The organism is Collinsella sp. AM44-11 (genome assembly GCF_003467145.1).
Classification (GTDB): domain Bacteria; phylum Actinomycetota; class Coriobacteriia; order Coriobacteriales; family Coriobacteriaceae; genus Collinsella.
In genome coordinates this window covers 57672-114209 of sequence record NZ_QSFE01000005.1, presented here as the reverse complement: position 1 = coordinate 114209, position 56538 = coordinate 57672, and the positions used below count along the sequence as shown (strand labels likewise).

Sequence of the window (56538 nt, the reverse complement as noted above, 5' to 3'; positions counted from 1 at the left end):
CGAGGTTCTCACCCGCAAAGACCATATCGGTCGTGGACTCGCCCTCACTCGCGTCCGCATAGGCATAGGCGCAGTACAGGCGCGCACTCTGATTGGAGATAAGGCTGCGGCGGTAGTCTGCCTTACCGATAATCTCATCCGAGGCCGACGGGTTGAGAATCACCGTCGCACCGGCAAGCGCCATCTCGGTCGAAGGGGGTGCCGGCACCCACAGGTCCTCACAGACTTCAACGCCCAGCACCAGGTCCTCGGCGTCCTCATCGCAGCAGCGGTAGACAAGCCCCGAACCCAGCGGGACCGGACCCTGACCGGCAAATTCAAGCCAAACGGGATCGGTAGGTGCCGGAGCAAACCAACGGCGCTCATAGAACTCGCCATAGTTGGGCAGATACTTTTTGGCCGTAAGGCCCAAAAGCTCGCCCGCGCAGCACACGGCCGCGCAATTGTAGATGTTTTCGGTCACCGCAACGGGCAAGCCAACAGTAAAGACGATCGGCAACTCGCGCGTTTCATCGAGGATGCGCACCAGCGCCGCCTCGCAGGCGTGCAGCAGCGTGCGGTTATGGAACAGATCAGCCGCGGTATAACCAGTCAGGTTAAGCTCGGGCAGCACGAGCGCACGAACGCCGCGCTCGGTAGCCTCGCGAACAGCCGCCAGCGCAACCTCGGCATTGCCCTCAACATCGGCCACGCGAATCTTGGGCGAGGCCGCTGCCACGCGCAAAAAACCGTCGTTCTCAACTTGACCGTTTAGAAAATCGTTCATGCGAGCTCCAGCACATCCGTTAGCCGCAACGAGCGGCGGCGATATAGTCCGCCTCCATTGTACTGTCAAGTTCAATCAGCACAGATGGGACAAGCTCATGATTAAAATTGGAAAAGAGAAGCCGGGATGACGTTTAGCAGTAGAACGAGATCTCGTCCACAAGGAAAAATGCCTTCCATTTAGAGCAAATCAATTCATGCTGAGCGGCGATGATTTCACAGAGGTCATCAAGCGTGCTCCGGGGGATCTTCGCTTTGTTATTAGCGACAATGCAGCCACCTCTTCGAGTCAGCCAGATTTTGGCCGAGTTATCTGAAGGCGCCCCCTTGCAAACATGGACATGGATTGGCTCGCCCGCTTCATTGGACCAAAAGAAGACCCGATAGCCGCCAATAAGAAAAAGGCTAGGCAACTTTAGCTCCTCCGTTTGCGGCGTAGCGATACAGCAGATGGGCGTTATTGCTCAGAAAAGTCTCAAAACCTCGCTTCTCCTCGTCGGTAAAACGCCCCTCCCACATGGTCCAATTGTAAGAAGGCAGCTCGCAACGAGCGGAGTCGAAACCCTCTGCCGTCGGTCGTTCAAAATGCACGATGACCTTTTCGATATCGCCATCTGTGATCAGGTCAGAATGAATGACCTCGGTACCATCTTCGAATGTCATATACGGGTACATCACGTAAACCACCTCGCAATCATTAATTCAGTTTAGCATCAAGCTAGTGCACCAATGATAGCAAGCCCCCTTGATGAGTTGATGGCATCTGTTGCCAGCACGATCGACGGCGGTCCGGATTGTTGGGCCCCGGCCATAATCGACCGCCACGAAGCGTTCATCCGCAGGTGCGTGGCATAGCGCCTAGAACACTAGCTGAGACAAGGACACTATCGCTGGCATAGTGAACATAGACAGAAGGGTGGTAACACAGACTGTTCCACATGCATATCGATAGTCCTTATTATGCTGCTGGGCAAAGATAGCTACATTCGCGCCGGTGGGGGTCGCAGCCGCAATCAGCAGCGCCATCTTAATTGACCTATCACATGGAAAGAGACATAGGAACAGGAGCGAAAGAATCGGAATGACAAGCAGCCTGACCGATGAGACGGCAAACAAGCTTTTCGCCCTCAGGAGCGCCATCAAATCAGACTGAGCAAGATAGATACCGAGAGTCATCATTGCTAGCGGAGTGTTGAGCCCCGAGATATACGAAAGCACTGACTGTGCCAGAGGGACCGTTGGGACACGAAGGATAAAAATCAAGAAACCGCCCAATAAAGCCATGACCATTGGACTTGTCAGAATCGCTTTAGGACTCATACATTTTTTAGACCCCGACAGCAGATACTGCCCGTATGTCCATTGCATGGCATTGAGAAGAGCGATCATGCACGTGATGAAAAACACGGCATCTTTTCCAAGCGCCGCTTCAACAAGGGGTATTCCCACAAATCCAGCATTCGAGAATGCCGCAGCAAAAATGTCGATGGGACGGCCCCTGAACAACAGGCGGGCAACAACGCAAGCGAGCAACAACATCGCCGCCGACAGCATTAAGGTCATTCCCAACTCATACATCCTCTGAAACGAATACTCGATCCAAAATGATTTGAGAATGATTGCGGGAATCACAAGGTTGATGAGCAACTTTCCGAATTCTATTGCAGCCTGCTCGCTCAATATGCCCAAGCGGTTTAGAGCGTAGCCCATTCCCATGAGCAAAAACATGATAAGGACTTGTTGGATGAGAGGTTCAATGATTGACACAATACATGCTCCGTATAATCCTGACCGGTTCATCTACCACGATGGTCTATAGCGCCTGCTATAGCGCGGCACCGACCGCCTGAATGATTCGCGCAACGAACGCATCGGCAACCCCGCGCGGCGTTCGCGAGTTGTAGGTTTCAAAATACTTGCCGTAGTCTTCCTGAGGCACAAGGTAGTTGCAGTACGTGTTCGCATAGCCGATAACAAAGACGTTGTATTGGCTAAACGCCCTCTTAAAATCCAAGCCTAATGTGCTACACGTATCGCATGGCATCGTGATAAAAATGCAGTTACCAATTACCGCAAACTGGCTCGGAAGCTCAAGCTCGATTTTCCCCATCGAGAGCTTAAGCTGTTGCCGCTTAAGGAGAAAGTCTCGCATCGGGCTCGCATCCATAGCCTCTATCCGATTGGTCATCTCGATCCAATCCGGATCTGTTTTTGCATCGTAGACACTCTTCATGCTGATAGAGCCCCAACGCGGAGTATCAACTCTGAGTGCCGCGCGCTCACGCTTGGATTCAATTTGAGCGCAAAGTTCGTTAGCCGTACGCTCGAGTTCGGCAACTCCCTCCCCTTGTCGATAGAAACGCGTCGACACATCCCCGCACGTTCCGTTGACGCAAAGTACAGGACAGCCATATTTCCTCTCCAAACGCTGCCTGACATGCCCAATCAAATCAGCAGAGAGGACGGCGCTTTTCCCATTAAGGATGGTAGGATGAGCGGACATGAACAGCATTTTTCCAATTGGGCGACCACCTTGAGCGTCCTCAAACGAGAAAATACTTACCTGTTTATCGGCCGGACCGCCCTGAACATTTCGATTCCCGTACAGTCCCTCGATGCCTAACATCTCCATCGATACGGTCGCCTTCGACCTGGACGCCCATGCAGATACCGCCGCCTCGGTAGCCAAGCCAATCAAATCACTCGTCAATTCGGTTTCAGGTAACGTGTCCTCGTAGGCAAGCTTAAAATAGCATGGTGCAGAATGGGTATGAATGCATGCGACGACGATATTGCTCGAATCGATGCCCGTTTTTGACGATACGGCGTTCTTGACCGAAAGGGAAAAATCTTTCGACACCATTATTGAATCGAGCTCGATAAGAATAAACGGGACAAGATCAACACAGACAGCGCTAGCGTTGACCTCAATAGGATCAAGAACATCCGTCCAGGCACCTTTTCTGTTGTAGCCGCCCATGCGGCAAGGAGACTGGGGTGTTACGTCAATCTTCGAGATTCCAAACTCTATGTTCATTCCAACTCCAACTCTTCGCGGCACACGCCGCCCAAACATCGGAAATAGAAATACAAAAAGAGAAGGGCGTCATGGACGCCCTTCCAATGCGTCCTGCCACACGCAGGCCGTAGAAAACTTAACGCTCGGAAACGGGACCATTCTCGAGCTCATCCGCCGTAAAGCCCAGGAAATACGTGCCCAAGGCGCTCACAAGGAAGCCTGCACCAGCAGCGATTCCAAAGTTGATGAGATTCTGGGTCCCGCCGCCCGCAAACGCGAGGAACTCCAAGAAGTTAGATGCCGCGCCGGCAGTATAAACCGTGGCTCCGAGAGCGATTGCAAGCGCACCGGCAACAAAGGATCCGATAATCTTCCAGACAAACACGCGGCGATAGCGCAGCATCATGCCGTAGATGAAAGGCTCGCCGACGCCTCCGACAATGTTTGCGACCAAATAGCCGAATGCCATGCTCTTCTCGTCTTTATCGCACAGCTTGAGCCAGGTCGCCACCTCGCAGCCGAAGGTCGCCCAAAGGCTAACGCCCGTCGCAACCAAAACAAAGCTGTCGGTTCCCACAGTCATATAGTTAGCGATGGCAATCATCGCAACCGCCACATGCATGCCGGTAATAATCATTGGGCACCAAAGACCCGCCAGAATACCTCCTCCGAGGATGGCGGCGATACCACCGGAAGTACCAAGGAACTCAAAACCGGCGGCGAGGGCATTACCGGCCCATGAACCAACAGGGGCGAGAGCGCAGAGAGACACAGGAACAGCGACGACCATGGTAAGGAAAGGCGCGAAAACCGTTGAAAGGGTATCTGGCACATATTTGCGGAAGAAGCGCTCGATATAACTCATCGCCCACACGGACAGAAGAATGGGAAGGACCGTCTTTGTGTAGTTTGCGGCGACGCAGGGAATGCCATAAACGGAGAACTGAGCTCCATCGGTCGCAAGCTGAATCATGGTCGGGTCGATAAGAATGCCGCCCATAAAGGCACCGAGGACAGGCGTTACGCCAATGTTCTTAGCCGCATTATAGCCAAGGTAGATGGGGATAAAATAGAACGCTGCGTCATAAACCATGTTCATCAGAACATAAAGGTCGCTTGTGTCGGACAGCACGCCCGCCATCGTAGGTCCCAGCACCACCGCTACGGTCTTGAACAGGCCAGCACACATTAGGACGGGGATCATAGGCACCATGGAGCTTGACAGGTAGTTGAGGATGTTATTGCCAATAACCTTAGGTGTGAGCTTCTGCTTAGGAGCATCAAGGTTCTCGTCGATGGCGTCCTGCTTGGCAAAGCCGCCGATCTTGCAGAGCTCGTCATAAACCTTGGGCACGTTTTGGCCCACGATTACCTGGAACTGCCCTCCGGAGATTTGAGCACCCAACACACCGCCAATCTTCTTCACTTCTTTGATATCGGGGGCATCGATATCTTTGAGGTTAAAACGCAGGCGCGTCATACAGTGCGCAACAAACGTCACGTTCTCCTTGCCACCGACGGCCTCGAGCACGTCCGCGGCGATTTTCTTATTGTCAGTCATAGCTGAACTCCCTTGCTTTTCTGTCTTCCCGTTTGCGCACACGCGAAGAACCGATTACGGCAGGCCTGACACGAGGCAAATCGAGAAAAGCAAGAAGAAGACAAAAACAGAAGAGCCCCAAAGCACAAAGCGGACAGGGAACTGTCTACGTCATGCTTCGAGGCTCTTCTCGAATAACACCTTATGTGACTATGAAACTACATCCAACAGTTGCTTTTACGAAAGTCGAAACCGGCCAACGGTCAAACTTCAGCGGCGAGCGGTCGATTAGGACCTAGATCCCGCGCAGACGCGATTGACGTGGAGCATCAGGTAGACCTTCTCTTCATCGGCGAGCCCGGCGTCAAAGCGCTCTTCGATAAGCGCGGCCATGCGGTCGACGCACACGGCCACGTCGGGATGCTGCTCGCAGAGCGGTCCGTAAAGCGCGCCGTTCTCCGTGTTGAGGGGCTCTCCTGTCTGCACGCGTTCTAACAGGTAGCGCACGTGCGTGGCATAACGGCAAAAGTCAAAGCCGTCGCGGTCCACGCAAACCCCCAGCTCGGATTCGATAATCTTGGTGAAGCTCTCGAGCATCACCTCGTCCTTACGCACCGTATTGGATTTGGCCTTTGAAGACGAGGCGACCACGCTGTTGACGATACAGAGCGCGATACCGCTCGCCTCCCCCCGCGGCATCTTGACGTTGAAGCCGCGATTGATGCCCTCGATCGCGAACTTGGCGATCTTGTACTCAATGGGGTACATCTGCTGCACATCATAGGAGAGCGGCATCTGCACAAACATATGCTCGCGGCAGCGTTTGATGGCAAAGGCGATATGGTCAGCCATGGTAAAGGGAAGGTTTGCCGAGAGCTCGCGCGAGATGTTGGAGCGAGCGATATCGGCAATCTGGGCGGAGAACTCCATCACCTGAGGATCGATCTCGTCGAGCAGCGCTAGGTAGCGCGAGTCGACACCGTAGAAGGTTCGCTCGATCTTATCGAGTGTGACCTCATCGGGGCCATTGGGAAACCCGATACCGCGGCCAATTGCCACGAGTTCACGGCCCTTGGCGTTTACGCAGATAACCGTATTGTTGTTGATCCGCTTAAGGATTTTCATGACGCTCCCTACCCGGCGCAAGCAACAGCGCCGCAGGCCCGATTATTCCACGGGATTTCAAATCCGGTCAACCTTCCTTTCGACATCCGAACGATTCGCCCCGTCTTCATTCGATCAGCCTGAGAAGAAGTTTCGCGCTTTGGTGAGTTGATGGTGTTGCGGGCGAATCCATCTCCGGTTCACACCGACTGGGTACCCTGAGGGCTGAACAACCTGTCGCAGCACTAAACGAACCGGGAGGACCCCGTATGACGACTGAATATACCGACGCGCCGCGCACGCGCGTCATGACGCCGGCATCGCTCAACAACGGCGTGCACGAGAACCATTCCATCGGACAGACCATGGCCATCGCACCCAAAAAGGGCCTGTTTGACGACATTTCCATTCCCCAGATCATCGCCGGCGCCGCAGCTGCCGCCACGAGCGTCGCGCTTGCCTCCAAGATTGGTATCGCTGGTTCAGTAATTGGCGCCGCCGTGAGCTCGGTCATCACCGTTGTGTCCTCGCAGGTCTACCGCCACTTTATCTCTGCCAGCGCCGAAGCAATCAAGGGCACGCATGCCGCTATCGACTACCCTGCCGGCGCCTACGAGCCCGTTGAACCCGATGTCGAGGAGCACCTAGGTGGCGCCGCGACCACGCAGGAAATGCGCCAGGTTGCGGGACGCGCGACCACGGCGCGCGTCGCCCCTAACAGTCTGCGCGCCAAGGCGGCGGCAGAGCGCAGCCAGACGCAAAAGAAGGTCATCGTCTTCTCGATCGCCATCGCCATCGTCGCGGTCATCGCCTGTACCGGCGCCATCCTTATTACCACCGCCGGTGAGGGTCTGGGCGAGCGCCCCGAGCCAATCCTTTCGTCGCGCACGACCGAGAGCGATGCAAATGGCACCACCCAGTCGCAGGATCAGCAGGCACAGACGGACGACACGCAAGACAGTTCTACCTCTGCCGATTCGTCCGCGAACACCCAAAACCAATCGCAGGGTACCGATTCCTCTACGGCCAACAGTGGCACGCCGTCCGGCACGACCGACTCAAGCCAAACGACTGACGGTTCGCAGCCGAGCACGGGCGGTCAGACGAGCGACACCACTTCGGGAACGGGCACAGCAGACAGCAGCAACACCAACAGCTCGAACAGCTCGAGCGGAACCGCGTCCGGCACGGCATCCGACAACTCGAGCCAAGGCACGGCATCGGGCAACTAAGCACATTTTCCTCTCATAGATAACCGGCCTGTATAACGGGCGCGAATCGACAGCGGTTCGCGCCCGTTTGCCTTGGGCGCCGCCATGGCGAACGCTATGCGATGGTAAGATGCTTTACATGTGTAAAGAGGAGATTTGCCATGAGCAAGACAATAGTTAGGCCCACGCTTTCGCTGGGCAACCACATCTATCTGTATCGCCTGCTACGCGATGCGATTGGATGCGGCAAGCAAACGTTTATGACGCAGGTCGAGGAGGCACTCGTCGCGGGCGATATGACGGCCTACGACCTGGGCTTTGAGTCCACGCGCGAGTTGCTCGAAGAGCTTGACGACTGCATTAAGCTGACCGTCTTTAAGGGCGGGCGTCTGTATGCCACCGTCATCGCCAACGAGGCTTGGGATGCCGCTCTCGCCAAGGGCGAGGACAAGCCCAAGGCAGCCAAGGGAGCCAAGCAGTCCTACAAAAAGAAAAAGCGCGGTGAGAAGGACCTGAAGGCTGTGCGCCCCAAGCACGTTAAGCGCGCCGAGCCCGAGCCCGTGGCCGAAGTCGCTCCGGAACCCGAGCCCGAGACAGAGATCGAAGTCGCTATTGAGGTAACAGCAGAAGCCGAACCAGAAATCGCCGTCACGACCGATCCCGAAGTCATATCCGAGCAGGAAGTAACTGCGGAGCTCAACGAAGCGCCCAAGTCGACAACCGAAGAAGCCGCTGACCAACCCGAGACGCCTGCGTTCCAAAACAGCGATGTCTTTGGCAACGAGGCCGAGGACGATCAGCCCGAAGAACTCGCAGAACAGGACGCTACCGAGGCGGCATCGGAGCCCGAGGCACCGCAGCCCGCCATCTCGCTCACGGTCGTCTATGACCCCGAGAACGCCAATGCCGGCATCACCACCATGGCATCCACGCCCATCGAGGCAAAGTCGAGCGTCGAGAACGGGAACGCAACGCAGGTTGAGGTTGAAACTGAAGCTGCAGACGCGCCCGTCACCATGAAGCCCGCGGATTCCACAATCAAGCCGAAGACGACGCTGGAGCCCGCACCCGTCATCGAATCCGTGCCCGCCTCTGCTTGCGACCAAATTCCCGCACCGGCACCGGCTTCGGTACTCGCAGAGGCCCCAACCCCCGCACCTGCAGCGCCCGCCATCCCCGAGGACTTCCCCGTCGATTTCGCAACCGAAGTCTTCTGCCCCGGCCCGTTGCTACACCAGCTGTCGACCTATCTCCCCTACGGCGCCGACACGCTCGGCATCGTCGGCGAGTACTACTGGATCGCTCGCGAGCTCGGCACCATCGACGTCGCACGCAACCGCGCAAGCTTCCCCCTGCGCTACACGCAGGCCGGCGAGCGCCGTGAGGTTACCGTGCGCATTCGCCGCAATACCACCGGCAGTCTCGGAGCCCCCTGGACCATCGATAAAGTCGAACCTTCTACCAAGTAACAAAAAGGGACGATAACCCTCAAGGTTATCGTCCCTCTCTCATTAGGTCACCTGAGCTCGACTAGTCGCGCGTCAGCTTGCGGTGAATACGATGCGGCTGGGCTGCGTCCTCGCCCAGGCGCTCGATGCGGTTGGCCTGATAGGCCTCGAAGTTGCCCTCGAACCAATACCAGTTGCCCGGGTTCTCGTCGGTGCCCTCCCACGCCAGGATGTGCGTGGCGACGCGGTCCAGGAACATGCGGTCGTGGCTAATGACCACCGAGCAGCCCGGGAACTCGAGCAGCGCCGCCTCGAGCGAGGACAGCGTCTCGACGTCAAGATCGTTCGTGGGCTCGTCGAGGAGCAGCAGGTTGCCGCCCTGCTTGAGCGTAAGCGCCAAGTTCAGACGGTTGCGCTCGCCACCGGAGAGTACGCCAGCGCGCTTCTGCTGGTCCTGGCCCTTAAAGCCAAAGCTCGCCACATAAGCGCGGCTCGGAACCTCGGTCTCGCCGACCATCATGTGGTCCAGGCCATCCGAGACGACCTCCCACAGGTTCTTGTCGGGGTCGATGCCGGAACGGTTCTGGTCGACGTAAGAAATCTTGACGGTCTCGCCCACCTCGAGCTCGCCCGAAGTCAGCGGCTCCAGGCCCACAATCGTCTTGAACAGCGTGGTCTTACCGACACCGTTGGGGCCGATAACGCCCACAATGCCGTTGCGCGGCAGGGTGAACGAAAGGTCATCGATGAGCACGCGGCCATCGAACTCCTTGTGCAGGTGATGGGCCTCGAGCACCTTGTTGCCCAGACGCGGGCCCACAGGGATGCGGATGTCGGTCCAGTCGAGCTTCTGGCTTGCGCGGGCCTCGGCCTCCATCTCCTCGTAGCGAGCCAGACGGGCCTTGTTCTTGGCCTGGCGAGCCTTGGGCGAGCTGCGTACCCACTCGAGCTCGGCCTCCATGCGCTTGGCGAGCTTGGCGTCACGGTTGCCCTGGGCCTCGATACGCGCGGCCTTGGTCTCCAGATACGTGGAGTAATTGCCCTTGTAGGGATAAAGGTGACCGCGGTCGACCTCGCAGATCCACTCGGCAACGTTATCCAGGAAGTAGCGATCGTGTGTGACGGCAAGCACCGCGCCCTGGTAGTTATGCAGGAAGTGCTCGAGCCACAGGATCGACTCAGCGTCCAGGTGGTTCGTGGGCTCGTCGAGCAGCAGCAGGTCGGGAGCCTCGAGTAGCAGCTTGCACAGGGCCACGCGACGGCGCTCGCCGCCGGAAAGCACGTTGACCGGCATGTCGGAATCGGGCAGCTGCAGGGCGTCCATGGCCTGACCGAGCTTGGAATCGATATCCCAGCCGTCGGCGGCGTCGATCTCGTCCTGGAGCTTGCCCATCTCGGCCATGAGGGCGTCCATATCGCAATCCGGGTCGCACATCTCCTCGCCGATCTTGTTGAAGCGATCGACCTTGGCAATCATATCGCCAAACGCCATGCGCACGTTCTCGATAACGGTCTTGTCGTCATCGAGCGGCGGCTCCTGCTGCAGGATGCCCACGGTGTAGCCGGGGGTAAGCCTGGCATCGCCGTTGGAGACTTCCTCGATACCGGCCATGATCTTGAGCAGGGTCGACTTGCCCATGCCGTTGGGACCCACAACGCCGATCTTGGCACCGGGGTAGAAGCTCAGGGTCACGTCGTCAAGGATTACCTTGTCGCCATGGGCCTTGCGAGCCTGATACATCTGGTAGATAAACTCCGCCATATGTCTGTCCTATCCTTTCTACCTGCTGTTTCCCTATTCTTGATTCGCTTTAGTGGAAACGAAATGAGAAAACCAGCTCTGAAACTTAACGAAAAAGGGGCATGGTTGCCCACACCCCCTAATACTACCTGGGAAAAGTCCCCCGGAACATACTATGAACTGCGTACGCTAGTTTTCCGCAACCTTAGCGAACGGCTCGCTGCGATTTACGCCACAGCAGATACGAATAGGCGTAGGCAGCTCCGGCCGAACCAAACGCCAGAGCCGCAATCACCGCGGCGACGACTTCACTCGAAAGCACGCTGCCCGCCACGCCCATCACAATCAGGCCAACACCCAGCACCATAAAGCAGGCACCGCCAAAGCGCTGCGTACGGCGCCAGTTCTCGGGATCGGCAAGCGCCCAGGGCGTCTTGATACCGAGCGTATAGTTCTGCTTCACACGCGGCAAGTAGTTGCCTACGCCGATGAACAGCAAACCGACAGCACCGGAAATCAGCACGTTGACCGAACCGACCGCCGGCACCACGCCCCAGACCGTAAGCTCTCCCAGCCAGCTTATGGCGCACATGAACAAGGTGAAGGCAATTACGAAGCCCTGATAGAACTTACCCGAGGTTCGATATGCCTCACCTTTGGGATCGATGCGCGGCACCACGCAGAACATTGCGAGAAGCGCCAGAGGCAGCACGCCGAGCGCGGAGGCCATCCAGCTAGGACCCCAACCGTCGACAGCGCCGTTCGCGCCCCAGTGCGTGGGAATCTGCGCAGGCAAGCTCGGCATCACCATGAGGTGCGCTACGACATTGGCGACGCACAGAGCGACCAGCGCAATCCACACGCGCGACGATACCCCTGTGGGGTGAATGCCCTTGTTTTCGTTATTCATCCTTATCACCTTCATTGTTTGTAAAACCCATAAACCAGCCAATTAAATCCTGCATGACGGTGGTGTTTAAGCTGTATACGATGTTTTGGCCATGGCGCTCGTCGGTCACCAACCCGGCGTTTTTAAGCGTCGCCAAGTGATGGCTCAGCGACGGCTTACTGATATCGAAATGCTTGGCAAGCTCCCCCGCCGTGCAATTGCCCTCGCGCAGCAACTCCAAAATGCGCCGTCGCGTTGGATCGGCAAGCGCCTTAAAACCCTCTCCCGGCATAAGACCTCCTCTCATCATCTCTCATGACGCGCACACTATACTCGATATTTAGATGTTTGTCTAACTGTCTAATCTTGTACTCAAAAAAATAGCCGCCTCCGCGTAATGCGAAGACGGCCACTTCTCACGCTACAAACGTGTTTGGGAGTTGGCCAACCCGCTGCAACGGGTGCCATCTGCTTTATCTTATGCGAATCCCGATCCCATTTCAACAAACCCCAAGGGTTCAAATGGAATCGTAATAATACCTATAATGGCGATAGCTAAAACACGACCTGCTTCCCCATCGGAGGATATTTATGACCGAAACCACTGCCGCAGCCGCCATCGAGACACGCGACACCAAGCTCGAGATCATCATGGGCCGCGAGGCACTCGATAAGCTCGCCGATGCTACGGTGTTGGTGCTCGGCTGCGGAGGCGTGGGCTCCAACTGCTGCGAGGCACTCGCCCGCGGCGGCATCGGTCATTTCGTCATTCTGGACAAGGACATCATCGCGCCCAGCAATATCAATCGCCAGGCCATCGCCTTTCATAGCACCGTCGGCAAGCGAAAGGTTGACGTGATGGAAGCCATGATCCACGATATCAATCCTGCCGCCACCGTTATCAAACGTACCGAATACCTGCTGAGCGACAACATCGATGATTTCTTCGCGAGCGTTTTGGAGCAGACGGGCGGCAAGCTCGACTACGTCGTCGACGCCATCGACACCATCTCGGCCAAGCTCACCATTGCCAAATATGCTCAGGACCACGGCATTCGTTTGGTTAGTTCCATGGGCGGGGCCAACAAGCTCCATCCCGAGTGCCTCCGCTTTGCCGACATCTTCGATACGGTACGTGACCCCATGAGCCGCATTATGCGCAAAGAATGTAAGAAGCGCGGAATCAAGAGCCTACATGTACTGTTTAGCTGCGAGGAATCGGTTAAGACACAGCCCCGCGACCCTTCCAACATCCACGAGCGCACCGAGCTGGGAACTGCGAGCTTTATGCCGCCCATCATGGGCCAGATGATCGCTGGCGAGGTTATCCGCCAGATCAGCGGGCGCGGGTACGAACGCGTGCGCGCCGATGGCCAGCGCCTAAATTAACGAGACGCACCGCGATGACACCGCAATTATTTGATGCGCATTGCCATCTTGATTTAATGGCTCGCCCGGACGCCGTTGCCGATGAGGCAACGGCGCTGGGCCTGGTCCTATTTGACTGCGGCGTCGATCCGCACGACTTTGCACGCGCCAAGAAGCGCGCCTGCGGCCGGTCAAATATCTTTGCCGGCATCGGCCTCCATCCCTGGTGGCTCGCCGACGGCCGCTGCGGTCCTGCCGAAGTCAATCTGCTTTGCGAAGTTGCCGCCCAAGAGCGCTACATCGGCGAGGTGGGACTCGACTTTTCCGCGCGTTTTGCCGGAAGCGAACCGCTTCAAATACAGGCACTTGACCGGCTCTGCGATGCGCTCGTGCAGAGCCCTCTTGCCGGGCGTGTGATATCAATTCACGCCGTTCGTTCGGCGGGAACCGTACTGGACGTCCTCGAATCGCATGGACTACTCATCCCAAACTCCGACTCCCCCGTTATCATCTTCCACTGGTTTAGCGGCACTTCGGACGAACTCGTCCGCGCGCGTAATGCGGGCTGCTATTTTTCCGTCAACGAACGCATGCTCGCATCTAAACGAGGACGCGAATACACACGACAGATTCCACTCGACCGTCTACTGCTCGAGACCGATGCGCCGGCCGAGCCAAACACAGAAACAAGCGCGCAATCGCTCATCAGATCGCTCACAAGGACCTCAGAACGCATCGCCTCGCTCAAAAAATGTGACATAAAGCACATCGAATCGGCAGTTTTAGCAAATGCGCGCTCTGTTTTTGACCTTCGCTAACCCCTGTGGGCAAAAATGCCAAGGGACATGCGAATCGCACAACGCAGTCCTTATTGGAAGGCGGTACAGTTCGGCGGCATTACACCAATTCGTGCATGAGATCACGGTTGCGTGTATACAATTCGTCAAAGATATGACGACGCGACGCATATAGCTCGTGGGCAGTCATATCGGGCACGATTGTTTGCGCAACGCCAAGGACTCGGGCGAGTTCATCCCATGATGTATAGGCGCCACCTGCGAGAGCTGCCATAATAGCATCACCGAAGCATGCGCCCACCGTAACCTTGGCAACCGAGACCTCGCGCCCGCATACGTCGGCGATAGCTTGCATCCAAATTGGATTCTTGGTTCCACCTCCGACAAGCATAATGCGCCCAATTGGCAGTCCATGCTCTCGCTCGATAATGTCGACATGGGATGCAACGGTATACGCGACGCCTTCCAAGGCGGCGCGAACCATATGGGCTCGCGTATGCCTTCCGGTCAGGCCAAAGAAGACGCCACGCGCCTCGGGATCGTTGAGCGGAGTACGCTCCCCCGCAAAGTACGGCAGACACAGGAGCCCATCGGCACCCGGCGCCACATCGGCGGCATCATGCGCCATAACCGAATATGCATCGGGGCCACCGTGGCCCTCGGCCTCTACCGCGTCGCGATACAGCTCTTGGCGCAGCCACGATGTGAGTGCACCCGCTGTATTGGTCCCCGCGCAGATCCCGTAAGTTCCGGGAATGATAAACGTCCCTGGCCACAGGCGAGCATCATCGACCATATGATCAGCTAAGTAGATGAAATACGCCGTGCTCCCCAACTGAACCATCATATCGCCGGGACGGAATACACCCGTCGAAATGGCCTCGGCACCAGAGTCGCCCGTTCCCACCAAGACAGGTGTCCCTGCCACGAGCCCCGTCGCCTCAGCCGCACGCTGCGTAATCACCCCGGCAATATCGGTAGCCGACATTACCTCCGCCATCTGGTCAGGCCGGCAGAAACGAGCACATTCCCGAGCATTAACCTTCCAAGTGTAGCGATCGTATAGGGGAAGAAAATCCTCCGCCAAATAACGGTCCACCGTAAAACGCCCCGTCAACTTCGCGCACAGAAACGATGACGCCGTCAGGAACTTCGCGGCACGTTCGTGCACCTCGGGCATATTCTCCTTAAACCACAAGATCTTTGGAGCAATATCTGACGAACAGGGATCGTGCCCGAAAAGCTCGCGTGCGCGATCTGGCCCATATTCGGAAAGAAGCTCGTCAATCTGCGGCTTCGAACGTGCATCGACTCCATATAAAATCGCGGGTGCCAGCGCGTTGCACTCGGTATCGACCGGTACGCAGTCGCAACCCAATGCGGAAAGGCCCACGCATCCAATCTGCGCCGCATTAACCCCCGATCGCACCACCAGCTCGCGCGACAAGCGGCAAAAATCTCCCCACCAAACTGCCTCCGCATCATGCTGGTACCATCCATCACGCGGGTTGTCCGTCTCGTGTCCACAAGAGGCCTGGCAAACGATATTGCATCGATCATCGATTAAAACGCCTTTAGAGGCGCTTGTCCCAATATCAATACCCAGATAGAACGCCATAGGTGCCTACTCCCCTCGCGCCGTACGAGCGGCAGCCATAAAACGAACTACCCGCTCAACATCAACCGGGGCATCCAGCTTTCCGTCGCGCTTTAAGCAGGTGCCGACAAACGCGCCATCGTAGTGAGCAAATACGTCAGCCACGGTATTTTCGCGACAACCGGTGCCACATACCACAGGCACTTCGCCAACACGCTCGCGGACCTCATCGGCAAGCTCGCCCGAAGCACCACGACCGGCAGCCGAACCGCCGATGACCATCGCATCCGGTAGGCAATTAAAGAGAAGTGAATCGGCAATGTCCGCAGTCGTGCGGTCGTTGAGATAAACCTCCCCCTCGCTCGTGATGAAGTGAAAAAGCTTGAGGTCGTCCAGGCGCAGCGCCGTCTTGCGACGCATGGTGTGAGCGAAATCTCGGTTAATCAGCCCGAGATCACCGGCCCAGGCACCGCAAAAATTGCAGCGCGTGAACTGCGCATCGACGGCAGCGCACAGCTCGATTGTGGCATCACCATCGTAAATAGCTTCAGCTCCCCAAGGGGTCGACAAATCATGGGACAGAACCCCGATTACATAGCCCATCGATGCAAGGGTTGAGGGAGAAACGTGCTGCTCATAGGGCATCGAGAGCTCATTGGTAATCAAAATGCCATCGACACCGCCCCGTTGCAACGCTTCGAGATCGCGCTTGGCGGCTTCCACGACCTGCGACACGCTTCCGCCCGGGTAATACAGTGGATCGCCCGGCAGAGGACGCAGGTGCAGCATTCCGATAACCGGCTTTTCGGTCTTGAACATCGAGGTTAGAAACGACATAGCGTGCTCCTTCATAGGGTTATTGCAGGGACGTTACTCCCCCAGCACCTCGACGTACACTTTTCGCTTCTGCGGACCGTCAAACTCCGCAAGATAGATGTTCTGGGCACCTCCACACACGATGTGGCCATCTTGGACGGGAAAGAAGCAGCTGTTTCCACAAATCATGCTCTTGATATGCCCACAGGAGTTGTTGCCGGTGGCTCCATAGCTCGGCAGGAAGTGTGCATGCGCATAGGGGGCATCTAGCGGGGCGATGCGATCAAGCGTCTCCATAAGATCCGTCTCCACGCAGGGCAGCCCCTCGTTTACCACGATTCCACAGGTCGTATGCGACAAAATAATCGCTGCCAAGCCATTCGTCACCGAGCTGCGTTCAATGGCAGCGTGCACGTCTTCGGTAATATCGATGAACTGGTCCGGAGCAGTCGATAGATAGCTCAATGTCTCGAGCGTCACCATGTTCACTCATCCCCTTCAAGAAAACGCAGGGCATTACCCCAGTAGAGCCTTTCTCGCGCATCATCGCGCATGGACACGGTATCGAGCGCCCGTTTGAGTTTGAACGCACGGAAGCGCGGCGTATTGCTGGCGAACATCACTTGATGCGATAGCGCGCGCTCATACCACAGCGGCCCCATATCGACCGTGAAAAGACGCTGCATCATCTCCTCGGGCGAATCGATGTAAGTGATAGAGGTGTCCGTGTAGCAGTTGGGATACTTGAGCAGCATCGCCACGGTCTCGCGCACCCAGGGCCAGCCAAAGTGGGTCAAACTAAAACGCACATTTGGATGCGTTGCGATTGTGTGCTCAAATACAAGCGGATTACTGCGCGAGAGCTCTGCGCCCGGCTCCCAAGACATACCGGCATGGAAAACTACCGGCTTGTTATAGCGCTCGCACAGCTCGTAAAGCGGCTCGGCCACGGCATCATCGGGAGCAAAACCCTGCTTTGCCGGATGCAGGCAAAGCCCCTTTGCCCCCAACTCGGTAAAGGCGCGCCCCAATTCGTCTGCGGCACCGCTCACCTGCGGATCTACGCTCGCAAATCCCCACAGACGATCGGGATGCGCGGCAACCAGCATGGCAATCTGGTCATTGGTGCCAAAATGCCCTCCGCATGCCGTGGTTACATCGAGCGGCATGAGCACGCTCTTCTGCACATCGCAGACGTCCATCTCGACTTGAAGCTCATCCCAATCCATGGGGCCCATATGCCCCATACCAAATTCTCGTGACCAAAAACCGAATCCATCAGGCTCATCACCCGGCGTATAGATCTCGCCGTAGAGCATGGGCTGGACCAACATGTCGATAACCATTTCGCACTCCTTTCCAAGCATTTGACCCTAGTACGGCTCAAAAGAGCCGATGACGCGGGACGAAAGCTCGGCGCCCGCCTTCATACACGCCGGAATATCAAGGCCATCAATCACGCCCTTGGTAAACCCGGCGATATACGAGTCACCGGCGCCCACGGTGTTAACGACCTTCTCCGCCGGTACGATCCCGCACTCATAGAAGCGTTCGCCGTCAAAGGCAATGCTTCCCTTCTCGCCAAGCGTGGCAACTGCCACCCGCGGCCCCAACTTCTGTACGTGACGTACCCAATCACGCAGCTCCGGAGTGTCCTCTTCAAACGACATAAACGCATAGTCTACGTAAGGAAAATGAGCCTCGCAGGCATATTCGGGATCCTGGCTGAACACCGAGAAGTCCATAACCACCGTCTTGCCCGCATCATGCCATTCGGGCAGGAGGTCCAAACAATTGCCAAACAGGTCGGTATGAATGATGTCATGCTCTAGGATAAACGCCCGGTCATCTTCATTCGGTCGATATGTCTCCATTACGCCATCGATTGCCTCGAGATGCACGCGATCGACGCCGTCTTTCAATGCCATGAGCATCACCGAGGTGTCGCCATCCTCCACCCGCAGATGTGAGATATCGAACCCCTCAGCGGCCAGCGCCTCTCTCATCTTGTCTCCGTACTCGTCCTTGCCGACAACCGACACGGCGGATACCGAAACTCCCATTCGTGCAAGATGGATACCCCAGTCAATGCCATTACCAGTCGGATAGAACACGCCGATGTTTTGATAGACGTCCGCACAGCAAAAACCAGCCGCGCACGCTTTAATACTCATGGTCTTCTCCAATGTTCAAAAGGGGACCCACCACATGGCGAGCCCCCTTTTCGCGTTTCGCTTATTGTTTTGCATCGGCCGTCCAAAGCCTCATAGCCAGACCGCCGTACGCTTTCTTAAGCTATTCGACGATTGGTGCTCCGTGGCCCCAAGAACCTTCCATGCCGCACACGGTCGAGGCAAACCCGGCAGCAAAGTCGAGCGCACGCTCGATGGCCTCGGCGCCATCTTCACCACGCTTGGCGGAATCGAGATAGCACATCAAAAACGAGGTGAGGAACGAGTCGCCCGCCCCCATGGTGTCCTTCATGTCCGTTACCGGTTTAGCCAGCTGGCGGTAATAACGCTCGCCGTCGTAAGCAATGCAGCCCTCGGCGCCCGCCGTAGCCGACACAAAACGCGGACCCAAGCCCTTCACCCATGCCAGACGCTCGCGAATCTCGTCCTCACTCGCGGCATCCGCCGCACTAAAGAAAGCGAAATCGACGTAGGGCGCAATCTGCTCGTAGTACTCGTCGGTGGAGTCGTCCGAAAAGTCAAAAGAGACCGTGACGCCCGCAGCCTTCAGCTTGGGCAGCTCGCGCTCGGTAAAGCAATAGTTGCCCGAATGAACCACATCGAACTGCTTCATGTACGAAAGGTCAAAGCGATCGAGGACATAGCGCGCATCGCCACGGATACCGCCCTCGTTGGAGCCAAGGAAGACACGGTCACCGTCAACGACGGTGACGCGAGCCGCTCCGTTCTCGCCAATCATCTGCTCGCACTTGTCAAGCTCGATACCCTCATCCTCGAGGCTTGCAATGACATGCTCGGCAGCGGCGTCATTGCCAAAAATGCCCATGTATGCGGAGCGTGCGGCACCGCATTTCTTGGCATAAACGGCGAAGTTCACCGCATTGCCGCCAGGATACATGGTATGGATATGCTCGTAGCGATCGACGACGTTGTCGCCAAATCCGAGCGCGTTAACGTTAAATGCCATGGCCTTTGTCCCTTCTAGTACTCGACAACACCCATATAGCGACGGAAATCGGGATCGTGATCAAACACCTTGCCGCGTGCAGCACGCAGCTCGCAGTTCATGGCATAGAACAGCACCGGGTCCAGATAGGCACGGACGCTCGCCGGCACGGCTTCCATACCGTACTCCTTGGCATCGAGCACCATCAGCGTATCGGTATGCGTCTTAAGGAACGCCAGGGCGCGCTCGTCCATAGCACGGCACTCGCTGGAGCCCATCTGCAGGAAGTAAAAAACGCCATCCTGAGTAGCCTCGAAGGGGCCATGGAAGTACTCGGCAGAGTGGATGTAGCTGCAGTGCTGCCACTGCATCTCCATAAGAGAGCAGATAGCGAAACCGTAGGTCTGGCTAAAGTTGGGACCGCTGCCCAGAATATAGAAGAACTCGTGCTCCTGGCAAAGCTTGGCAAAGCGATCGCCCAGCTCGGCATTTACCTTCTCGCGTGCCGGGGGAAGAATCTTATCCATCTCGGCGATACCGGCATACATATCGGCAAGATCGGCGTAGCCCTCCTGCTGATCGAGCAGCTCTGCCGCAAGCGACAGCGAAATACCAGCGGGGACCTCGGCCTGCGGCACACCCTCGCCCCACGGGTAGACCCACGTGGTCCACTTGCCGGAGTCGATCTTAGATCCAGCGTTGTCGGTCTGGGCGATCACCGTAGCGCCGGCAGCAAGGGCAATCTCGCAGCCCTCGATGACCTCGGGGGTGTTGCCACTGTGGCTACAAGCGATGACCAGGGACTTCTCGCCCAGACGACGCGGACGCATAATGTCGAATTCACGCGCGGTATAGATATACGAAGTGAAGGTGGTTGCCTCGCGCTGCAGAAGCTCATGAGCCGGGATCAAATCGATCATGGAGCCACCGCAAGCAATCCAGTAGACGCTGTCGAACTTGCCCTTCTCGGCAATTGCCTCTTTGATCAGATCGTGTGCGTTCATATCCAGTTCCTTTCTTGTTTGGTCCGCAATCAATGAGATTGGCTGCGTGGCCGATAGTTGTTTTAGTCAATCAGATATTTCTCGAATGCGGCCATGTTCTTGGCATCTGCCGCCGCCGGGTCATCGTAGTAACGACCGTCCGTGATTTCCTGGCCCAGCATGCCGTCAAAACCATGGGCGTTGAGCGTGGCGACGAAGGCGTCCATATCGTGCTTGCCATCGCCCCACACCAGATGTCCATACGGGTCACCGTCGATAAAGTGCATCTCGTGAATTGCCCCATCACCAAAGGCGGCAAACCAGTCCTCGAGCGTCTCGCCTGCAACGCCCATCGCGGTTGTATCAACCATGGGCTGTAAGTACGGGCTCGCGACCTCGTCAATCATGCGCTTCGCATCGGAAACCGTCGTCACAAGGTTACTCTCCTCGGGACGCAGGCTTTCCATCGTAAGCACCAGACCGTGCTCGCCGGCATACTCCGCCAGAATGGACAAGTGCTCGCGGCTGCGCTTCCAGGCTTCCTCGCGATCCTCGTCCCAGTCGCCCCAGCCCGAGTTGACGGACATACGGTCGCACCCAAGTACCTCGGCAAGCTCAATGCCGTGCTTAAAGTACGCCAGGCTGCGCTGTTCATGCAGCGGCTTGCGTGCGCAGTATTGCCAAGGATAGACAACATTCTCGGGGCACAGAGTACGATACCTAAGCCCACGGTCTGCAGCCTTTTTCGCCAGGACCTCAGCCTCAAAGTAGCCCGTGTGGTCGAGCGTCACATGCGGCTCCGCACACCACAGCTCAATGGACTCAAAGCCCAAACGCTGCTGCACATCAAGGAAGTAATCGAGCGGCCACATGATGTAGTGGATATTCATGCCCGCAATCTGCTCGCGGCGCAGCGTCGGCTTGGATTCAGACATCTTATGCCTCCTTATTTCGATCGAACACGATTTGTCCGTCCGACATCGTCATATCAACCGCAAGATCGCGTGCGTCGCGATAATCGAGGTCAAACACATCCCGATCGAGCACGCAAATATCGGCAAGCTTGCCGACCTCGAGCGTACCCAGCTCGTCTTCGCGCATCAGGTCGTACGCGCCCCCGGCAGTCCAAGCGCGCAAGAGCTCGACAAGCGTCAGCGCGTTGACCTCATTCACGGGCAGTCCGTCGTCGAAGTATCCGCCGCACGCACTGTAGATTGACTCGCCCAAGCTCGGAATCAACAGCGGTAAATCCGTGCCACAGCACACTGTGCATCCGGAATCTTCCATGCTGCGGCGATTCCAGCTATGCAAAAGTCGCGTCTCGCCAATTTGTCGACGCATCATCGACAGGCAGTCCTCGCGCCTGTCCAGCGTCAAAATCTGCGGATAGACCTCGCAAATTCCACCTAACTTGCCAAACTCGACAAGATCGGTCGGGTCAGAGTTCTCGAGATCGGTAATCGCATGGCGGCGAAGCATCCGTCCATGCTCGTCTCGAGGCAGCGAGGCATAGAGCGCCACGGTGCGGCGAACGGCGCCATCGCCCTGGCAATGCAAGGAATATCGGAAGCCGTCAGCATCAATTGCACGCAGCTCGTTCTCAATCAGATCCCACTCGGGCTCTTCGACAACCGTCTTGCCGGCAGCTCCCGCATCGGCCGTGTCCTCATAGGGGCCAATCATCTCGGCAAGCCCCGCCCATACGCCGCGATCGGTCATACGGTTGAAGCCAGAAAAACGAACGAACGGTCCCCGGAAGCGCTCTCGCGCCTCGCGGGCATATGCCAGATTTGCACCGGCACCCACCGGCTGCGACATCATAGAGACGCGAACCGTCAGCTCACCAGATTCCTCACGGCGAGCCATTTCGTCGGCAAAGCCGTAGTAGTCATCAAACGCCATTTCCTTGATGGCGGTAACGCCGCGCTCGTTAAGCATGCTCATGTAGTCCGAATACCCGGCGCGCACCTCGGGTAGCGCGAGGAAATCGCTCATCATGCGCCAGATCTTCTCGGCATAGCACGCCAGGGGTGTAAAGCCGTATCGCGCACTGGCGGCAGCATTGAGAACGCAGGTCTCCGCACCCGGTGTAAAGCAGACGACAGGGATATCGCCAAAACAATCGTCAAACACAGCTGCCGTATTTGCGTTCTCGGCATCCGATGCCAACGTTTCGGGCATGTTGTGGCCAAAAGCCGCCGCACAATCCGGATGATCATCTTTCCATGCACGCAAGAGCGACACGGCCTCTTTGGCATCGGCGACGCCGGATAGATCAGACCCCAACGTCCGCAGCGCCCAGCCCGTATAGAAGGTATGCACATCGATCAGGCCAGGCATGACGGTGCGGTCGCCCAGGTCAACCACCTCGTCCGCTTGGGTCAAATACGAAGCTACCTCACACTTGGTGCCAACAGCCTCAATTCGATTGCCACGGACCGCTACGAAACCTTCAAACGGCAGGTCCCCCGTACCGGTAAAGACGCTCTTAGACGTCAGGACCGTCAAACGATCAGACATCACAACCACCTACATCGGAAGCATGCCAGAGATTGCCGTTACGATCAGGCCAAAGACGACCATGAAAATGAAGAACTTCCAAATGGTCTTCCACCATTGGCCAAACGAAATCTTAGCCACGGCAAGGCCGGCGACCGTCATGCCCGCCACGGGACTGATGGTGTTGATGGTCTGATTAGCAAACTGGAGCGCGGTAACGGCTGCCTCGGGATTGAGGCCCATAAGCTCGGTCAGGGGGCCCATAACAGGCATGGTGAGCGCCGCCAGGCCAGAACTCGAGGGAACCAGCAAAGAGAGCAGGCCAAGGACGATATACATAAACGTGGTGTAGACGGCGGCGGGTGCACCGGCGAGCGCAGTAGCGAGCGCCTGGAGGATGGTGTCGATGATCATGCCGCCCTCGGCGATGACCAGAATACCGCGAGCGATACCAATAACGATGGCAGCGTACGCAAAGTCGGCGAGACCCTTAACGAACTCCTCAGCGATCGTCTGCTGGTCAAGACCGCCCAGGATACCGGCAAGCAAGCCCATGCCAAGGAACACGGCGGAAATCTCATTCATGTACCAGCCCTGGGTAACAAGACCCCAGACGATAATGCCCATACCGCAAGCAAAATCGATAAGCACGAGCTTCTGACGGATAGTGAACTCTTCCTCAATGGAGGCATCGGTCACGGAAAACTCGATACGCTTGAGCTTATCGTCCTCATACGTAATGGACGACTCGGGGTTTTTCTTGACGCGCATGGCGTAGCGCATGGCCCATGCGATACCGACGGCAGTGAAGATGACCCAAGAAACGGCGCGCAGCCACAGTTGCGGATTGCCCTCGATGCCAATGATGCCTTGGGCGATCAAAACATTAAACGGGTCGATGGTCGAGGCACAATATCCCAGGTTAGGGCCAAGGAAGCAGATGATGAATGCCGTCATCGAGTCATAACCGATACCCATCATGATGGGAATGAAGATGGCATAGAACGGCAGGGCTTCCTCAGACATACCAAACGTAGTGCCGCAAATGGACAGCAACGTCATCGTGATGGGAATGATGAGGATGTCCTTGTTCTTAAGCTTTTTAATCACACGGCTCATGACGGCATTCAAAGCGTTGGTCTTGGTGATGATTGCGAACGATCCGCCAATCAATAAGACGAACGCAACGACGTCGGCAGCCTCTTGGATACCCTTGGTGGGCGCTTGCAGGACCGCGAAGATATCCTGGCCCAGATTGATGGTCTCACCGGTCTCGGAATCGGTGTAGTTCTTATCGACCTGTTCATAGGTTCCAGCAACGGCGACTTCACGCTCGCCCGCCGCTGTCGAAATCGTCTTGCGCTGATACTGACCAGAGGGAACGATCCAAGTCAGGACCGCAAAGACAACGATCAGCAAGAACATGATCGTATAGACATGCGGTAATTTGAACTTAAAACGTCTGTTTGTCTTCTTCGCCTTCGTATCTGACATAGATACCTCCAAAGAACTCGAGACTGCATCGCATCTCGCTTCAACGTTTGCACAATGCAAACGTTCTATGACGTTCTATAGATTACCAGCAGCTTTTTCCTTCATCAAGATAATTTCAAACTGATTGCCGCAACGCGGTTGAACGGTTGCGTTTGCGCCGTGAACGGTATGGAAACGCCCGGTGAGATGATCCACCGGGCGCTTCCATTCGCAATGTCCTAGATGTCAAAAACGTAGCGAGACCCAACGATTCGCTGACGACCGATGATAAACGGCCGCCGCTGCTCATCGAAAAAGAAGGCTTCCATATAAAACAAGGGTTCGCCAACGGGAACTGCCAACAGTCGAGCGACCTCGGGCGACGCGCAGGCGATCTCGAGCGTGCACGGGTCGGTAAACGCGGGCGTGCGGCCCGTCCGGTTGCGCACGAACTCAAAAATGGATTGGTTAGATAGAGGTGCCGTTGATAGATAGGCGTTGTCCTCGTAAACATATATGTTGTTCTCGAGCATGACAGGGACGCCATCGGCAGTGCGCACGCGCTCAACGCAAATCAAGTCAGTTCCAACGGGAACACCAAAGAACTGTGCTTCGGTGGAATCCGCCGGCAGTATCTTTCTCGAAATGACACACGCCCCCGGTTCCATTCCGTTAACGCGGCATGCGTCCGAAAAACTCTGAACGTCATCCTTCTGGCGAATCTTGCGCTTGAGCTTGGGGGCATTGACAAACGTGCCTTTCCCCTGTCGCTTCGTTAGATAGCCCTGCTGGACGAGCTCCTCAATAGCGCGTCGCACGGTAACGCGGCCAACTTTATAGCTCTCAGCCAATTCGAATTCGTTGGGTATCCGCGCGCCTGCCTTGTAGGCGCCGGAGTTGATTTCGTTTTTAATGATATCAATGACCTGTTGGTACAGCGGTATCGCTGCTTTACCGTCAGTCGGCCCTTCAGTCGGTGGCATATACCCTCTCCCAGCACAATTAATTCTAAAACGGGCTTAAGGGCATTCAACAAGCCCTTAAGCCCGCATTAGCTTAAAGTATGCTAGGTGTCGCACCAAAATGTTGGCTATTTACTCATCAGACCCGAAAAACGCGCAACTACCGCGCTCCTAAGAAAGCGTGAGCAGCTCCGGCAGCTGGTCGATGATCTTGTCCGCGGCATCCTGGCTAAAGCCAAAGCGCTCCTCGCGCTTGGCAATGACCGTCAGGCCGGCACGCTTGCCGGCAGTGATGCCAGGCACCGAATCCTCAACGCAGCAGCAACGAACCGCAGGCAGCCCCAACAGGTCCAGCGCATGCAGGTAGATGTCGGGCTCGGGCTTGCTCTCCTTAAACTGCTCGCCGCTCACCACATACTCAAAGGCATCCGACAGCCCGCATGCATTGAGCACTTCCTCGATGCTATCCATGGGAGACGAGCTGGCAAGCGCCACGCGAACGCCGCGGCGCGGCAGCTCGCGAATCGTATCCACAGCGCCCGGGTTAATCAAAGCCTGGTAGTCACGCGGACGCTTATGCGCCCACTCGTCCCAACGGGCCAATGCTTCCTCGCCAGTGAAGTGCCCTTTACCGGCGCGCTCAAACCAATCGACCAGCATATGCAGGAAGAACTGATGTGAGGTACCAACCTGCCCGTTCAACTCCTCTTGGGTCAGATTCAACCCAAGCTCCTTGGCAAACGCGGCAGTCTCGCCCAGGTAGTAATACTCGGTATCGACAATGACGCCGTCCATGTCAAAGATAACGGCGTCGAACGGAAATGCGGACACGGCACCCTCCCTAGCAAAAGGGCGCCCGCAAGCGGACGCCCGAACCATGCACTATCGGCGATTCTAACCCAGCAGTTGGTCAAGTGCTACCGCGATACCGTCTTCGTTGTTGTTGGCGGTCACCATCTGGGCCACGGCCTTGACTTCATCGACAGCGTTACCCATGGCGACGCCGGTACCAGCCCACTCGATCATGGACTTGTCGTTCTGGCCGTCGCCAAACGAGACGACCTCGCTGGCATCGATGCCGAGCTTGGGCAGGGCACCCTCGAGCGCGCGGGCCTTGTCGATACCGGGCGCCGTGTACTCAAAGTACCAGTCAGCCGTAAACATACCCGACAGCGTCTGGGTAAAGGGTGCGTACATCTCCTCGTGATGCGCCTGCAGGTAGGTCGGATCGCCCGCCGTCAGCAGCTTGTCCACGGGATAAGCATCAGCGACCTCATGCAGGCTCTCCACCTCGCGAATCTTAAGATCGCACGCGTCGCGCTCATACTTGACGATATTCTTCTGCGAGCCGTCAGGCAGCGTGATCATGCAATGGTACGAGTCCTCGACGTGCAAATCGCGACCAAGCGAAATCATAGGGATCACGTCAAAATTACGCAGGTGATCAATCAGGCGATGCAATTCGTCGGCAGGCATAGCCTGATCGAACAGCACCTCGTCGGTCTGGGCATCGACCACATGCGCGCCATTAAAGGCAACTAGCAGACCGTCATGGTTTTGAAGGTCGAGCTCCTGCGCCAAGGCGTGCAGCCCCCATGCGGGACGGCCCGAAGCCAAGATGAGCTTAATGCCCGACTCCTGCGCCGCGAGCAGTTTCTCGCGCGTACGCGGGCTGATGACCTTTTGGTCGTTGGTGAGCGTACCGTCGATATCCATTGCGATGGCTTTGATTGCCATATATGCCTCCCTGTCATTGAGCAACCTTGTCTGAGCCATCATACAGAACACCCACGGCGGCGCTGTTTGCAACGGGAAAAATGTCATATTGTCCCAAACATGAACGGCGTGCCTTCGACGATTGCGATGCCCGTCGAGGCGCCTCCCGATACATTCCATTCTATCCAGATAGCAAAGGGCCCGCATCCCAACGGATACGGGCCCTTGTCGGCTATGCGTTAGTTTTCGCAGCTAATCCTACTTACGGTGCGCGCGATAGAACTCGATGAGCGCCTGGGTCGAAGCGTCCTGCTCGGCCTTGGCGGCGTCGTCGTGGAAGGCCGGGGTGATCTGCTTGGCAAGCTGCTTGCCCAGCTCGACGCCCCACTGGTCGTAGGAGTCGATGCCCCAGACCGTGCCCTCGACAAACGTGATGTGCTCGTACAGGGCGATGAGCTCGCCGAGTGCGAACGGGGTCAGCGTGTCGCCGAAGATCGAGGTCGTCGGACGGTTGCCCTCAAAGCAGCGGGCCGGGACGATCTGCTCGGGCGTGCCCTCGGCACGAACCTCGTCGGCCGTCTTACCAAAGGCGAGCGCCTTGGTCTGGGCCAGGAAGTTGCCCAGGAACAGCTCGTGGACGTCCTGGCCGCTGTCGGTTGCGGGGTTGGCAGTGTTGGCGAAAGCGATAAAGTCGGCCGGGACCACCACGGTGCCCTGGTGCAGCAGCTGGTAGAAGGCGTGCTGACCGTTGGTACCGGGCTCGCCCCAGAAGATCTCACCGGTATCGGAGGTCACAGCGCTGCCGTCCCAGCGGACGTGCTTGCCGTTGGACTCCATGGTGAGCTGTTGCAGGTAGGCCGGGAAACGGTGCAGGTACTGGCAGTACGGCAGCACGGCGTGGCTCTTGGAACCGAAGAAGTTGACGTACCAGACGTTGAGCAGGCCCATCAGCGCGACGGCGTTGTTCTCGAGCGGGGTGTTGCAGAAGTACTCGTCGATGGCGTGGAAGCCCTCAAGGAACTGCTGGAAGCGCTCGGGGCCGAGCACGACGATCAGCGACAGGCCCACGGCGGAGTCGACAGAGTAGCGGCCGCCGACCCAGTTCCAGAAACCAAAAGCGTTGGCGGGGTCGATGCCGAAGGCCTCGACCTTCTCGAGTGCGGTGGAAACGGCGACAAAGTGCTTGGCCACGGCCTCGGCGTTCTGCTCATCGGAGCCGTCGATGGCACCCTGAGCCTTGAGCTGCTCGAGCATCCAGGTCTTGACCTCACGAGCGTTGGTGAGGGTCTCGAGCGTGGTGAAAGTCTTGGAGACGATAATCACGAGCGTGGTCTCGGGATCGAGGCCCTTGAGCTTCTCTGCCTGATCGTTGGGGTCGATGTTGGAGATGTAGCGGCAGTCAATACCGGCGTCGGCGTAGGGACGCAGGGCCTCGTAGGCCATGACCGGGCCCAGATCGGAGCCGCCGATGCCGATGGACACCAGGTGCTCGATCTTTTTGCCGGTAACACCCTTCCACTCACCGGAGCGCACGCGCTCGGCGAAGGCATACATGCGGTCGAGAACCTCGTGCACGTCGGCGACGACGTCCTGGCCGTCGACGATGAGCTGGCCCTTCTCGCTTGCCGGGCGGCGCAGCGCGGTGTGCAGGACGGCGCGGTCCTCGGTGGTGTTGATGTGCTCGCCGGAGAACATGGCGTCGCGGCGCTCCTCGAGCTTCACCTCGCGGGCAAGATCGCACAGCAGCTTGACGGTCTCATCAGTCACCAGGTTCTTGGACAGGTCGAAGTGCAGGTCACCGGCGTCAAAGCTCAGCTTGTTCACGCGCTCGGCATCGGCGGCGAACCAGGCCTTGAGGTCGATACCCTCGGCCTCGAGCTTCTCCTGATGGGCCTCGAGCGCCTTCCAAGCGGCAGTCGACGTAGCATCGATAGGTGCGGCAACAGTTGCCATAGAGTCCTCCTCAGCATACGGGCGCACGCCTCCATGCGCCCGGACATTCAGATGCCACTATTCTAGCGCAGGTCAAGACTATAATCAGCGAGCGTTGCCAATCGGCCCCCAAACGGCAACCGACCAAAAAGGGACAGGTTTAATTTGGCAGGTCAAACGCTTTACCAATCAAAAATAACCTATCCCTTTATGCCAAATATTAGGCCGCAGCGCAGACGCTACCGAGCAACTCACGCAGAGGAGACCCGATGCCCTCCAGCAGTTCGGGCGCGATGATGGCAAAAACGGGAACCTCGCCGGCCCCCACGACGGCAGGCACCTTGCCCTCCGAGACGATACATCCATAAGGGACAAAACCGTCTTCGCCGACATCGAGCGCCGCCATGCGACGGGCGAGCTCGCGCGCAAAGCCGGCAGTATCGGCATCGCCAATCGCCAAGACAAAGTCCACGCCTTCGTCGGTCGCCAGGGCCACGGCTTCGTCGATCAGCTCGTCTCCTCCGTCGCCTTCAACCGATCCGCAGCGGAAAAGCACGCGCTCGAGCAGGGCGCGATCAACCGAGCCCAGCGCCGCCGAAACGAGCTCATCACGCGTGTGCTTGTCGCCTCCCAGCACGACCAGTGCCTTGGTGCCGCCATAGTGGGCAACCAATCGCCCGCACCAGCGAGCCACATCCCCATCCGCAACCAAGCGCGTCGGCATACCAAACCCATAGTTGACCATTATCCCCACAACCCTTCCGTGCTTTATGGTGGTATCAATCGTTAGCCTCATGCTACGAAGCGAGCTTTTCCGAGCTGTTACGCACTCTTTAGGGCTGCGTTAAAAACCCGATGCAGCCGCACGACCATACCTGCCAAAAAGGGGCAGGTTTTGACGGTGTCCGGTCGAGCAGGTATTATCGAACAGGTATTCGATAAGAACATGTGTTTGATGGGAGGCTCGGATGGAGCACGAGCAGCACACCTACATCTGCATCGACCTCAAGACGTTTTATGCCAGCGTCGAGTGCGTCGATCGTGGGCTCGATCCGCTCACCACCAACCTGGTCGTTGCCGACGAATCGCGCGGACGCACGACCATCTGTCTCGCTATCACGCAGACCATGAAGGACCTCGGGATACACAACCGCTGCCGTCTATTCGAGATTCCCGACGGCATCGACTACATCAAAGCAGTGCCGCGCATGCAACACTACATGGAGGTGTCGGCGCAAATCTACGGCGTCTATCTGGAATACGTCAGCCCCCAGGACGTGCACGTCTACTCCATCGATGAGTGCTTTATCGACGTGACGCCCTATCTGGACCTTTATCACACCGATGCCGAAGGGTTCGCCTGCATGTTGCGCGACGAGGTCTTGGGGCGCACCGGCATCACGGCGACGGTCGGTATCGGCCCCAACCTATTCCAGGCCAAGGTGGCGCTCGACATCACCGCCAAGCACGTAGCCAGCCGCATTGGCGTACTCGACGACGAGATCTTTCGCAAGGAGATCTGGCCCCATCGCCCCATCACCGACATCTGGGGCATCGGCCCCGGCGTGGCGGCCCGTCTCGAGAAATACGGCGTCTACGACCTGATGGGCGTCGCCGCACTCGACGAGAACCTGCTCTACGACGAACTCGGCGTCAACGCCGAATATCTCATCGACCACGCCTTCGGGCGCGAGCCGACAACCATCGCCGATATCCAAGCCTATCGCCCGCAAGCGACCTCGACCACCACAGGACAGGTGCTCTCGAAGGGCTATGCCTACGAGCAGGCCTACACCGTCTTGCGCGAAATGGTCGACAACGCCGTGTTGGATCTAGTCGATAAGCACGTGGTCTGCGACAGCATCTCGCTCTTTGTGGGCTACGCGAGCGAGCGCGCCGACATACGCCGGCTCAACGCCAGCGGCACGGCGCAGTATATAGACGGCTGCGGACACTTGCGCTCGAGCACCTCGGGCATCGAGCCCGCAGCGACCGACGGCCCCGAGCTCGCGCCCCGTGCTCCCAAGCCCGTCCAGCGCGATGACGAAAGGCGTCGCCTGGTGCGCGAAGCGCAGGCAATCGATGGCATCTTTGTGGGAGAGCATGGCGGCAAACCGCGTGGTGGCTATGCCGCACTCTTTGCGCACTCCAACGCCTCGCGAAAGCTGCCCGAGCGCACTAATTCGTTTAAGAAAATCATGGGGTATTTCGATGGCCTTTGGGCACAAACGGTCGATCCCAAACGACCGGTCAAGCGCATCAACCTGGGATTTGGCAATCTTGTGCCCGAGGAATTTGCCACCATCGATCTGTTCAGCGATATCGAGGCCGATGAGCGCGAGCGCGACCTGGCGCGCGCCATCCTGGCCGTGAAAGGCAAGTACGGCAAGAACGCGCTCGTCAAGGGATTAAGCTTTACCGCCGGCGCCACCGCGCGCGAACGCAACGGCCAAGTTGGAGGACATCGTGCCTAAACCCAAGCAGCAGCCCGTGCGCCCGCCGACCGCCTTCGAGCGCCTGGCGGACCCCGAGGGCAGACGCCGCGCCGCCGACCCCAACCTCACTGCCAACGGTGCCGTGCGCGCCAACCGCGCCGCACAGTTTATGCCCTTTGCCGCCCTCACGGGATACTACGAACTCGTGCGCAAGCAGGAAATCACCGTCGAGTCAAAACGTGAGCTCACGGAAGAAAAAGCCCTCGTACTTTCTAAAAAGCTCGAGGGTCTCAAACGTGGCGACTTGGTTCGTGTCACCTATTACGATACATACGGCTATCGCAGCCGCACCGGCATCCTCGACGAGGCGCTCCCCGCCTTCAAGCTCCTCAAGCTCCGAGACATCGCCATCGACTTCGATGACATCCAAGACATCGAACTGCGCGGACGAGCCTAGCCAAGGAAGCGCATCCAGGGCGGCGCTTACAGCGTCATGACGTAGTAGCCCGCGTCTTTCACGGCCGTCTCGAGGACACCACGATCAACCGGCTGCTTAGAGCGCACGCGTGCCGTGTGGTCCGCATACGTCACCGTTGCCCACACGCCATCCAGCGCATTGAGGGCATTGGCTACGTTCTGAGCGCAGCCGTCACAGCTCATGCCGCCGATGAGCAGCTCATCGCTATAGGGATAGTGTGACGCATCGGTATCCACCACAACAACCTTTTTGGCCTTCTTGCCGCTCGTACCATCGCTGCAGCAACTCTTCCCGTGTGTCGAAGCGGCAATGCGACGCAGTCCAAAAAACATGCCGACGGCAATGACGGCCAGCACGATGAGATTCGCAGGGTTGAGCAAGTCACTCATGCGCTCCCCTTTCAAGTAGCACTATCTAGATACCCCCATGGGGTGCCCCCATCTTAACCCAAAATCATGTCTGTTCGGTCAATTAGTTTCCCTCTTCAAACTTTTTTGTTGACCATGGCTTACTTTTGTGTATAAGTTTTCCTAGGCTAACAGTTTAGATCCGTAAGGAGCGCCGTGACTCGAACCATAGACATCCCAACGTTTCAGGCGGCAGTCGTGCGCAACTGCTCTCCCACGCTCGCGGGCATCAAGCCGGCATCGCTCTTTACCTATCCAGGCACCTACGCCCACGGGGGCGGCTCGACCACAACCGAAACCATTGCAGAACGCCGAGCACGCCTGCTCAACGTTATCGCCCAGTGCAATCGCGAGCTTGACCCGCTCGGCATCCACCTGAGTGTTTTGGTCTGGCGGCCCTGCGGAGCACTCGTGTACGTGTACCGAGCCAAAAGCCTCGCCACCTATTTCGCAGACCCTCGCGCCCAAACAGCGCTCGCCTCGGAAGGCTACGACACGAGAGACCTTTCGGCATGCCTTGTGCATTTGGCATCACGCATCACTCTCGCGAGCAATAACGTCGCGGAATGCGCCTGCAGCCAGACTCGATGCGCACTACCCCAGCAAGCTAGCTGCAGCAAAGACTGCACCTGCGAGTTTCCGCACGAAATAGGCTACTTCCTTGGATATCCCTACGACGACGTGCACGAATTTATCGTCCAGCGCGGCGAGAACTACAAGGTCTTTGGGGCCTGGAAGGTCTACGCAAATGTCGAGCAGGCGCTTGCGACGTTTGATGCCTACCGTGCCTGCACCCAATACTTCACTTTTATCTATCAGCAGGGCTGCAGCCTGGCGCAACTTGCCCAGGCAACCCGATAGAACGTACAAGCCGCGGCAAGCGCCGCACGACCGAAAGGACAAAACATGAGCAAGATCGCCGTCGTCTACTGGAGCGGCACGGGCAATACCGAGGCCATGGCAAACCTCGTCGCCGAAAGCGCCACGTCCGCGGGGGCCGAGACTGAGGTCATCCCCTGCGCCGACTTCTCTGCCGACAAGGCCGCCGAATATGATGCCTTCGCCTTCGGCTGCCCCGCCATGGGCTCCGAGGAGCTTGAGTATGACGAGTTTCAGCCTATGTGGGACGAGGTCAAGGAGACCCTCGGCGACAAGAAGGTCGTCCTCTTTGGCTCCTATTCGTGGGCCGAGGGCGAGTGGATGGACAACTGGAAGGCCGACGCCGACGAGGCCGGCGTCAACGTCGTGGACTCCGTCATTTGCTACGATGCGCCCGACGATGAGGGCGAGGCGGCCTGCAAGGCCCTCGGAGCCGAGCTCGCGTAACGAAACCAGGCCTCCAAAAGAGCCTGTATCACAGCGCATCCCCATCCCTACAAAAGAGCGGGGGCTGGATTCAAGTCCAGCCCCCGCTCTTTTGTAACGGCAGTTACATCAACCGGCTACGAGATATTTCCCAAGAACGCCTTGGTGCGCTCGCTCTTGGGGTGGTCGAAGACCTCGCTCGGCGTACCCTCTTCCACAATGACGCCGCCGTCCATAAAGACGACGCGGTCGGCGACATCGCGGGCAAAGCCCATCTCGTGCGTCACGACGATCATGGTCATGCCGTCGCGTGCCAGGTCGCGCATGACACCCAGGACGTCGCGCACGAGCTCGGGGTCGAGCGCCGAGGTGGCCTCGTCAAAGAGCATGACGTGCGGGTTCATCGACAGGGCGCGGGCAATGGCCACGCGCTGCTGCTGACCGCCCGAGAGCTGACTCGGCATAAAATCGATGCGCTCGGCAAGACCGACCTTGGTCAGCTCCTCGACGGCGATCTTCTCGGCCTCTTCCTTGCTGCGCTTGAGCACCTTTTGCTGCGCAAGCATGACGTTCTTTTTGACCGACAGGTGCGGGAACAAATTGAACTGCTGAAAGACCATGCCCAGGTGCGTGCGCACTTTGTTGAGGTCGACACCCTTGGCGCACACGTCCACACCCTCGACGACAATCGAGCCGCTCGTGGGCTCCTCAAGACGGTTAATGCAGCGAAGCATCGTCGATTTACCCGAGCCCGAGGGCCCCAGAACGACAACGACCTCGCCCTTATGCACATCCAGATCGATGTCGCGCAGGACCACGTTATCGCCAAAGGCCTTCTGGAGATTCTTGATGCTGACGACGACCTCGTTCGAGTTATTGGTTTCGCTCATAATAGAACCTCCTTACAGACCAGCGATATGGTCGGCGGGCGTCGCGACGACCTGTCCGGCGCTCTTGGTGGGACGCTTCTTTTTGGTTTCGGCCGTACCCAGCAGCCTCGCCTCAAGACCGCTCACCAAGCGCGCAAGCGGCAGGGTAATGACCAGATAGAACAGGGCGGCAACCACATACGGCGTAATGGAGCCCGTCGTGGCCACGATGGTGCGGGCGTTCATGACGATCTCGACCACGCCCACAGCGGCAAGCAGCGACGTATCCTTGTAAAGCAGGATAAACTCGCTGGTCAGCGTAGGCAGGACATTACGGAACGTCTGCGGAATCATAACGTAGAGCAGCGTCTGGAAGGCATTCATGCCCAGAGAGCGAGCAGCCTCGTTTTGACCCTTGGGGATCGATTGAATACCGGCACGGAAGATCTCGCACAGATACGCAGACGAGTTCATGGCCATGACAATGACGCCCAGCACATAGTCGTCCACCTTGACGCCGGCAAGCGGCAGGCCAAAGAACGCGATATAGATCTGCAGGAACGCCGGCGTACCGCGGATGATATTCACATAGATACCGGCAAGGCAACGCAGGATGCGCGACTTGGAGATGCGCATGAGCGACAGGGCGAAACCGAAGGGAATTGCCAGCGGAAACGCCACGAGCACGATCGAGAGCGACATGAGGAAGCCTTTGAAGACGATCGGCAGGCTCTGGACCAAAATGACCGGGTTCAGGAACAGGCGAAGGAACATGTTGGAATTCCATGCCTCGACCCACGGCTGCTCCTTAAGATCGGTCAGGAAGTTATCGAAGGCCGTCACTCCCTTGATCTCGACGGAAGGAATCTTGGAAATCTTCTTGGTCGAACCGTCGGCGAGCGTATAGGTGCCGCTAAAGGCCTCATCGCCGCCCTCGACGGGAAACGTCACGCCGTAAACCTCGACACGGAAAAAGCCGCCGGCAGGCGCCGTCTCGCCAAAGTCGATCTTGAGCGTCTGGCCGTCAGCCTTGCACGTGGGCTTCATAGGCGTACGATCCATGAGGTCCTCGCCCGAGAGCATCGTCAATCGCGTGTCATCGGTACCAAACGTCGTGCCGTCGACAAACGTCAGCGAAAGACCGCTCAGCTCCTCGTCGGCATCGGCCTGAACTTCCCAGGTAATGCGTGTCTCGGTGCCGCCGACCACAGCGCTGCCCGAACCGGTGTTGGGTCGAGCGGTAATCTTTGCGGTCTCAAGCGCCTGGGCAGTCGAAGGCGCGGCTGTCCCCGCGCACAACAAAGCGAGCGCCACAGCTAGGGCGCAGGCTAGTTTTTGGAGCATCGAGGGCAGCGGGAAACGCCGACCCATGGCCCCTTCGTTCAATCGAGACAAGGTGGCTCCTATCGTAGAAGTTGCCGGCAAAACGAGACGGAAACACTCTCCGTCGAGAGAAGCGCAAAGGCCCTCTCCGCAAAACGGAAAGGGCCTACGCGCAATCAAGCATCTATTTACTTGATGTTGTACTTAGCCATGAGGGCGTCAACGGTACCGTCGTCGGTCAGGTCCTTGATGGCCTGGTTGATGTCGTCCTTGAGCTTGGTGTTGCCCTGGTTGATGGCGATGGCGTACTCCTCGCCGGTGCTGATCTGCTTGATAGTCTGGCAGGTGTTGAACTGCTCGGCGGTCAGCTGGCTGGCAACGGAGCGGTTGGTGACTACGGCGTCGCCCTTATCGGACTGCAGGGCGCTGAAGCACTCGGTAGCGTCCTTGTAGGGAACGATCTTGGCCTTGGGGAAGTTTTCCTGGGCAAAGGCCTCGGCGGTCGAGCCAGACTGGACGATGATGGTAGCGTCGGCGTTGTTGAGCTTCTCGCTGAAGTTGTCGGCCGTGATGTCGGTGTTATCGACCTTGGTCACGATAGCCTGATCGTCCATGTAGTAGGAATCGGAGAAAGTGACTTCCTTCTCACGCTCGGGCGTGTCGGTGATAGCCGCGATGGAGACGTCATACTTAGCGCCCGAAGCGACGCCCGGAACCAGCGTGTCAAAGTCATTGTTGACATACTCGACATCCAGGCCCAGCTTGTCGCCGATAGCCTTGATGAGTTCAAGGTCAAAGCCCTGATAGTCGCCGTTGTCATCCTTGTACTCAAACGGGGCGTACTCGGCAGAGGTGCCGACGGTCAGCGTACCGTCCTTGACGAGCGCGTACTCCTTGGAGCCGTCGACCTTCTCGACCTTAGCGTCGTCAGAGCTGCTGGAACTGGCATCAGAACCAGAGGTGGCGTTGGACGAGCCGCAGCCCGTCAGTGCAAGAGCGAGCGCCATGGCGCCCGTGGCTGCAAATGCGCCAAGCTTCTTGAGCTTCATAATCAGTCTCCTTCCAATGACCCCACGTGATTCAGAGGTCTGCAAAAACTGAGGGTTATTATGCACCCGCTTGGAAGGATCCGCAATTAGAAAACTGATTGAAACAAACCCATAACGTGAATGGAGCACTCCACTTTATGACAGTCATTACTGCTGCAACGACCATAACAGTTTGATTTCAGCCGCATAACCTGCAAGTTCGTTCGGTGTCTCCAAAATGAATGGCAATGCGCGCAAGCGGCTATTCGATACAATATTCTGTATAACCTGCATACCGCCGCCAAACTCCTCGCTGCCAAGATATCCCTTGCCGATGCACTCGTGACGATCTTTATGGGCGCCACAGGGGTTCTTCGAATCGTTGATGTGCACGGCACGCAAACGGTCGATACCCACCACGCGGTCGAACTCGTCGAGTACGCCGTCCAGATCATGGATGATGTCGTAGCCGGCATCGCTCACATGGCAGGTGTCCAAACAAACGCCCAGCTTATCGGACAGCTCTGGACACTTGGCGGCAACGCCCTCGATAATGCACGCCAGCTCTTCAAAGCTACGGCCCACCTCGGTGCCCTTACCCGCCATGGTCTCGAGCAATACCGTCGTCTGCTGTCCCTCAAACATCACCTGGCACAGCGTGTCGACAATCATCTGAATGCCGGCGTCTGCCCCCTGTCCCACATGCGCACCGGGATGGAAGTTGTAGTAGTTGCCGGGCAGTGCTTCCAGACGCTGCAAATCTTCCGCCATAGCCTCCAAGGCAAACTCGCGCGCTCGCTCCTTAGCGGAGCAGGGGTTATAGGTATACGGGGCATGCGCCACCAGCGGTCCAAAGTCGTTTTGCGCCATAAGCTCGCGCAGAGCCGCCACGTCATCCATGTCAAGGTCTTTTGCCTTGCCACCGCGCGGGTTGCGCGTAAAGAACGCAAAGGTATTGGCACCAATGGACAACGCCGTCTCCCCCATTGCCCGATAGCCCTTCGTCGTCGAAAGATGACACCCGATCGTTAGCATCTCCAGCTCCCCCTCATCAGTTGCGGTGAAATACGGTCTATTGGTGCCTTATTTTGGCGCAAACAGACCGTATTCCACCGCAAGATATAAAAGGGGCATCAGGGGCACGGTCCGCCGAGCCCCCTTGAGCAGCAGCACCGCAGCCTAGAGCGTCAAGCGAATCGCATCGATGATCTGCGCGCAGCGCTGTGTGGCGGCAAGGGGCATGACGGGACTCTCGAGTTTCCCCGCCCGGATGAGCTGAGTCGCATGCGAAGCTTCGCCGTAAAAATCATCGACCTCAAATGGGGCGTCGATTTCGAGCACTCGACCGTCGGAGTACTTCACATGGGCGAGCTCGGGGCGATGGAGGCGCTCGATTTCCAGCGAACCCCGTTCGCAGGCAATCGTTAAGCGGCTTTCATATGCTGCTTTGCCGTCGCACACCATATGAATGGGTATACCGCCGACACTCATATGAATCTCATCGGCCCAATCCACGCGGCCGCCCGATACGTCACGCCAGCGAACTTCACGAGACGAAACATCGCACGCACCCGCAAGCAAATCCTCAAACCACCCGACCGCATAGCAGCCCATGTCATATAGACAGCCGCCCTGCAACGGATCGAGCAGATAACTCGAAGGGGACTCACCATAATCGAGTTTTTGCACGCTTTCGATCGAGACGATACAGCCGAGCTCGCCCGACGCAAGCAAGTCCTCCACGCGAGTGCGCATCGGGCAAAACCGATTCTTCATCGCCTCCATAAACAGCACGCCGCACTCGCGAGAGGCGGAGGCAATCGAGAGAGCCTCTTCCTCACTCAAAACGGCCGGCTTTTCGCACAGCACGGCCTTTCCGGCGCGCAGCGCGCGACAGGCCCAACGCGTATGCATACCATGCGGAAGAGCCAAGTAGATTGCGTCGACATCGGGGTCGGCAATCAGCGCATCATAAGCCGCATCGCCGCCATCGTCAGCCGTGACATAACTGTGCGCAGCATCGATCGAAAACGCCCTGCAAAACTCCTCAACATGCGAAGGAGTGCGACCGGCGGCAGCCACAAGCCGTGCCCTGTCGACCTTCTTGAGCGACGATGCAAATCGATGCGAAATGTGCCCAGCGCCCAAAACGCCCCAACGAACCTCACGCAAATCATCACATGAATCCCGATGGCCCACGACAGCTCCCTTCAGTTGCGACGAAATAGTTCCTGCTATCGCCCTATTCTGCCGCAAACAGGAACTATTCCATCACAAGATATAAAAGGGTCATGAGGAGCGAGTTTTGCTGAAGACTTTAAGCGCGGCCGTTACGGGGCCAGGCTGGAAACGTCGGCGCGCGTCGTCGAGACGCTCGGGGATATCGATGTGTTGCGGGCAGTGACGCGCACATTTGCCGCACTTGACGCAATTGCTCACGAGCTTGGGCTCGCTCGTGCGCACCGCGCTCGCCGTAAAGTATTGCGACAGCCCCGTAAACCAGCTGTGCGCATAGCTCGCGTTGTAAGCGGCAAAGCAGCCGGGAATGTTAATACCCTTGGGACATGGCATGCAGTAGCCGCATCCCGTGCAGGGCACGCGATTCGATTTTTCAAACTCCGCCAGCACACGTGCGATGGTATCGAGCTGCTCTGTCGTCATCGAATTCGGCAGTGCGCGATCCGCCAATGCCGCGTTCTCGTCCACCTGTGCGGTATCGGTCATGCCCGAAAGCAGCATCGTGACCTGAGGATGGTTCCACACCCACGAAAGTCCCCAGGCGGCAGGAGTGCGCAAATGCGGGTCACGGGCGCCATCGAGCACGGCGCGGGCCCGCGGAGGCAGCTTGCCCGCCAGGCGTCCACCCAAAAGCGGCTCCATCACAAACACCGCGAGCCCGCGCTCCGCAGCCGCCATGAGTCCCGCCGTTCCCGCTTGGTAGCGCTCTCCAGCGTAGTTGTACTGGATCTGGCAAAAATCCCAGTCATACGCGTCAAGCATCGTGAGGAAGTCCGCCGCACTGCCGTGGTACGAAAAACCTATCTGGCGAATACGCCCCGCAGCCTTTTGGTGCGCAATCCAGTCCTCGATGCCCAACGCCACCACGCGCTCCCACTGGGCGGGCGAGGTGATGTTGTGCATAAGGTAGTAGTCAATATGGTCGGTCCGCAAACGGTGCAGCTGCTCGTCAAAAAAGCGGTCGAAATCCTCCGCACATTTGCACGAAGCGTGCGGCAACTTAGTCGCCAGCAACACCCGGTCGCGCAGCCCCAAGCGCTCAAGTGAGGCGCCCACGCACACCTCGTTACCGGGATAGAGATACGCGGTATCCAGATAATTAATCCCCTGCTCCACCGCACGGGAAATGATGGCATCGGTTGTCTTCGCATCGGGGTGTCCCGGCGCACCGGGAAATCTCATGCAGCCCAGACCCAGAGCGGATATTCGGTTACCACTTTTGGGGTCAACGCGGTATTGCACGGCCCCTCCTTTCGCCATCAGCACCCCGGCAAGACGAAACACAATGGTCACGCGGCCGAAACATCGTGGAATCGCAATCGAGAACGTATCGTAACGCAGCAGAAATCGAGCTGTCACGGCACCGCTTTAACATCAGCAAAAAGCCCGATGAAAGGAGCCGCCCATGCCCGCGCTCGACCTTTGGAACCTCGCCTCCCAGCTCAAAAGCAACGATTATCGCTGGGTCGACCTCACCCACACGCTCTCATGCGACACCCCGCACTGGTTTGGCTTTAAGCCATTTGAGTCCACCAAGCTCTTCGACTACCTGCCCGGCACGCCCGAGGACATGCTCGCGCCCATGCGTTGCTTCCAGTATTCGGTCGCCTCGCAGTACGGCACCCACGTCGACGCGCCGCGCCACTTCCATGTCGAGGGTCGTTCCCTTGGAGAGATTGAACCCATCGAGTTTATGCATCCGCTCTGCGTGATCGACAAGCATGAGGAGTGCGCCGCGAATCCCGACTTTATCCTGACCATCGAGGACCTCAAAGCCTGGGAGGATGAGCACGGTCGCATTCCCGAGGACGCTTTCGTCGCCTTCCGCTCCGACTGGTCCAAGCTCGCCGACCTCGAGAACAAGGACGAGGACGGCCAGCCCCACTACCCCGGCTGGGACCTCGGCGCCATCAAGTGGCTCGTTGAAGAGCGCGACATCGGCGCCATCGGCCACGAGCCGGCTGACACCGACCCGGCGAGCGTGACCACGCGTGAGGACGCCTACCCCGACCCCGGCGAACAGTACATCCTCTCGGTCGACCGCTATCAGATCGAGGTCATGGACCATCTAGACGAGCTTCCCGCCACGGGCGCCGTCATCTTCTGCACCTTCCCCAAGGTGCGTGATGGCGTCGGATATCCCGCACGTGTCTTTGCGGTCTGCCCCGCGTCATAAGTTCCCATGCGTTTGTTCTTCTAAATACGGCCATCCGGTGCACGCGACATGGCCCGGCGGCATACAATCCATCAGGCGCCCCATACGCGGGCGCCTTTTTATGGGGAGATGATTCACATGCAGATCAACAAGGTCGCCTTCATCGGCAAGGGCGGCGTGGGCCTGCTCTACGGCAGCATGATCGCCCAAGCGCTCGGCAACGACGCCGTCGAATACGTTATGGACGACGCGCGCTTTGAGCGCCATGCGAACGATGCGCTCACCGTCAACGGCAAGCCCTGCGCGCTCAAGTCCGTCCGCGCGAGCGAGGCGACGCCCGTCGACCTGGTCATCCTCACGGTCAAGACAACCGGGCTCGATGTGGCGCTCAAAACCCTGGAAAGCGTCGTGGGACCCGACACGCTGATCGCATCGCTGTGCAACGGCATCACGAGCGAGCAGAAGATTGCCGAGCGCTTTGGCTGGGAGCACACCGTCCTTGGTATCTGCCAGGGCATGGACGCCGTATTCCTCAACGGGGAGCTCACCTATACCAATGCCGGCGAGATCCGCTTTGGTGCGGCAGCGGGCACCGACCCCGCAACCGTTATCGCCATCGACGAGCTCTACACGCGTTGCGGCATCGCCCATACCGTCGAGCACGACATCGCACATCGCATGTGGGCCAAACTCATGCTCAACGACGGCATCAACCAGACCTGTATGGCCTACGGCGGCACCTACGGAAGCGCTACGGAGCAGGGCTCCGAGCAGCTCCGCAGTTTTGTCTCCGCCATGCGCGAGACGCTTGCAGTCGCCAATGCCGAGGGTATCGAGCTCACCGAGGCAGACCTAACGCAGATGGTGCGTCTCATAAAAGGGCTCGATCCCGCCGGCATGCCCTCGATGGCGCAAGACCGCATCGCTCAACGCAGAACCGAGGTCGAGGAATTTGCGGGTACCATCTGCCGCCTCGCGGCCAAGCACGGTATCCAGGTGCCGCAAAACGAATGGCTCTATTCGCGCATCCGCGAAATCGAGGCCAGCTGGTAACGCCGCCGCACCGCATCCAACAGTCTCAATAGCAAAAACCGCCGCAAAGGGCACTCCCCTTGCGGCGGCTTCCTTCTTCATCTATGGGCAAAACCAGCTTCACAACGGTTAGCGCCGCACCTGCGGCGTCTCGTCCTCGTCATCGCGGCAAAGGGTCACGCCCGCACTTCCCAGCAGCGCTGCTGCGATGAGCGCGCCGACCACAATAGGAGCAGCCCCGCACGAGCCCTGCATGCCTGCGACAAACGCAGCTGTAGGGCCAAGACAGCCAAGTACCAATGCGACGGCGGCGATAGCGATATCTCGAGCGTTCATGAGACCACTTCCTCCACGAGAAAGACCTTATTTCTCATGAACCAGTGTGCCCCGCATGCATACGCCCAGCGTACCGCCACGGTAAGGGCTCTGTTAACTCAAACGCACATAAAGAAAGGGCGGCTTTACGTTGCCTAAAAGCTCAGTAAAGACGCCCGCCCATCATGTGCCTATTTTGCTCTGATGGCAGATTACCAACCGGTATAGTAGTCGGTGGTTCCGGCAGCACAGCCGGAGTCATAGACCTTGCACTCGCCCTTGGAACCGGTAAACGTGGAGCCTTGGGCCTTATCGCCCGCGGCAACGACGTAGTAGCCATCGGAATCGCGCCAAAAGCCCTCGGAATCCTGCGTCCATTCGCCCGTGCGGTGGTGATACAACACGTTGCTGCTGTAATAAGTCTCGCGGCGGCCGTTATAGTTATTGACGCCGCTCGAGCGCGTCAGACCCGAGCCGTTCGCGTAATACGCAGCAGACGTGTAAGACAAGCCGGAGCCGGCGTTGTAATACGAAGCCTGAACGGCCTCGGCTGCGGCGGCCTCGAGCGCTTCGCGCTTGGCATTCTCAAGCGCAGTGCGCAGCTCATCGAGCTCGGTCGACTTCGTGTCGACCTCCCCCATCGTCAACAGACTACCCGCACCGTCGATACAACCCTGCAGCACAGCGCGCTCGTCATCGGTAGCATAGTCGCCATACATATTCATAATGATCTGAGCGCGCATCTCAAGGGAATCGCGCTTGGCCTCCATCGAGGCGTTCCACTCCTGCATGGAACCATAACCATCGCCGCGATAGTCAACGGGCTGTACCAGCGTCGTCTCGGACGGTGTAGATCCAACCGTATCGGACAGTGTTGCGGCGTGGGCATCAGTTGCGCCGGCGCCCGCCAAAAGTGCCACGGTCAGAGCGGCGGAAAGGGCGGCGGCTTTCGGTTTTCGTGAATCGATCCTCATGTAGCTGGAAACCTCCGTAGTGCGTTTTTGCTGCGTATGATTCAATCGCGCTGCATAGTACCCCGAGCAAATCGCGACCTGCGGCTTTACTCAAAAGGCGCACGTCAATTGCGTAAAACTCACATCCTCTCAACAGGAGTTTTCCACAACTCGAATGCATAAAGCGTGTCAAAAACCCTGTTTTTGCACCCGCTCTATGCAAAAAAGGCGCCTGTGCAACCATTGTTCACACAGGCGCCTTGAGCAGGCATTTTATGCAGTTATACCTATCAGGTCGCAAGGGGTCCTTGCATAAGTCGTCTTACTCGTCCAGCGCGGCGAAGGCCTGCTTCAGATCCCAAATGATATCCTCGGCGTTCTCGGTACCGATGGAAAGACGGATCGTGGAGGGTGTGATGTTCTGCTCGGCGAGCTCCTCGGCAGAGAGCTGGGAGTGCGTGGTGGTAGCCGGGTGCACGACGAGCGACTTGACGTCGGCCACGTTGGCAAGCAGCGAGAACACCTGCAGATGATCGATGAACTTCCAGGCCGCCTCCTGGCCACCCTTAATCTCAAAGGTAAAGATTGAGGCACCGCCACGGGGGAAGTACTTCTGATAGAGCTCGTGATCGGGGTGCTCAGGCAGGCTCGGGTGGTTCACCTTGGCGACGTGGCTGTCACCAGCCAGGAACTCAACGACCTTCTTGGTGTTCTCAACATGACGGTCAACGCGCAGCGACAGGGTCTCGGTGCCCTGGAGCAGGACCCAGGCGTTGAACGGGCTGATGCAGGCACCCTCGTCACGCAGCAGGATGGCGCGGACATAGGTTGCGAAGGCGGCGGGACCGGCAGCCTCGGCAAACGAGACGCCATGGTAGGAGGGGTTGGGCTCAGCGATCTGGGCGTACTTTCCGCTCGCCTTCCAATCGAAGTTACCGCCGTCGACGATCACGCCGCCCAGCGAGGTGCCGTGGCCGCCGATGAACTTGGTTGCGGAGTGGACAACGATGTTGGCGCCATGCTCCAGCGGACGGAACAGATACGGGGTGCCGAAGGTGTTATCGACGACAACCGGCAGACCGTGCTTCTTGGCGATCTCGGAGATAGCGTCGATGTTGGGGATGTCAGAGTTGGGGTTGCCGAGCGTCTCGAGATAGATGACCGTGGTGTTGTCCTTGATGGCACCCTCAACCTCTTCCAGGTTATGAGCATCGACAAACGTGGTCTCGACGCCAAACTGGGAGAGCGTATGCTCGAGCAGGTTGTAGGAACCGCCGTAGATGGTCTTCTGAGCCACCACGTGGTCACCAGCCTGGGCAAGAGCCTGCAGGGTATAGGTGATGGCGGCGGCACCGGAGGCGACGGCAAGACCGGCCACGCCACCCTCGAGCGCGGCGATACGGTCCTCAAAGACGCCCTGGGTGGAGTTGGTCAGACGGCCGTAGATGTTACCGGTGTCGGCAAGACCAAAGCGATCGGCGGCGTGCTGGGAGTTGCGGAACACATAGCTCGTGGTCTGGTAGATAGGCACGGCGCGGGAGTCGGATGCGGGGTCGGCGCTCTCCTGGCCAACATGAAGCTGCAGGGTATCGAAACCAAAGGTGTGCTCGGGGTTGTTGATGAACTGGCTCATGATGATCTCCTTGATCGAACGAAAGTAAATAAATAAGAGAGAAGTAAGTCGCTGTCTCCTGATCACGCCGACGGGCGCAAACAGGAGCCCGGCATTCGTCTTGGTAAGCAGTTCATATGCGGTCCTCCTTTTGACATCCCGGTTCCGTGGTCGGCTTAATTACCTACCGCCTTTGTGTGTTTTGAATAGTACGAGCATTGTTTCGCTCGGTCAATCACTTAAAAGCGCTAACCTGTTATCGGTTTTTTAGATAGCTATCGAAAGGACGGGCACCGATGACCCTCCAGCAGCTTCGTTTTCTTATCGCCGTGGCAGAGTCCGGCTCAATCAACGCCGCAGCTCAGCGCCTCTATACCGCTCAGTCCAACATCTCAAACGCCGTCAAAAGCCTAGAACAAGAACTCCATCTGGAGATCTTTACGCGCTCCAGCCGCGGCGTCACGCTCACCAACGACGGCACCGAGCTTTTGGGCTATGCGCGCCAGGTCGTAGAGCAGGCCGACATGCTCGAGGCACGCTATGAGGACGGTGGCACCCCGCAAGCCCGCCTCGCCATTTCCGCCCAGCACTACGCCTTTTCGGTCGAGGCCTTTGTCAACGTAGTCGAGCGCTGCCGCGACAGCAAGTTCGAGTTCATCATGCGCGAGACCACCACATCGCAGATCATCGATGACGTCCGTGCGTTTCGCAGCGATATCGGCATTCTGTATCTGGATGACTTTAACGCCCGCGTTCTGCAGAAGGCCTTCGCCGATGTCCGCGCAAGCTTCCATCCCCTCTTCGACGCGACGGTCCACGTCTTCGTTAGCGAGCGCCACCCGCTCGCACGCCGCCCGCAGCTGTCCCTTGCCGACCTCACGCCCTATACGCGCTACAGCTTTGAGCAGGGAACCTCAAATTCCTTCTATTACGCCGAGGAACCTTTTAGCTATATCCCTTGCGACCGCAACATACGAATCTCGGACCGCGGAACACTTACCAACTTACTTATCACGTCGAACGGTTACACCCTGTCGACCGGTGTCCTCTCCAATGAAATGCAATGGGGCATGGCATCGATCCCGCTAGCAGACGCCCCAACGATGCACGTTGGCTACATCATGCACGACGAGCGCAAGCCCTCTCTCCTCTTGCAGCAATACCTCGACGAGCTCAACCGCATCATCCATGCCAACTAACAGTCGGAAGACGGGGTAGAAATCGTAGATTGCTGGCCCCCGGCGGGCATGGCGCTACAATGGTCACTCACACGAAACGTACCCAACGAAAGGAAGCCCGTGAAGGTCATCATCTATACCGACGGCTCGGCCCGATCAAATCCGGGACGCGGCGGCTACGGCGCCGTGCTCAAATACACCAACCCCGCCGGCAAGACCTTTACCTCCGAGCTTTCGCGCGGCTACGCCAAGACCACCAACAACCGCATGGAGCTCATGGCCGTTATCGTGGCGCTCGAGGCACTCAACCGCCCCTGCGAGGTCGAAGTCCATTCCGATTCACAGTACGTCGTCAACGCCTTTAACAAGCACTGGATCGACGGTTGGAAAAAGCGCGGATGGAAAACCGCCAACAAGCAACCCGTCAAGAACCGCGACCTGTGGGAGCGTCTACTCACCGCCAAAAGCAAACACAAGGTTGAGTTCATCTGGGTTAAGGGTCACGCCGGTCACGAGCTCAACGAGCGCTGCGATGAGCTCGCCACCACGGCGGCCGACGGCAGTAACCTCGATATCGACGCCGGCTTTAACGAGAGCGACCTGTAATAGCGTTTTCGCGCAGCTTTATATCCCCACGCGCTACACTCATCCTGTAGACCAAACAACGCAAGGGGGACATATGCTGCGCATCGCGACCATCGGCACATCCATGATCACCGACGACTTTATCCAAGTCGTCAACGCCAACGACCAAGCCGCGTTTGTGGGCACGCTTTCACGCGATGCCAATCGCGGTGCCGCCTTTACCGCCGAGCGCGGTGGCGAGCGAAACTTTACTTCACTCGATGAGCTCGCGGCAGCCGCCGACGTCGACGCCGTCTATATCGGCAGCCCTAACGCACTTCACTACGAGCAGGCCCTTGCCTGCATCGCCGGTGGCAAGCACGTCATCGTCGAGAAGCCCTTCTGCGCCACCGAAGCGCAGGCGCTGGAAGTCTTCCGCGCTGCCGAGGCAGCAGGTGTCGTGGCCCTCGAGGCCATGCGTCCCCTCCACGACCCCGCCTTCCACGCCATCGAGGACGCCCTGGGCGAGATCGCCCCCATCCGCCGCGCCTCATTGCGCTTTGGCAAATATTCCTCGCGCTACAACGAGATTCTCGCGGGACGCGCCACCAATATCTTCGACTGCAATATGGCATCGGGTTCCCTCATGGACATTGGCGTCTACACCGTCGAGCCCATGGTCGAGATTTTCGGCATGCCCTCCGGCCTTACGAGCATGGCTACTCTGCTCGACCCCGCCACGCGACAGCTCACGCACGGCCCCATCGACGGCTGCGGTTCCATCCTCGCCAGCTACGGCGGTGGCCGTATCTCCGTCGAGCTCGCGCACTCCAAAATAACGAATGACCTGCTACCCTCGCAGATCGAAGGCGAGCGTGGCACTATCCAGATCGACCATCTGTCCACGCCCCGCAATGTCCGCATCGACTATCGCGGCGATGTCGTACGCGGCTCGGCGACCGAGGCACCGAGCGAACAGGGCGACAACGGCCGCGTGCTCGACCTGCCCAAATCGAGCAACACTATGGAATACGAACTCACAGACTTTATCACCGCCATCGGCGGCATCGATAACGTTAAGGAAGAGATTTGGGAGACCCCGGCGGGACGTCACGAACTTGGCCACTACCGCGATGTCACGCTCGTCTCATTGCGCATCATGGATGCCGTGCGCCAGCAGGCCGGCATTACCTTCCCGTCCGACGCAGGTAAGCAGGCCTAGCGATGGGCTTCTTCGATGCGTTCTTCTCCAGCGTCACCGGCGGCAGTCGAGAGCCTCAAAAACCATCAAACATCGAGCTCGAGTTGCGCCGCAGGCTTACTGTGCTCGCAAGCGACGAGGCCACTCAAGACACTCCCCTGCGCTATTTCCTGCGCTGGGCGGGGCAAGTCCAGGGCGTTGGTTTTCGCTTTACCAACACCAACCTCGCGCAGGCACGCGCACTCACCGGCTGGGTGCGCAACATGGAAGACGGCTCGGTCGAGATGGAGATACAGGGAGCTCCGGCAAACATCCTATCTCATCTCGAGGCGCTTCATGCCTCCTACGAGCGCATGGGAACGCGTTTTCGCCTCGTAGAAGCCCAGGCCCAAGCCCCACTTGCCAATGAAGACAGTTTCATTCCTCGTTATTAGTATTGTGTGCTAAATACGGTATCATTTACCTACGACCGTTGATAGAAAAGAGGCGAGGCGCATGGCGGTGCAAAGAAGGAATACCAGGCAGCGAAAGCTGGTTCTTGACGCCGTGCGCCAAAGTTATAACCATCCCACCGCCGACGAAATCTACAACGTCGTGCGCGCGCAGGATGACAAAATCAGCCGCGGTACGGTCTACCGCAATCTCAATCTCTTGGCCGACGCCGGCGAGATCCTCTCCATCAAGACGCCGGGCGGCAGCCGCTTCGATCGCACGATCGAGCCGCATGCGCATATCATCTGCACCTCATGCAGCCGCGTCATCGACGTACCGCTCCCCTTCGATGCCCAGCTCGACGCCAAGGCGTCCGAGCAAATCGGCTGGCACGTCACGTCGCACTACACCATCTTCGAGGGTCTCTGCCCCGACTGCCGGTAGATGTTTGGGACATGCCTACTCAGCAAGTAGACGACGCAGCTCCTCTTCGACCGTGCGCACGTAGCGGACACGGTCATTGACACCGCGCATGCTGGGATTGCAGCTCTCCATCAGATAGGGATGGCCCACCACGTTGAGCATGTCGCGATCGTTTTCGTTATCGCCAAACGCCATCATTTCGTTAGGTGAGATCCCCAGCGCACAACCATAATCGGCAAGCGCGGACCCCTTGCCCGAATCAAAGCCGATAAAGTCGGTCCATTCGGTTCCCGACGTCATCACATCGACCCGGTCGCTAAAGCGACGCACAAAATACTCCAGCGCCGCCGGCTGCTCCGCCTCGGGCGTCTGGAAGGCAATCTTAATGACATCCTCGTCAATGTCTTCGGGACGGTCGACTACCGCCACATCACAATGGACCTCATAACGCAGGTGGTCAACAAACGCATCGTTGCTGCTCATGGTGTAGAGGTGTCCCTCACACGAAAGGGTCACGTCGGCATGGGGGTACGCAACCACGGCATTCGCGATATCCATGGCCAGGCCACGCTCCATAGAACGCTTGACCACGGCACGCCCCTCGCTCATGACCAGGGCTCCGTTTTCGCATACATAGGCGAGTTCATCGGCCACCGGGGCAAACAGGTAGCGCAGGCTCGCATATTGACGGCCACTCGCCGGCATAAACACGATACCGCGACGATGTAGCTCATCGATAAGCTCAAAGGCCTCGGAACGCGGCTCGCGCTCCCCCGGGTGCAGCAACGTGCCGTCCAAATCGCATGCAATCAGCTTGATTCCCTCAAGACCCATATGCTTCCCCCAAAGCCTCCTATCAACAGCAAGACGGACCTTGATCGGTCACCCCTCAAAGCCCGTCTTGCGCATACGCGCGCTTAGTCGCGCGTCTTTTTAACGATGGTAAAGTCCGGAGCCATGCTCACGACAACATCGGCCGCGCTCGACGCAAAGCGTCGGCCCGCATCGAGCTCGCGCGAAACGATCGAGATTCGAGCTCCCTCGACGCCGCGAAGCATACGGCCCAAAACCGGCTGCACCGGCGTATACATGCGCACGGTATGCTCGTCCGAGTCGCCCCGGAAGAGCGGCGCATGCATGTTGCCGATCTCCCAGCACGCATGCGCGAGCGCAATCGGATCCATGCGGTCGACTTCGACCAAATAGACCTCGGCGCTGCGCAGGCGCACGACAACCACCACGGGCACCATGCCCGAACGGTCAATGGTGAGCACGTCGCCATCGGCAAGACGACCGCCGTCGGCAGTATCCAACCGAACATCGATCGTGCGCCCCAGTTCCGTCACGCCCACAAACGCGCATGCATCAGCCTGGTCCCAATCGAGCAGTAGCTCGTCAACTTCAAAGACGCCGCCCAACTTCCGGCGAAGCAGGAGTTCATAGGACGGATCGTTGAGATTTCCCAAGCATGTCGTCGAAACCAAGCGTTCAGGCATACTCTAGTCCTCGACCTCGACGAGCTCGATATCAAAGTTGAGATCCTTGCCGGCGAGCTCGTGGTTGGCGTCGAGCGTCACGGCCTCGGGCGTCACGTCGATGACGACGGCGGAGACGGGCATGCCGCTCGGCGTGGACAGGAAGAGCTTCATGCCCTTCTCGATCTGCTCGATATTGGGGACCTGCTCAGCCGGGAAGGTCAGGACCATCTCGGGGTTGTGCTCGCCGTAGGCATCGGCAGCGGGAATGTGCACGGTCTTCTTCTCGCCCACCTGCATGTCGACAACAGCGGCGTCGAAGCCCTTGATCATCTGACCGGCGCCGCAGGTGAACTCCAGCGGCTCGCCGCGATCGTAAGAGCTATCGAACTGCGTGCCGTCGTCGAGCGTGCCACGATAATGGGTCTTGACCTTCTTGCCCTGGTTGGACATGGTAACCTCCGTGATAAGGGCGGCGCACAACGCGGGCCGCCGTGAACATATGGCGCTAACTATACCCTAGTCATACAATTCAAAGACAGTTTGCAAAGAAACGCTGCAACCGGAGGAACCATGGCATATCCCGTATTTGACCTACACTGCGACACTGCCGACCGAATCGGCTGGGCCACGCTCGATCTCGACCTGCGCTTTACCGCCGGCACCGACGGTTATTTCCCCGGCGACGAAACGCATCCGCAAGATTTCGACCTCATCGAGGGTAACGCCTGTGCCATCTCGCTCGTAAAGATCGGCAACACGCCGTGGGCACAGTGCTTCGCCACGTTTGTCCCCGACGAGATTCCCACCGCCCACGCCGCGCGCTTCCAGGCGCAGATCATGGCGCATATGAGCGGCCAGGCAATGCTCAACCACGACCGTATGGTCAACGTGCGCAGCGCCGCAGACATTCGCCCCGCGCTCAAGGACGGCAAGGTCGCTTGCATCCACACCATCGAAAACGCCACGTTCTTTGCCGAGGACCCCGCGCTGATCGAGGTGCTCAAGAGCCTGGGCGTGCTTATGTCGTCACTCAGCTGGAACGCGCAGGGACCGCTCGCGAGCGGCCACGACACCCACGCCGGCCTCACCGCCGCCGGCATCGAGGCGCTTACGCAGATGGAGCACGCCGGCATGGTGCTCGACGTCTCCCACCTCAACGATGAGTGCCTTGACGAGGTCGCCGCCCGCGCCACGCGTCCCTTCGTCGCCAGCCACTCCAACTCCCGTGCGGTTTGCGGCGTCAAACGCAACCTTACCGACGACCAGTTCCGCACCATTCGCGACATGGGTGGCATCGTCGGCCTCAACTACTGCAGCGAGTTCCTTTCCAACGACGCAACCGACAAGACCGCCGCAGACGTCACCTTCGACCAGCTGGCGGCGCATATCGAGCACTGGCTCGACCTGGGCGGCGAGGACGTCATCGCGCTCGGCGGCGACTGGGACGGCGCCACGGTGCCCGCTTTCCTCTCCGATGCCAGCAAGATGCCCGAGTTCCAGAACATGCTTTCCAAGCATTTTGGCAAGACCGTGATGCAAAAGCTCTGCAGCGACAACGCGCTCGCCTTCTTTGAGCGCTATTAATTTCACATCCCTTGAGCGGGCCGGCATGCCGAACGGTCGACATGCCGGCCCGTCCCCAATCCAAAGGACCGCTTTTGACGCAGCAGTTTACGATTTCCGCATCCCGACCGGATGGGACGCCCATCCCCGTCGTCGTTACCAAAAAGTGCGTCAAGAACTTCAACCTACGCGTCACTTCGAGCGGTGAGGTCCACGCCAGCGCACCGCTCGGCGCCACCCGCGAGCGTATCGAAGCGTTTGTGAAGCGCAACAGCGCCTGGATTACCAGCCGACTTGCCCAGCGCGAGCAGCGTCAGGCGACGGCACGAGAGCCGCTCAGCCCCTCGTCCATCATTGCACTTTGGGGCAAGCCCATCACGGTACAGGATGCACTCGATCACAACTTTGCATTACCCGCACCGCGACCCAAACAGGCCACCTTCGCAAGTTTTATGGGTACCGATGAATCGGACGAAGGCCCGCAGGCCAAGCGGCACGCAATCCTCGACGGCCTAACGTCCGACGAGCTCCAAGCCCACATCGACCAGCTCTACGCGTCCGAGGTCACCGCAGCGCTACGCGACATCGTGCACGCGTACGAAATCGCAATGGGCGTCGCCGTGGCCCGCGTCTCCGTGCGCAGCATGAAAACGCGTTGGGGCTCCTGCACACCCAAAACCGGCGCCATTCGCATCGCGCGCGAGCTCGCCGCCTACCCTGTCGAATGCCTCGACATGGTTGTCGCCCACGAGCTCGTCCACTTGCTCGAGCCAAGCCACAATCAGCGGTTTCACGCCCTGCTCGACACGTACTGCCCTAACAATAGAGCTCTGTCGCAGCGGCTCAAGCAGCCACCCCTCAACAAGCTCTAGCGTCGACTAGCGCACGCGCTCGATCTCGACGCCGCAGCTTGCCAGGGGCAGGCCAACAGGAGCCCACGGCTTATCGAGCTTTATGCGCACACCAAGCAGCGAGGGATAACGGCGCAGCAGCATCTGGGCTGTCCCCTCGGCTGCCGCCTCGATGAGCTTAAACGTGTGCTCGCGCAGATAGCCATCGACATCGTGGCACACCGAGCCGTAGTCAATCGAGGCGTCCAGGTTATCGTGCTCCCCCGCCGCGCGCAGGTCGGCATAGAGCACCAGAGAAACGATGAACTTCTGACCCAGCGCATTCTCCTCGGGATACACGCCATGGTTGGCAAAAACCTCAAGGCCGTCAATGACAATGCGATCGGCATGGCGCAGATCGTCATAGCTCACGTGAGGCGCCGCCGTTGCGGTGGATATTTCGCCCCTTCCACGGCGGGCGAGCTCAGCACCTTCGGTCTTGGTTGCATTCTCGGGCAGTTTCTTGTTACTCAATGCGATCGTCTCCTTCGTTTAGAACCCCGACCGCGCAAACTAACTACACGCGAATCGACAGGTTCTTTTTATCATCGCTCCAGTTGCAAGCGTTGCGCGCGGGGCATGCAAAGCAGGCACGCGACGCTTTATCGGCTGCATAGAGCAGACGCTCAAGCGGTTGGCTGTTCACGCGCAGCTTTCGATGGCCCAGAATGGCCGTCTTAATGGCTGCGGCATCGGCCGGCTCAAACGCCACGTCATCGGACATGCCGCCGAGAATTGCATCAGCGACGCGTTCGCTTGCAACATCATGGGATATACCCGATTCATACTGTTCATCTTTGCCGATATCGTGAAGAAGTGCCGTGGCGTAGATGACCTCGCGGTCAAATTCGAGCTGTTCCTCGAGATTCTTGATCCACATAATGCGAGCGACATCGAGAAGATGGTCAATACCGTGGCGGCAGAAGATGCGCCCCGATTCCAACCGTGCAATGTTGCCCAGGTGCCGCCGGAACAGCCCGTTGGCACAAATGTAATCAATGCGAGGCATGGCACCAAAGGGGGCCAGGCCCGAAGCCATAAAGCCGCGACGCGACGTCCCCTCATCGGTCTTCGATGTAAAGTCGTTGACGACTCTCATGGTTAGCGGCCCAGCATCCTAAAGAAACGCTCCTCGAGCGCGGGATCGGTCTCAAAGACGCCGCGGCGAGCGAGCGTCACGGTCTTGGTGCCGGGCTTTTGCACGCCACGCATCGTCATGCACATATGCTCGGCCTCCATCAACACAATCGCTCCCTGGGGAGCGAGATAGTCCATGAGGGCATCGGCAACCTGTGCACACAGTTGCTCCTGCAGCTGAAGACGACGGGCATAAACCTCAACCGTGCGGGCGAGCTTGGAAAGCCCAGCCACCCGACCGTTAGGGATATAACCAATGGCGGCCTTGCCATAAAACGGCAGCAGATGATGTTCGCACAGCGAGTAGAACGTGATGTCGCGCTCGATAACCAAATCGTTCGAAGCGACGGCAAAGGTTTTGGACAGGTGCTCCTCGGCACTCTGGTCCATGCCGCCGGCGATCTCACCATACATACGGGCAACGCGCGCCGGGGTCTCCAACAGGCCCTCACGAGTTGGGTCCTCCCCTATGCCCTCAAGCAACAGCTTAATGGCGGCCTCGACTTTTTCCTGATCGACCATCTGGGCCTCACTTTTCCGATTTCACGTTCGCGCTATGGTACCACGCCCTCCGGCATCGACCACAAGCTACATAGTATGGGTCGAATAGACCGGATCGTCCCGCCAAAGCTGCACAGCGTCGCAAAGCGCAACGCCCTCACGCACAGCGCGGTCGCGCGTAGCGTTCATATCGATCACACGCTGGTTACTCGAGCCCCTAAAGCGCAACGAGATATCATAAAGATCCTGAACAAACGGGCCATCCACCAACATGTCGAGGCAGGCAAGGATACGGTCCGTCACCTCAGTATGGTGACGACCACCCGGCATAAGCTCCTCGAGCACGTCGCCGGTAAAACACCAAATGGTCTTTCCTGACCCCGCAGGATAAGCGGCACGAACACGCTCGACAAACTCAACGAGCCCCGCCTGGTTCTCGGGTTCCATGGGCTCCCCACCCAGAATCGTCAGGCCGTCAATAAAGGGATGATCGAGGCTCTCGATAATCTTGTCCTCGACGGCACGATCAAAGGGCTCGCCCGCAGCAAAGTCCCACGCAACAGAGTTAAAGCAATTCTTGCACCCACGACGGCACCCGCTCACAAACAGAGAAGTACGAACGCCTTCCCCATCAGCAATGTCGAAATACTTAATGTTCGCGTAGTTCATAGGTAACTCTCCCGGGAGGCCGGGGCATATCATCCCGTCCTCAAACATTCTCGGCCTTCGGCCTGCGAAACTGCGGGCGGGACGATATGTCCCGGCCTCATGCAAAGGGTAACTCAATGAACGAAGCGAACATCGAGCATAGGGTTCGAGGTCCAATAAAAACTGGGTTGCGGCTCAACCGCTATCGCAAGTAAATCGCAGCTGCAGCTCGAATTATTTCCGCTAAGAACTTCGAGGAGTGAGCAGACCGCGCGCTGCATCTCAGCTACGTCAACTTGGCTGAGCCGAGAGGGCCGCTTGGGCTTTTGCTCGATATGAGTTCCGCACGCAAAGAAGGCCACTTAATGTGGCCTTCGTCTTGCGCAGGACTGTCCGAAATAGCGAGCAAATGCCCAAGCGGCCCTCTCGGTTCAGCCCCGGAGCGGTATTAGAGATGCAGCACGCGGTCGCGGATCTCCTCGGTTCGACCCTGGTTCCAGAACTGGGTACCGATGTAGCCGCACGTGCGACGGGCGACATTCATCTTCTCCTGGTCGCGGTTGCCGCAGCTGGGGCACTCCCACACCAGCTTGCCGTCATCCTCGACAATCTTGATCTCGCCATCGTAGCCGCACACCTGGCAGTAGTCGCTCTTGGTGTTGAGCTCGGCGTACATGATGTTGTCGTAGATGTACTGCATCACGCGGATGACAGCCTTGAGGTTGTCCTGCATGTTGGGAACCTCGACGTAGGAGATGGCACCGCCCGGCGAAAGCTGCTGGAACATGCCCTCGAACTTGAGCTTGTCGAATGCGTCGATCTCCTCGGACACGTGGACGTGGTAGCTGTTGGTGATGTAGCCCTTGTCCGTCACGCCCGGGATGATGCCAAAACGACGCTGCAGGCACTTGGCGAACTTGTAGGTCGTCGACTCAAGCGGGGTACCGTACAGCGAGAAGTCAATATCGCTTTCGGCCTTCCACTCGGCGCACTTGTCGTTCATGCGCTGCATGACGGCCATGGCAAAGGGCGTGCCCTCCTTCTCGGTGTGGCTGTGGCCCGTCATGTACTTGACGCACTCATACAGGCCGGCATACCCCAGGCTGATGGTGGAATAGCCGCCCACGAGCAGCTTATCGATCGTCTCGCCCTTCTTCAGACGCGCCAGGGCGCCGTACTGCCAAAGAATCGGCGCGGCATCCGAAAGCGTGCCCATCAGGCGCTCATGACGGCACAGCAGGGCACGATGGCACAGCTCAAGGCGCTCATCGAAGATCTTCCAGAACTTGTCCATGTCCTGATGCGAGCTCAGCGCGACATCGGGCAGGTTGATGGTCACAACACCCTGGTTAAAGCGACCATAGTACTTAGGCTT

Annotated in this window: 60 protein-coding genes (2 of these 60 running past the window's edge); 17 read left to right on the top strand and 43 right to left on the bottom strand. The window is 58.2% G+C overall.

Going from position 1 to position 56538, the window contains the following annotated elements:
- From DW943_RS04855 to DW943_RS04825, 7 genes are all read right to left on the bottom strand, one after another.
- Nucleotides 1–766: the start of an NAD(+) synthase gene (locus tag DW943_RS04855; protein ID WP_117862319.1), read on the bottom strand. It extends 1223 nt beyond the left edge of the window; 766 of the gene's 1989 nt are visible here — the first part of the coding sequence; it begins with the start codon at nt 764–766; its stop codon lies off the left edge, out of view.
- Between the two features lie 133 nt (nt 767–899).
- The gene (locus DW943_RS04850; protein ID WP_117635420.1) at nt 900–1178 is read right to left on the bottom strand and encodes a DUF4160 domain-containing protein; all 279 of its coding nucleotides are present in this window, start codon (nt 1176–1178) and stop codon (nt 900–902) included.
- Nucleotides 1171–1440 carry a hypothetical protein gene (locus tag DW943_RS04845; RefSeq protein WP_117635421.1) on the bottom strand — a complete coding sequence of 90 codons (270 nt, stop codon included), beginning with the start codon at nt 1438–1440 and terminating at the stop codon, nt 1171–1173. Before DW943_RS04845 ends, DW943_RS04850 begins: the two co-directional genes overlap by 8 nt.
- A gap of 183 nt (nt 1441–1623) precedes the next feature.
- Nucleotides 1624–2532: an AEC family transporter gene (locus DW943_RS04840; RefSeq protein WP_158550973.1), complete on the bottom strand. Its 909-nt coding sequence runs from the start codon at nt 2530–2532 to the stop codon at nt 1624–1626.
- Nucleotides 2533–2590: 58 nt separating this feature from the next.
- A complete protein-coding gene (locus DW943_RS04835; RefSeq protein WP_117773912.1) occupies nt 2591–3802 on the bottom strand; it encodes a hypothetical protein in 1212 nt (403 codons plus the stop codon).
- A gap of 118 nt (nt 3803–3920) precedes the next feature.
- Nucleotides 3921–5345 carry a PTS transporter subunit EIIC gene (locus DW943_RS04830; RefSeq protein ID WP_117635424.1) on the bottom strand — a complete coding sequence of 475 codons (1425 nt, stop codon included), beginning with the start codon at nt 5343–5345 and terminating at the stop codon, nt 3921–3923.
- Nucleotides 5346–5612: 267 nt separating this feature from the next.
- Nucleotides 5613–6449, bottom strand: coding sequence for a PRD domain-containing protein (locus DW943_RS04825; protein WP_117655301.1), 837 nt, complete (start codon nt 6447–6449; stop codon nt 5613–5615).
- A 248-nt stretch (nt 6450–6697) separates the two neighbouring features.
- Between DW943_RS04825 and DW943_RS04820 the strand changes: the two genes are divergently transcribed.
- Both DW943_RS04820 and DW943_RS04815 read left to right on the top strand, forming a co-directional pair.
- Nucleotides 6698–7660, top strand: a complete 963-nt coding sequence (locus DW943_RS04820) for a hypothetical protein (protein WP_117862318.1) — start codon at nt 6698–6700, stop codon at nt 7658–7660.
- A 140-nt stretch (nt 7661–7800) separates the two neighbouring features.
- Nucleotides 7801–9108 (top strand): hypothetical protein, encoded by a 1308-nt coding sequence (locus tag DW943_RS04815; protein ID WP_117862317.1) that lies wholly within the window; start codon nt 7801–7803, stop codon nt 9106–9108.
- 61 nt (nt 9109–9169) lie between these two features.
- On the opposite strand, the gene ettA is transcribed toward DW943_RS04815, so the two are convergent.
- The 3 genes from ettA to DW943_RS04800 form a co-directional block, all read right to left on the bottom strand.
- On the bottom strand, nt 9170–10849 hold the full coding sequence (ettA, locus tag DW943_RS04810) for an energy-dependent translational throttle protein EttA (protein ID WP_055251458.1): 1680 nt from the start codon (nt 10847–10849) through the stop codon (nt 9170–9172).
- Nucleotides 10850–11033: 184 nt separating this feature from the next.
- Nucleotides 11034–11738 (bottom strand): SdpI family protein, encoded by a 705-nt coding sequence (locus tag DW943_RS04805; protein WP_117779269.1) that lies wholly within the window; start codon nt 11736–11738, stop codon nt 11034–11036.
- Nucleotides 11731–12009 carry an autorepressor SdpR family transcription factor gene (locus tag DW943_RS04800; RefSeq protein WP_117635429.1) on the bottom strand — a complete coding sequence of 93 codons (279 nt, stop codon included), beginning with the start codon at nt 12007–12009 and terminating at the stop codon, nt 11731–11733. Before DW943_RS04800 ends, DW943_RS04805 begins: the two co-directional genes overlap by 8 nt.
- 299 nt (nt 12010–12308) lie before the next feature.
- Here DW943_RS04800 and DW943_RS04795 point away from each other — a divergent pair, with 299 nt between their 5' ends.
- Together DW943_RS04795 and DW943_RS04790 are read left to right on the top strand one after the other, a co-directional pair.
- A complete protein-coding gene (locus DW943_RS04795) occupies nt 12309–13106 on the top strand; it encodes a ThiF family adenylyltransferase (RefSeq protein WP_117862315.1) in 798 nt (265 codons plus the stop codon).
- A gap of 14 nt (nt 13107–13120) precedes the next feature.
- Nucleotides 13121–13903, top strand: a complete 783-nt coding sequence (locus DW943_RS04790) for a TatD family hydrolase (protein ID WP_117862314.1) — start codon at nt 13121–13123, stop codon at nt 13901–13903.
- Between the two features lie 79 nt (nt 13904–13982).
- On the opposite strand, the gene DW943_RS04785 is transcribed toward DW943_RS04790, so the two are convergent.
- From DW943_RS04785 to DW943_RS04715, 15 genes are all read right to left on the bottom strand, one after another.
- Nucleotides 13983–15500 carry an FGGY-family carbohydrate kinase gene (locus DW943_RS04785; protein WP_117862313.1) on the bottom strand — a complete coding sequence of 506 codons (1518 nt, stop codon included), beginning with the start codon at nt 15498–15500 and terminating at the stop codon, nt 13983–13985.
- A 6-nt stretch (nt 15501–15506) separates the two neighbouring features.
- Nucleotides 15507–16316 carry a BtpA/SgcQ family protein gene (locus tag DW943_RS04780; RefSeq protein WP_233539054.1) on the bottom strand — a complete coding sequence of 270 codons (810 nt, stop codon included), beginning with the start codon at nt 16314–16316 and terminating at the stop codon, nt 15507–15509.
- A gap of 33 nt (nt 16317–16349) precedes the next feature.
- Complete coding sequence (locus tag DW943_RS04775) at nt 16350–16778, bottom strand: secondary thiamine-phosphate synthase enzyme YjbQ (RefSeq protein ID WP_117735290.1); 429 nt, start codon at nt 16776–16778, stop codon at nt 16350–16352.
- A gap of 2 nt (nt 16779–16780) precedes the next feature.
- A complete protein-coding gene (locus DW943_RS04770; RefSeq protein WP_233539055.1) occupies nt 16781–17641 on the bottom strand; it encodes an amidohydrolase family protein in 861 nt (286 codons plus the stop codon).
- A 27-nt stretch (nt 17642–17668) separates the two neighbouring features.
- A complete protein-coding gene (gene frlD / locus DW943_RS04765) occupies nt 17669–18469 on the bottom strand; it encodes a fructoselysine 6-kinase (RefSeq protein ID WP_117798004.1) in 801 nt (266 codons plus the stop codon).
- Between the two features lie 121 nt (nt 18470–18590).
- Complete coding sequence (locus DW943_RS04760) at nt 18591–19454, bottom strand: PfkB family carbohydrate kinase (protein WP_035138847.1); 864 nt, start codon at nt 19452–19454, stop codon at nt 18591–18593.
- 14 nt (nt 19455–19468) lie between these two features.
- Complete coding sequence (locus tag DW943_RS04755) at nt 19469–20437, bottom strand: SIS domain-containing protein (protein WP_117862310.1); 969 nt, start codon at nt 20435–20437, stop codon at nt 19469–19471.
- 62 nt (nt 20438–20499) lie between these two features.
- The gene (locus DW943_RS04750) at nt 20500–21351 is read right to left on the bottom strand and encodes a sugar phosphate isomerase/epimerase (protein ID WP_117862309.1); all 852 of its coding nucleotides are present in this window, start codon (nt 21349–21351) and stop codon (nt 20500–20502) included.
- Nucleotide 21352: 1 nt separating this feature from the next.
- Entirely contained in the window at nt 21353–22936 is a 1584-nt protein-coding gene (locus DW943_RS04745; RefSeq protein ID WP_117862308.1) for an amidohydrolase, read from the bottom strand.
- A gap of 9 nt (nt 22937–22945) precedes the next feature.
- On the bottom strand, nt 22946–24409 hold the full coding sequence (locus DW943_RS04740) for a YfcC family protein (protein WP_117862307.1): 1464 nt from the start codon (nt 24407–24409) through the stop codon (nt 22946–22948).
- A 218-nt stretch (nt 24410–24627) separates the two neighbouring features.
- Nucleotides 24628–25371 (bottom strand): GntR family transcriptional regulator, encoded by a 744-nt coding sequence (locus DW943_RS04735; protein ID WP_117629749.1) that lies wholly within the window; start codon nt 25369–25371, stop codon nt 24628–24630.
- A 150-nt stretch (nt 25372–25521) separates the two neighbouring features.
- The gene (locus DW943_RS04730; protein WP_369833170.1) at nt 25522–26181 is read right to left on the bottom strand and encodes an HAD family hydrolase; all 660 of its coding nucleotides are present in this window, start codon (nt 26179–26181) and stop codon (nt 25522–25524) included.
- A 63-nt stretch (nt 26182–26244) separates the two neighbouring features.
- Nucleotides 26245–27087, bottom strand: a complete 843-nt coding sequence (locus tag DW943_RS04725; protein WP_117862305.1) for a Cof-type HAD-IIB family hydrolase — start codon at nt 27085–27087, stop codon at nt 26245–26247.
- Nucleotides 27088–27324: 237 nt separating this feature from the next.
- A complete protein-coding gene (gene pgi, locus DW943_RS04720) occupies nt 27325–29019 on the bottom strand; it encodes a glucose-6-phosphate isomerase (RefSeq protein WP_117564424.1) in 1695 nt (564 codons plus the stop codon).
- Between the two features lie 199 nt (nt 29020–29218).
- Entirely contained in the window at nt 29219–29743 is a 525-nt protein-coding gene (locus DW943_RS04715; RefSeq protein WP_158551676.1) for an iron-containing alcohol dehydrogenase, read from the bottom strand.
- A 223-nt stretch (nt 29744–29966) separates the two neighbouring features.
- Between DW943_RS04715 and DW943_RS04710 the strand changes: the two genes are divergently transcribed.
- Together DW943_RS04710 and DW943_RS04705 are read left to right on the top strand one after the other, a co-directional pair.
- Nucleotides 29967–31472 carry a DNA repair protein gene (locus DW943_RS04710; RefSeq protein WP_117862304.1) on the top strand — a complete coding sequence of 502 codons (1506 nt, stop codon included), beginning with the start codon at nt 29967–29969 and terminating at the stop codon, nt 31470–31472.
- Nucleotides 31465–31890 (top strand): hypothetical protein, encoded by a 426-nt coding sequence (locus DW943_RS04705; protein ID WP_233503836.1) that lies wholly within the window; start codon nt 31465–31467, stop codon nt 31888–31890. Before DW943_RS04710 ends, DW943_RS04705 begins: the two co-directional genes overlap by 8 nt.
- A 26-nt stretch (nt 31891–31916) precedes the next feature.
- Here DW943_RS04705 and DW943_RS04700 read toward each other — a convergent pair whose 3' ends face one another.
- Nucleotides 31917–32300 (bottom strand): heavy-metal-associated domain-containing protein, encoded by a 384-nt coding sequence (locus tag DW943_RS04700; RefSeq protein WP_117635436.1) that lies wholly within the window; start codon nt 32298–32300, stop codon nt 31917–31919.
- A 174-nt stretch (nt 32301–32474) separates the two neighbouring features.
- On the opposite strand from DW943_RS04700, the gene DW943_RS04695 reads away from it, so the two are divergent.
- Nucleotides 32475–33179 (top strand): DUF3793 family protein, encoded by a 705-nt coding sequence (locus tag DW943_RS04695; RefSeq protein ID WP_117862303.1) that lies wholly within the window; start codon nt 32475–32477, stop codon nt 33177–33179.
- A gap of 45 nt (nt 33180–33224) precedes the next feature.
- The gene (locus DW943_RS04690; RefSeq protein ID WP_117564429.1) at nt 33225–33644 is read left to right on the top strand and encodes a flavodoxin; all 420 of its coding nucleotides are present in this window, start codon (nt 33225–33227) and stop codon (nt 33642–33644) included.
- 116 nt (nt 33645–33760) lie between these two features.
- On the opposite strand, the gene DW943_RS04685 is transcribed toward DW943_RS04690, so the two are convergent.
- From DW943_RS04685 to DW943_RS04660, 6 genes are all read right to left on the bottom strand, one after another.
- On the bottom strand, nt 33761–34513 hold the full coding sequence (locus DW943_RS04685) for an amino acid ABC transporter ATP-binding protein (protein ID WP_022094423.1): 753 nt from the start codon (nt 34511–34513) through the stop codon (nt 33761–33763).
- 12 nt (nt 34514–34525) lie between these two features.
- The gene (locus DW943_RS04680) at nt 34526–35863 is read right to left on the bottom strand and encodes an ABC transporter permease subunit (protein ID WP_233543599.1); all 1338 of its coding nucleotides are present in this window, start codon (nt 35861–35863) and stop codon (nt 34526–34528) included.
- A gap of 140 nt (nt 35864–36003) precedes the next feature.
- On the bottom strand, nt 36004–36864 hold the full coding sequence (locus DW943_RS04675) for an ABC transporter substrate-binding protein (protein ID WP_006234383.1): 861 nt from the start codon (nt 36862–36864) through the stop codon (nt 36004–36006).
- Nucleotides 36865–37011: 147 nt separating this feature from the next.
- Complete coding sequence (locus DW943_RS04670; protein WP_117862302.1) at nt 37012–37878, bottom strand: deoxyribonuclease IV; 867 nt, start codon at nt 37876–37878, stop codon at nt 37012–37014.
- A gap of 144 nt (nt 37879–38022) precedes the next feature.
- Complete coding sequence (locus DW943_RS04665) at nt 38023–39042, bottom strand: Gfo/Idh/MocA family protein (RefSeq protein ID WP_233539677.1); 1020 nt, start codon at nt 39040–39042, stop codon at nt 38023–38025.
- 90 nt (nt 39043–39132) lie between these two features.
- On the bottom strand, nt 39133–40323 hold the full coding sequence (locus DW943_RS04660) for an aldo/keto reductase (RefSeq protein ID WP_117862301.1): 1191 nt from the start codon (nt 40321–40323) through the stop codon (nt 39133–39135).
- Nucleotides 40324–40486: 163 nt separating this feature from the next.
- On the opposite strand from DW943_RS04660, the gene DW943_RS04655 reads away from it, so the two are divergent.
- Together DW943_RS04655 and DW943_RS04650 are read left to right on the top strand one after the other, a co-directional pair.
- Nucleotides 40487–41257, top strand: a complete 771-nt coding sequence (locus tag DW943_RS04655; RefSeq protein WP_117862300.1) for a cyclase family protein — start codon at nt 40487–40489, stop codon at nt 41255–41257.
- A gap of 117 nt (nt 41258–41374) precedes the next feature.
- Nucleotides 41375–42289 carry a ketopantoate reductase family protein gene (locus DW943_RS04650; RefSeq protein ID WP_233543598.1) on the top strand — a complete coding sequence of 305 codons (915 nt, stop codon included), beginning with the start codon at nt 41375–41377 and terminating at the stop codon, nt 42287–42289.
- A gap of 108 nt (nt 42290–42397) precedes the next feature.
- On the opposite strand, the gene DW943_RS04645 is transcribed toward DW943_RS04650, so the two are convergent.
- The 3 genes from DW943_RS04645 to DW943_RS04635 all read right to left on the bottom strand — a co-directional run bounded on the left by DW943_RS04645 (nt 42398) and on the right by DW943_RS04635 (nt 45169).
- Nucleotides 42398–42604: a hypothetical protein gene (locus DW943_RS04645; protein ID WP_117564436.1), complete on the bottom strand. Its 207-nt coding sequence runs from the start codon at nt 42602–42604 to the stop codon at nt 42398–42400.
- Between the two features lie 191 nt (nt 42605–42795).
- Nucleotides 42796–43557 carry a hypothetical protein gene (locus DW943_RS04640; protein ID WP_117862298.1) on the bottom strand — a complete coding sequence of 254 codons (762 nt, stop codon included), beginning with the start codon at nt 43555–43557 and terminating at the stop codon, nt 42796–42798.
- 301 nt (nt 43558–43858) lie between these two features.
- Nucleotides 43859–45169 carry an O-acetylhomoserine aminocarboxypropyltransferase/cysteine synthase family protein gene (locus DW943_RS04635; protein ID WP_117862297.1) on the bottom strand — a complete coding sequence of 437 codons (1311 nt, stop codon included), beginning with the start codon at nt 45167–45169 and terminating at the stop codon, nt 43859–43861.
- Between the two features lie 275 nt (nt 45170–45444).
- Here DW943_RS04635 and DW943_RS04630 point away from each other — a divergent pair, with 275 nt between their 5' ends.
- The 5 genes from DW943_RS04630 (at nt 45445) to DW943_RS04610 (ending at nt 48967) form a co-directional block, all read left to right on the top strand.
- The gene (locus tag DW943_RS04630; RefSeq protein ID WP_117862296.1) at nt 45445–46347 is read left to right on the top strand and encodes a LysR family transcriptional regulator; all 903 of its coding nucleotides are present in this window, start codon (nt 45445–45447) and stop codon (nt 46345–46347) included.
- Nucleotides 46348–46395: 48 nt separating this feature from the next.
- A complete protein-coding gene (gene rnhA, locus DW943_RS04625; RefSeq protein ID WP_117862295.1) occupies nt 46396–46932 on the top strand; it encodes a ribonuclease HI in 537 nt (178 codons plus the stop codon).
- 73 nt (nt 46933–47005) lie between these two features.
- Nucleotides 47006–48112: a Gfo/Idh/MocA family protein gene (locus DW943_RS04620; RefSeq protein WP_117862294.1), complete on the top strand. Its 1107-nt coding sequence runs from the start codon at nt 47006–47008 to the stop codon at nt 48110–48112.
- Between the two features lie 2 nt (nt 48113–48114).
- Nucleotides 48115–48525 carry an acylphosphatase gene (locus DW943_RS04615; protein ID WP_117655275.1) on the top strand — a complete coding sequence of 137 codons (411 nt, stop codon included), beginning with the start codon at nt 48115–48117 and terminating at the stop codon, nt 48523–48525.
- A gap of 61 nt (nt 48526–48586) precedes the next feature.
- On the top strand, nt 48587–48967 hold the full coding sequence (locus DW943_RS04610) for a Fur family transcriptional regulator (RefSeq protein WP_172677978.1): 381 nt from the start codon (nt 48587–48589) through the stop codon (nt 48965–48967).
- A gap of 15 nt (nt 48968–48982) precedes the next feature.
- On the opposite strand, the gene DW943_RS04605 is transcribed toward DW943_RS04610, so the two are convergent.
- The 3 genes from DW943_RS04605 to DW943_RS04595 all read right to left on the bottom strand — a co-directional run bounded on the left by DW943_RS04605 (nt 48983) and on the right by DW943_RS04595 (nt 50874).
- Complete coding sequence (locus DW943_RS04605; protein WP_117655274.1) at nt 48983–49780, bottom strand: HAD-IIB family hydrolase; 798 nt, start codon at nt 49778–49780, stop codon at nt 48983–48985.
- A gap of 83 nt (nt 49781–49863) precedes the next feature.
- Nucleotides 49864–50442 (bottom strand): urease accessory protein UreE, encoded by a 579-nt coding sequence (locus DW943_RS04600; protein WP_117840036.1) that lies wholly within the window; start codon nt 50440–50442, stop codon nt 49864–49866.
- A 3-nt stretch (nt 50443–50445) separates the two neighbouring features.
- On the bottom strand, nt 50446–50874 hold the full coding sequence (locus tag DW943_RS04595) for a peptidylprolyl isomerase (RefSeq protein ID WP_117862293.1): 429 nt from the start codon (nt 50872–50874) through the stop codon (nt 50446–50448).
- A gap of 120 nt (nt 50875–50994) precedes the next feature.
- Between DW943_RS04595 and DW943_RS04590 the strand changes: the two genes are divergently transcribed.
- Together DW943_RS04590 and DW943_RS04585 are read left to right on the top strand one after the other, a co-directional pair.
- Nucleotides 50995–52008 carry a dipeptidase gene (locus DW943_RS04590; RefSeq protein WP_117862292.1) on the top strand — a complete coding sequence of 338 codons (1014 nt, stop codon included), beginning with the start codon at nt 50995–50997 and terminating at the stop codon, nt 52006–52008.
- 74 nt (nt 52009–52082) lie between these two features.
- Nucleotides 52083–52859 (top strand): M48 family metallopeptidase, encoded by a 777-nt coding sequence (locus DW943_RS04585; RefSeq protein WP_158566089.1) that lies wholly within the window; start codon nt 52083–52085, stop codon nt 52857–52859.
- A gap of 6 nt (nt 52860–52865) precedes the next feature.
- Here DW943_RS04585 and folB read toward each other — a convergent pair whose 3' ends face one another.
- From folB to nrdD, 5 genes are all read right to left on the bottom strand, one after another.
- Nucleotides 52866–53351 (bottom strand): dihydroneopterin aldolase, encoded by a 486-nt coding sequence (folB, locus tag DW943_RS04580; RefSeq protein WP_199572782.1) that lies wholly within the window; start codon nt 53349–53351, stop codon nt 52866–52868.
- Nucleotides 53352–53394: 43 nt separating this feature from the next.
- Nucleotides 53395–53976 (bottom strand): HD domain-containing protein, encoded by a 582-nt coding sequence (locus DW943_RS04575; RefSeq protein WP_199572780.1) that lies wholly within the window; start codon nt 53974–53976, stop codon nt 53395–53397.
- Nucleotides 53977–53978: 2 nt separating this feature from the next.
- Nucleotides 53979–54536, bottom strand: coding sequence for a GTP cyclohydrolase I FolE (gene folE / locus DW943_RS04570; protein ID WP_022094399.1), 558 nt, complete (start codon nt 54534–54536; stop codon nt 53979–53981).
- Between the two features lie 66 nt (nt 54537–54602).
- Nucleotides 54603–55184: an anaerobic ribonucleoside-triphosphate reductase activating protein gene (gene nrdG / locus DW943_RS04565; RefSeq protein ID WP_117637451.1), complete on the bottom strand. Its 582-nt coding sequence runs from the start codon at nt 55182–55184 to the stop codon at nt 54603–54605.
- 427 nt (nt 55185–55611) lie between these two features.
- Nucleotides 55612–56538, bottom strand: partial view of an anaerobic ribonucleoside-triphosphate reductase gene (gene nrdD / locus DW943_RS04560; protein ID WP_117779251.1) — the final stretch only. It continues 1296 nt past the right edge of the window; 927 of the gene's 2223 nt are visible here — the last part of the coding sequence; its start codon lies beyond the right edge, outside the window; it ends in the stop codon at nt 55612–55614.

Bases quoted from the DNA above. Each gene is read 5' to 3' on its own strand.
- DW943_RS04750 (WP_117862309.1), bottom strand. From the start codon at position 21,351: ATGTCTGAATCCAAGCCGACGCTGCGCCGCGAGCAGATTGCGGGCATG.
- DW943_RS04715 (WP_158551676.1), bottom strand. From the start codon at position 29,743: ATGGTCAACTATGGGTTTGGTATGCCGACGCGCTTGGTTGCGGATGGG.
- DW943_RS04615 (WP_117655275.1), top strand. From the start codon at position 48,115: ATGGGCTTCTTCGATGCGTTCTTCTCCAGCGTCACCGGCGGCAGTCGA.
- DW943_RS04735 (WP_117629749.1), bottom strand. From the start codon at position 25,371: ATGCCACCGACTGAAGGGCCGACTGACGGTAAAGCAGCGATACCGCTG.
- DW943_RS04800 (WP_117635429.1), bottom strand. From the start codon at position 12,009: ATGCCGGGAGAGGGTTTTAAGGCGCTTGCCGATCCAACGCGACGGCGC.
- DW943_RS04820 (WP_117862318.1), top strand. From the start codon at position 6,698: ATGACGACTGAATATACCGACGCGCCGCGCACGCGCGTCATGACGCCG.
- DW943_RS04785 (WP_117862313.1), bottom strand. From the start codon at position 15,500: ATGGCGTTCTATCTGGGTATTGATATTGGGACAAGCGCCTCTAAAGGC.
- DW943_RS04605 (WP_117655274.1), bottom strand. From the start codon at position 49,780: ATGGGTCTTGAGGGAATCAAGCTGATTGCATGCGATTTGGACGGCACG.
- DW943_RS04815 (WP_117862317.1), top strand. From the start codon at position 7,801: ATGAGCAAGACAATAGTTAGGCCCACGCTTTCGCTGGGCAACCACATC.
- DW943_RS04685 (WP_022094423.1), bottom strand. From the start codon at position 34,513: ATGAGCGAAACCAATAACTCGAACGAGGTCGTCGTCAGCATCAAGAAT.
- rnhA (WP_117862295.1), top strand. From the start codon at position 46,396: ATGGCGCTACAATGGTCACTCACACGAAACGTACCCAACGAAAGGAAG.
- DW943_RS04640 (WP_117862298.1), bottom strand. From the start codon at position 43,557: ATGAGGATCGATTCACGAAAACCGAAAGCCGCCGCCCTTTCCGCCGCT.
- DW943_RS04575 (WP_199572780.1), bottom strand. From the start codon at position 53,976: ATGAGAGTCGTCAACGACTTTACATCGAAGACCGATGAGGGGACGTCG.
- DW943_RS04670 (WP_117862302.1), bottom strand. From the start codon at position 37,878: ATGCTAACGATCGGGTGTCATCTTTCGACGACGAAGGGCTATCGGGCA.
- DW943_RS04610 (WP_172677978.1), top strand. From the start codon at position 48,587: ATGGCGGTGCAAAGAAGGAATACCAGGCAGCGAAAGCTGGTTCTTGAC.
- DW943_RS04770 (WP_233539055.1), bottom strand. From the start codon at position 17,641: ATGGTTATCGACATGTTGGTCCAGCCCATGCTCTACGGCGAGATCTAT.
- DW943_RS04775 (WP_117735290.1), bottom strand. From the start codon at position 16,778: ATGGTGACGCTCGAGACATTGAGCTATCTATCGACTGCTCCGGACCAG.
- DW943_RS04805 (WP_117779269.1), bottom strand. From the start codon at position 11,738: ATGAATAACGAAAACAAGGGCATTCACCCCACAGGGGTATCGTCGCGC.
- DW943_RS04760 (WP_035138847.1), bottom strand. From the start codon at position 19,454: ATGGCATTTAACGTTAACGCGCTCGGATTTGGCGACAACGTCGTCGAT.
- DW943_RS04645 (WP_117564436.1), bottom strand. From the start codon at position 42,604: ATGAACGCTCGAGATATCGCTATCGCCGCCGTCGCATTGGTACTTGGC.
- pgi (WP_117564424.1), bottom strand. From the start codon at position 29,019: ATGGCAACTGTTGCCGCACCTATCGATGCTACGTCGACTGCCGCTTGG.
- DW943_RS04700 (WP_117635436.1), bottom strand. From the start codon at position 32,300: ATGAGTGACTTGCTCAACCCTGCGAATCTCATCGTGCTGGCCGTCATT.
- DW943_RS04825 (WP_117655301.1), bottom strand. From the start codon at position 6,449: ATGAAAATCCTTAAGCGGATCAACAACAATACGGTTATCTGCGTAAAC.
- ettA (WP_055251458.1), bottom strand. From the start codon at position 10,849: ATGGCGGAGTTTATCTACCAGATGTATCAGGCTCGCAAGGCCCATGGC.
- DW943_RS04725 (WP_117862305.1), bottom strand. From the start codon at position 27,087: ATGGCAATCAAAGCCATCGCAATGGATATCGACGGTACGCTCACCAAC.
- DW943_RS04635 (WP_117862297.1), bottom strand. From the start codon at position 45,169: ATGAGCCAGTTCATCAACAACCCCGAGCACACCTTTGGTTTCGATACC.
- DW943_RS04620 (WP_117862294.1), top strand. From the start codon at position 47,006: ATGCTGCGCATCGCGACCATCGGCACATCCATGATCACCGACGACTTT.
- DW943_RS04740 (WP_117862307.1), bottom strand. From the start codon at position 24,409: ATGTCAGATACGAAGGCGAAGAAGACAAACAGACGTTTTAAGTTCAAA.
- DW943_RS04600 (WP_117840036.1), bottom strand. From the start codon at position 50,442: ATGCCTGAACGCTTGGTTTCGACGACATGCTTGGGAAATCTCAACGAT.
- DW943_RS04780 (WP_233539054.1), bottom strand. From the start codon at position 16,316: ATGTCGTTTCTAACCTCGATGTTCAAGACCGAAAAGCCGGTTATCGGA.
- DW943_RS04630 (WP_117862296.1), top strand. From the start codon at position 45,445: ATGACCCTCCAGCAGCTTCGTTTTCTTATCGCCGTGGCAGAGTCCGGC.
- DW943_RS04795 (WP_117862315.1), top strand. From the start codon at position 12,309: ATGACCGAAACCACTGCCGCAGCCGCCATCGAGACACGCGACACCAAG.
- folE (WP_022094399.1), bottom strand. From the start codon at position 54,536: ATGGTCGATCAGGAAAAAGTCGAGGCCGCCATTAAGCTGTTGCTTGAG.
- DW943_RS04650 (WP_233543598.1), top strand. From the start codon at position 41,375: ATGCAGATCAACAAGGTCGCCTTCATCGGCAAGGGCGGCGTGGGCCTG.
- DW943_RS04745 (WP_117862308.1), bottom strand. From the start codon at position 22,936: ATGTCTGATCGTTTGACGGTCCTGACGTCTAAGAGCGTCTTTACCGGT.
- nrdG (WP_117637451.1), bottom strand. From the start codon at position 55,184: ATGAACTACGCGAACATTAAGTATTTCGACATTGCTGATGGGGAAGGC.
- DW943_RS04680 (WP_233543599.1), bottom strand. From the start codon at position 35,863: ATGGGTCGGCGTTTCCCGCTGCCCTCGATGCTCCAAAAACTAGCCTGC.
- DW943_RS04790 (WP_117862314.1), top strand. From the start codon at position 13,121: ATGACACCGCAATTATTTGATGCGCATTGCCATCTTGATTTAATGGCT.
- DW943_RS04595 (WP_117862293.1), bottom strand. From the start codon at position 50,874: ATGTCCAACCAGGGCAAGAAGGTCAAGACCCATTATCGTGGCACGCTC.
- DW943_RS04690 (WP_117564429.1), top strand. From the start codon at position 33,225: ATGAGCAAGATCGCCGTCGTCTACTGGAGCGGCACGGGCAATACCGAG.
- frlD (WP_117798004.1), bottom strand. From the start codon at position 18,469: ATGAGTATTAAAGCGTGCGCGGCTGGTTTTTGCTGTGCGGACGTCTAT.
- DW943_RS04590 (WP_117862292.1), top strand. From the start codon at position 50,995: ATGGCATATCCCGTATTTGACCTACACTGCGACACTGCCGACCGAATC.
- DW943_RS04835 (WP_117773912.1), bottom strand. From the start codon at position 3,802: ATGAACATAGAGTTTGGAATCTCGAAGATTGACGTAACACCCCAGTCT.
- DW943_RS04675 (WP_006234383.1), bottom strand. From the start codon at position 36,864: ATGAAGCTCAAGAAGCTTGGCGCATTTGCAGCCACGGGCGCCATGGCG.
- DW943_RS04830 (WP_117635424.1), bottom strand. From the start codon at position 5,345: ATGACTGACAATAAGAAAATCGCCGCGGACGTGCTCGAGGCCGTCGGT.
- DW943_RS04655 (WP_117862300.1), top strand. From the start codon at position 40,487: ATGCCCGCGCTCGACCTTTGGAACCTCGCCTCCCAGCTCAAAAGCAAC.
- DW943_RS04755 (WP_117862310.1), bottom strand. From the start codon at position 20,437: ATGAACGCACACGATCTGATCAAAGAGGCAATTGCCGAGAAGGGCAAG.
- DW943_RS04710 (WP_117862304.1), top strand. From the start codon at position 29,967: ATGGAGCACGAGCAGCACACCTACATCTGCATCGACCTCAAGACGTTT.
- DW943_RS04845 (WP_117635421.1), bottom strand. From the start codon at position 1,440: ATGTACCCGTATATGACATTCGAAGATGGTACCGAGGTCATTCATTCT.